General features: G+C 34.8%; 58 protein-coding genes, 1 tRNA gene and 1 pseudogene (1 of these 60 running past the window's edge). 12 read left to right on the forward strand and 48 right to left on the reverse strand.

Annotation, left to right across the window (positions count from 1 at the left end):
• Positions 1-154: 154 nt before the first annotated feature.
• The 3 genes from parC to E3U55_RS04570 all read right to left on the reverse strand — a co-directional run bounded on the left by parC (position 155) and on the right by E3U55_RS04570 (position 5,087).
• Complete coding sequence (gene parC, locus E3U55_RS04560; RefSeq protein ID WP_134339166.1) at positions 155-2,605, reverse strand: DNA topoisomerase IV subunit A; 2,451 nt, start codon at positions 2,603-2,605, stop codon at positions 155-157.
• Between the two features lie 11 nt (positions 2,606-2,616).
• A complete protein-coding gene (parE, locus tag E3U55_RS04565) occupies positions 2,617-4,569 on the reverse strand; it encodes a DNA topoisomerase IV subunit B (protein ID WP_134339167.1) in 1,953 nt (650 codons plus the stop codon).
• Positions 4,570-4,661: 92 nt separating this feature from the next.
• Positions 4,662-5,087 carry a CoA-binding protein gene (locus E3U55_RS04570; protein WP_134339433.1) on the reverse strand — a complete coding sequence of 142 codons (426 nt, stop codon included), beginning with the start codon at positions 5,085-5,087 and terminating at the stop codon, positions 4,662-4,664.
• A 159-nt stretch (positions 5,088-5,246) separates the two neighbouring features.
• On the opposite strand from E3U55_RS04570, the gene plsY reads away from it, so the two are divergent.
• The 4 genes from plsY to yidD all read left to right on the forward strand — a co-directional run bounded on the left by plsY (position 5,247) and on the right by yidD (position 8,340).
• Positions 5,247-5,828 (forward strand): glycerol-3-phosphate 1-O-acyltransferase PlsY, encoded by a 582-nt coding sequence (gene plsY / locus E3U55_RS04575; protein WP_134339168.1) that lies wholly within the window; start codon positions 5,247-5,249, stop codon positions 5,826-5,828.
• Between the two features lie 98 nt (positions 5,829-5,926).
• Entirely contained in the window at positions 5,927-7,099 is a 1,173-nt protein-coding gene (locus E3U55_RS04580) for a CapA family protein (protein ID WP_134339169.1), read from the forward strand.
• An 87-nt stretch (positions 7,100-7,186) separates the two neighbouring features.
• Complete coding sequence (gene folE2, locus E3U55_RS04585; RefSeq protein ID WP_134339170.1) at positions 7,187-8,107, forward strand: GTP cyclohydrolase FolE2; 921 nt, start codon at positions 7,187-7,189, stop codon at positions 8,105-8,107.
• An 8-nt stretch (positions 8,108-8,115) separates the two neighbouring features.
• Positions 8,116-8,340, forward strand: a complete 225-nt coding sequence (gene yidD, locus E3U55_RS04590) for a membrane protein insertion efficiency factor YidD (RefSeq protein WP_134339171.1) — start codon at positions 8,116-8,118, stop codon at positions 8,338-8,340.
• Positions 8,341-8,367: 27 nt separating this feature from the next.
• Here yidD and E3U55_RS04595 read toward each other — a convergent pair whose 3' ends face one another.
• From E3U55_RS04595 to E3U55_RS04620, 6 genes are all read right to left on the reverse strand, one after another.
• Positions 8,368-8,664: a hypothetical protein gene (locus E3U55_RS04595; RefSeq protein WP_134339172.1), complete on the reverse strand. Its 297-nt coding sequence runs from the start codon at positions 8,662-8,664 to the stop codon at positions 8,368-8,370.
• A gap of 2 nt (positions 8,665-8,666) precedes the next feature.
• A complete protein-coding gene (locus E3U55_RS04600; RefSeq protein WP_134339173.1) occupies positions 8,667-9,086 on the reverse strand; it encodes an acyl-CoA thioesterase in 420 nt (139 codons plus the stop codon).
• Between the two features lie 121 nt (positions 9,087-9,207).
• Entirely contained in the window at positions 9,208-9,432 is a 225-nt protein-coding gene (tlp, locus tag E3U55_RS04605) for a small acid-soluble spore protein Tlp (protein WP_134339174.1), read from the reverse strand.
• 52 nt (positions 9,433-9,484) lie between these two features.
• Positions 9,485-9,631 carry an FbpB family small basic protein gene (locus E3U55_RS04610; RefSeq protein WP_134339175.1) on the reverse strand — a complete coding sequence of 49 codons (147 nt, stop codon included), beginning with the start codon at positions 9,629-9,631 and terminating at the stop codon, positions 9,485-9,487.
• Between the two features lie 72 nt (positions 9,632-9,703).
• Entirely contained in the window at positions 9,704-10,279 is a 576-nt protein-coding gene (locus E3U55_RS04615; RefSeq protein WP_134339176.1) for a redoxin domain-containing protein, read from the reverse strand.
• Entirely contained in the window at positions 10,276-10,947 is a 672-nt protein-coding gene (locus tag E3U55_RS04620) for a hypothetical protein (protein ID WP_134339177.1), read from the reverse strand. Before E3U55_RS04620 ends, E3U55_RS04615 begins: the two co-directional genes overlap by 4 nt.
• Before the next feature lie 150 nt (positions 10,948-11,097).
• Between E3U55_RS04620 and E3U55_RS04625 the strand changes: the two genes are divergently transcribed.
• On the forward strand, positions 11,098-13,215 hold the full coding sequence (locus E3U55_RS04625; RefSeq protein WP_134339178.1) for a catalase: 2,118 nt from the start codon (positions 11,098-11,100) through the stop codon (positions 13,213-13,215).
• Between the two features lie 45 nt (positions 13,216-13,260).
• Here the strand turns inward: E3U55_RS04625 and acnA are convergent, their stop codons facing one another.
• From acnA to E3U55_RS04640, 3 genes and pseudogenes are all read right to left on the reverse strand, one after another.
• Positions 13,261-15,969: an aconitate hydratase AcnA gene (gene acnA, locus E3U55_RS04630; protein WP_134339179.1), complete on the reverse strand. Its 2,709-nt coding sequence runs from the start codon at positions 15,967-15,969 to the stop codon at positions 13,261-13,263.
• Positions 15,970-16,131: 162 nt separating this feature from the next.
• Complete coding sequence (selA, locus tag E3U55_RS04635) at positions 16,132-17,538, reverse strand: L-seryl-tRNA(Sec) selenium transferase (protein WP_134339180.1); 1,407 nt, start codon at positions 17,536-17,538, stop codon at positions 16,132-16,134.
• Between the two features lie 78 nt (positions 17,539-17,616).
• Positions 17,617-17,814: pseudogene (locus tag E3U55_RS04640) on the reverse strand (Rdx family protein); the annotation flags it as partial.
• Between the two features lie 131 nt (positions 17,815-17,945).
• On the opposite strand from E3U55_RS04640, the gene selD reads away from it, so the two are divergent.
• Entirely contained in the window at positions 17,946-19,028 is a 1,083-nt protein-coding gene (selD, locus tag E3U55_RS04645) for a selenide, water dikinase SelD (protein WP_134339182.1), read from the forward strand.
• Positions 19,029-19,075: 47 nt separating this feature from the next.
• On the opposite strand, the gene selB is transcribed toward selD, so the two are convergent.
• On the reverse strand, positions 19,076-20,944 hold the full coding sequence (selB, locus tag E3U55_RS04650; RefSeq protein ID WP_134339183.1) for a selenocysteine-specific translation elongation factor: 1,869 nt from the start codon (positions 20,942-20,944) through the stop codon (positions 19,076-19,078).
• A gap of 40 nt (positions 20,945-20,984) precedes the next feature.
• Complete coding sequence (locus tag E3U55_RS04655) at positions 20,985-22,055, reverse strand: ATP-binding protein (RefSeq protein ID WP_134339184.1); 1,071 nt, start codon at positions 22,053-22,055, stop codon at positions 20,985-20,987.
• A 219-nt stretch (positions 22,056-22,274) separates the two neighbouring features.
• Between E3U55_RS04655 and E3U55_RS17255 the strand changes: the two genes are divergently transcribed.
• A tRNA-Sec gene (locus E3U55_RS17255) sits at positions 22,275-22,371 on the forward strand.
• 25 nt (positions 22,372-22,396) lie between these two features.
• Positions 22,397-22,828, forward strand: a complete 432-nt coding sequence (locus E3U55_RS04660; protein ID WP_134339185.1) for a DUF2621 family protein — start codon at positions 22,397-22,399, stop codon at positions 22,826-22,828.
• A gap of 22 nt (positions 22,829-22,850) precedes the next feature.
• Here the strand turns inward: E3U55_RS04660 and E3U55_RS04665 are convergent, their stop codons facing one another.
• The 12 genes from E3U55_RS04665 to E3U55_RS04720 all read right to left on the reverse strand — a co-directional run bounded on the left by E3U55_RS04665 (position 22,851) and on the right by E3U55_RS04720 (position 32,267).
• Positions 22,851-23,930 carry a sensor histidine kinase gene (locus E3U55_RS04665; protein ID WP_228547472.1) on the reverse strand — a complete coding sequence of 360 codons (1,080 nt, stop codon included), beginning with the start codon at positions 23,928-23,930 and terminating at the stop codon, positions 22,851-22,853.
• On the reverse strand, positions 23,920-24,597 hold the full coding sequence (locus E3U55_RS04670; protein WP_134339187.1) for a response regulator transcription factor: 678 nt from the start codon (positions 24,595-24,597) through the stop codon (positions 23,920-23,922). Before E3U55_RS04670 ends, E3U55_RS04665 begins: the two co-directional genes overlap by 11 nt.
• 46 nt (positions 24,598-24,643) lie before the next feature.
• The gene (locus E3U55_RS04675) at positions 24,644-25,234 is read right to left on the reverse strand and encodes a redoxin domain-containing protein (protein ID WP_134339188.1); all 591 of its coding nucleotides are present in this window, start codon (positions 25,232-25,234) and stop codon (positions 24,644-24,646) included.
• 13 nt (positions 25,235-25,247) lie between these two features.
• Positions 25,248-25,991 carry a cytochrome c biogenesis CcdA family protein gene (locus E3U55_RS04680; protein ID WP_134339189.1) on the reverse strand — a complete coding sequence of 248 codons (744 nt, stop codon included), beginning with the start codon at positions 25,989-25,991 and terminating at the stop codon, positions 25,248-25,250.
• A gap of 14 nt (positions 25,992-26,005) precedes the next feature.
• The gene (locus E3U55_RS04685) at positions 26,006-26,638 is read right to left on the reverse strand and encodes a hypothetical protein (RefSeq protein ID WP_134339190.1); all 633 of its coding nucleotides are present in this window, start codon (positions 26,636-26,638) and stop codon (positions 26,006-26,008) included.
• Positions 26,639-26,718: 80 nt separating this feature from the next.
• On the reverse strand, positions 26,719-27,189 hold the full coding sequence (locus E3U55_RS04690) for a CcdC family protein (RefSeq protein WP_228547482.1): 471 nt from the start codon (positions 27,187-27,189) through the stop codon (positions 26,719-26,721).
• 44 nt (positions 27,190-27,233) lie between these two features.
• On the reverse strand, positions 27,234-27,689 hold the full coding sequence (locus E3U55_RS04695) for a Na(+)/H(+) antiporter subunit B (RefSeq protein ID WP_134339192.1): 456 nt from the start codon (positions 27,687-27,689) through the stop codon (positions 27,234-27,236).
• Positions 27,690-27,759: 70 nt separating this feature from the next.
• The gene (locus E3U55_RS04700; protein WP_134339193.1) at positions 27,760-28,464 is read right to left on the reverse strand and encodes a cytochrome c biogenesis CcdA family protein; all 705 of its coding nucleotides are present in this window, start codon (positions 28,462-28,464) and stop codon (positions 27,760-27,762) included.
• Positions 28,465-28,957: 493 nt separating this feature from the next.
• The gene (locus tag E3U55_RS04705; protein ID WP_134339194.1) at positions 28,958-29,188 is read right to left on the reverse strand and encodes a YneF family protein; all 231 of its coding nucleotides are present in this window, start codon (positions 29,186-29,188) and stop codon (positions 28,958-28,960) included.
• A gap of 79 nt (positions 29,189-29,267) precedes the next feature.
• Complete coding sequence (gene sirA / locus E3U55_RS04710) at positions 29,268-29,699, reverse strand: sporulation inhibitor of replication protein SirA (protein WP_134339195.1); 432 nt, start codon at positions 29,697-29,699, stop codon at positions 29,268-29,270.
• 110 nt (positions 29,700-29,809) lie between these two features.
• A complete protein-coding gene (gene tkt, locus E3U55_RS04715; RefSeq protein ID WP_134339196.1) occupies positions 29,810-31,813 on the reverse strand; it encodes a transketolase in 2,004 nt (667 codons plus the stop codon).
• Positions 31,814-32,033: 220 nt separating this feature from the next.
• Entirely contained in the window at positions 32,034-32,267 is a 234-nt protein-coding gene (locus tag E3U55_RS04720) for a DUF896 domain-containing protein (protein WP_134339197.1), read from the reverse strand.
• A gap of 146 nt (positions 32,268-32,413) precedes the next feature.
• Between E3U55_RS04720 and lexA the strand changes: the two genes are divergently transcribed.
• On the forward strand, positions 32,414-33,034 hold the full coding sequence (gene lexA, locus E3U55_RS04725; RefSeq protein WP_134339198.1) for a transcriptional repressor LexA: 621 nt from the start codon (positions 32,414-32,416) through the stop codon (positions 33,032-33,034).
• A 103-nt stretch (positions 33,035-33,137) separates the two neighbouring features.
• Here the strand turns inward: lexA and glnA are convergent, their stop codons facing one another.
• The 14 genes from glnA to rny all read right to left on the reverse strand — a co-directional run bounded on the left by glnA (position 33,138) and on the right by rny (position 49,439).
• Positions 33,138-34,472: a type I glutamate--ammonia ligase gene (gene glnA / locus E3U55_RS04730; protein ID WP_134339199.1), complete on the reverse strand. Its 1,335-nt coding sequence runs from the start codon at positions 34,470-34,472 to the stop codon at positions 33,138-33,140.
• A 34-nt stretch (positions 34,473-34,506) separates the two neighbouring features.
• A complete protein-coding gene (locus E3U55_RS04735) occupies positions 34,507-34,920 on the reverse strand; it encodes a MerR family transcriptional regulator (RefSeq protein ID WP_134339200.1) in 414 nt (137 codons plus the stop codon).
• A gap of 138 nt (positions 34,921-35,058) precedes the next feature.
• Complete coding sequence (locus E3U55_RS04740) at positions 35,059-36,285, reverse strand: methionine gamma-lyase family protein (protein ID WP_134339201.1); 1,227 nt, start codon at positions 36,283-36,285, stop codon at positions 35,059-35,061.
• A 9-nt stretch (positions 36,286-36,294) separates the two neighbouring features.
• Entirely contained in the window at positions 36,295-37,527 is a 1,233-nt protein-coding gene (hflX, locus tag E3U55_RS04745; RefSeq protein ID WP_134339202.1) for a GTPase HflX, read from the reverse strand.
• Positions 37,528-37,661: 134 nt separating this feature from the next.
• A complete protein-coding gene (hfq, locus tag E3U55_RS04750; protein WP_134339203.1) occupies positions 37,662-37,883 on the reverse strand; it encodes an RNA chaperone Hfq in 222 nt (73 codons plus the stop codon).
• Positions 37,884-37,900: 17 nt separating this feature from the next.
• On the reverse strand, positions 37,901-38,863 hold the full coding sequence (miaA, locus tag E3U55_RS04755) for a tRNA (adenosine(37)-N6)-dimethylallyltransferase MiaA (RefSeq protein ID WP_134339204.1): 963 nt from the start codon (positions 38,861-38,863) through the stop codon (positions 37,901-37,903).
• A 12-nt stretch (positions 38,864-38,875) separates the two neighbouring features.
• Positions 38,876-40,699: a DNA mismatch repair endonuclease MutL gene (gene mutL / locus E3U55_RS04760; RefSeq protein WP_134339205.1), complete on the reverse strand. Its 1,824-nt coding sequence runs from the start codon at positions 40,697-40,699 to the stop codon at positions 38,876-38,878.
• A gap of 15 nt (positions 40,700-40,714) precedes the next feature.
• The gene (gene mutS, locus E3U55_RS04765; protein ID WP_134339206.1) at positions 40,715-43,261 is read right to left on the reverse strand and encodes a DNA mismatch repair protein MutS; all 2,547 of its coding nucleotides are present in this window, start codon (positions 43,259-43,261) and stop codon (positions 40,715-40,717) included.
• A 200-nt stretch (positions 43,262-43,461) separates the two neighbouring features.
• The gene (gene cotE / locus E3U55_RS04770; protein WP_134339207.1) at positions 43,462-43,989 is read right to left on the reverse strand and encodes an outer spore coat protein CotE; all 528 of its coding nucleotides are present in this window, start codon (positions 43,987-43,989) and stop codon (positions 43,462-43,464) included.
• Between the two features lie 433 nt (positions 43,990-44,422).
• Positions 44,423-44,836, reverse strand: coding sequence for a RicAFT regulatory complex protein RicA family protein (locus E3U55_RS04775; protein ID WP_134339208.1), 414 nt, complete (start codon positions 44,834-44,836; stop codon positions 44,423-44,425).
• A complete protein-coding gene (gene miaB, locus E3U55_RS04780; RefSeq protein WP_134339209.1) occupies positions 44,837-46,420 on the reverse strand; it encodes a tRNA (N6-isopentenyl adenosine(37)-C2)-methylthiotransferase MiaB in 1,584 nt (527 codons plus the stop codon).
• Positions 46,421-46,615: 195 nt separating this feature from the next.
• Positions 46,616-46,876: a stage V sporulation protein SpoVS gene (gene spoVS / locus E3U55_RS04785; RefSeq protein ID WP_093855602.1), complete on the reverse strand. Its 261-nt coding sequence runs from the start codon at positions 46,874-46,876 to the stop codon at positions 46,616-46,618.
• Positions 46,877-46,992: 116 nt separating this feature from the next.
• Positions 46,993-47,790 (reverse strand): TIGR00282 family metallophosphoesterase, encoded by a 798-nt coding sequence (locus E3U55_RS04790; protein ID WP_134339210.1) that lies wholly within the window; start codon positions 47,788-47,790, stop codon positions 46,993-46,995.
• Positions 47,791-47,879: 89 nt separating this feature from the next.
• Positions 47,880-49,439 (reverse strand): ribonuclease Y, encoded by a 1,560-nt coding sequence (gene rny, locus E3U55_RS04795; protein WP_134339211.1) that lies wholly within the window; start codon positions 49,437-49,439, stop codon positions 47,880-47,882.
• A gap of 320 nt (positions 49,440-49,759) precedes the next feature.
• On the opposite strand from rny, the gene E3U55_RS04800 reads away from it, so the two are divergent.
• The 3 genes from E3U55_RS04800 to cotJC are packed head-to-tail and all read left to right on the forward strand — an operon-like array spanning position 49,760 to position 50,854.
• A complete protein-coding gene (locus tag E3U55_RS04800) occupies positions 49,760-49,996 on the forward strand; it encodes a spore coat associated protein CotJA (protein WP_134339212.1) in 237 nt (78 codons plus the stop codon).
• A 5-nt stretch (positions 49,997-50,001) separates the two neighbouring features.
• Positions 50,002-50,262, forward strand: coding sequence for a spore coat protein CotJB (locus E3U55_RS04805; RefSeq protein ID WP_134339213.1), 261 nt, complete (start codon positions 50,002-50,004; stop codon positions 50,260-50,262).
• Positions 50,263-50,284: 22 nt separating this feature from the next.
• Positions 50,285-50,854 (forward strand): spore coat protein CotJC, encoded by a 570-nt coding sequence (cotJC, locus tag E3U55_RS04810; RefSeq protein ID WP_134339214.1) that lies wholly within the window; start codon positions 50,285-50,287, stop codon positions 50,852-50,854.
• Between the two features lie 417 nt (positions 50,855-51,271).
• Here cotJC and recA read toward each other — a convergent pair whose 3' ends face one another.
• From recA to yfmH, 8 genes are all read right to left on the reverse strand, one after another.
• A complete protein-coding gene (gene recA / locus E3U55_RS04815) occupies positions 51,272-52,306 on the reverse strand; it encodes a recombinase RecA (protein ID WP_134339215.1) in 1,035 nt (344 codons plus the stop codon).
• 163 nt (positions 52,307-52,469) lie between these two features.
• Positions 52,470-53,726: a competence/damage-inducible protein A gene (locus E3U55_RS04820; protein WP_134339216.1), complete on the reverse strand. Its 1,257-nt coding sequence runs from the start codon at positions 53,724-53,726 to the stop codon at positions 52,470-52,472.
• Positions 53,723-54,301 carry a CDP-diacylglycerol--glycerol-3-phosphate 3-phosphatidyltransferase gene (pgsA, locus tag E3U55_RS04825; protein WP_134339217.1) on the reverse strand — a complete coding sequence of 193 codons (579 nt, stop codon included), beginning with the start codon at positions 54,299-54,301 and terminating at the stop codon, positions 53,723-53,725. The genes E3U55_RS04820 and pgsA overlap by 4 nt, the downstream gene beginning before the upstream one ends.
• Positions 54,302-54,361: 60 nt before the next feature.
• Entirely contained in the window at positions 54,362-55,261 is a 900-nt protein-coding gene (locus E3U55_RS04830) for a helix-turn-helix domain-containing protein (protein WP_134339218.1), read from the reverse strand.
• 18 nt (positions 55,262-55,279) lie between these two features.
• On the reverse strand, positions 55,280-56,077 hold the full coding sequence (locus tag E3U55_RS04835; protein ID WP_134339219.1) for a DUF3388 domain-containing protein: 798 nt from the start codon (positions 56,075-56,077) through the stop codon (positions 55,280-55,282).
• A gap of 323 nt (positions 56,078-56,400) precedes the next feature.
• Positions 56,401-56,661, reverse strand: a complete 261-nt coding sequence (locus tag E3U55_RS04840; protein ID WP_134339220.1) for a DUF3243 domain-containing protein — start codon at positions 56,659-56,661, stop codon at positions 56,401-56,403.
• Between the two features lie 66 nt (positions 56,662-56,727).
• Positions 56,728-57,444: an elongation factor P 5-aminopentanone reductase gene (gene ymfI, locus E3U55_RS04845; RefSeq protein ID WP_134339221.1), complete on the reverse strand. Its 717-nt coding sequence runs from the start codon at positions 57,442-57,444 to the stop codon at positions 56,728-56,730.
• 3 nt (positions 57,445-57,447) lie between these two features.
• Positions 57,448-57,671, reverse strand: the 3' portion of a protein-coding gene (gene yfmH, locus E3U55_RS04850; protein WP_134339222.1) for an EF-P 5-aminopentanol modification-associated protein YfmH. Its footprint extends 1,069 nt past the window's final position; 224 of the gene's 1,293 nt are visible here — the last part of the coding sequence; its start codon lies beyond the right edge, outside the window; its stop codon occupies positions 57,448-57,450.

The following is a 57,671-nucleotide window of genomic DNA, read 5'->3' on the forward strand; positions in this document are numbered from 1 at the left end:
GCGGTGAATTTAAGAAAATACACCGCCATGAACACCCAAAGAAGTCTCAATCATCATATCGATTCATCAAAAAATGGCATCCATCATTTAATTTTTATGATGGATGCCATTTTTAAGTTATATTTGACTAGTTATGTCCCAGCCTCTTTTTAAACTATTCTTCTTCATCAGAAAAATGTTTATGGTATACAGATTCAATTTGTGTATTAATGACTTCGCCTTCTTGGTCCGTATCAATCACGAATGAGCCATTACTATATCGGTCACTTTCCCTAAATTCCAATGGTAGCAATTGTTTTAAATTACCTTTTTCGGTTTCTATTAAAATTGTGGCATCATCATTTACTAAATGGAAACCAACAATACGATGAGGGTTACGTTTTAATTCTCGTAACATGATTAAACCTCTTTTAGCTCTTGAACTTTGTTGGAATTCAGAAATGTTCATTCGCTTACAGGCACCCCGTTGTGTAATTACAAATAATGATGGGGATTGTAAGTCATCGAAGACTTCACCATTAACAATGTGTTCACCTTCTTTTAAGGTCATTGATTTAACACCAGCGGTTTTCACTCCAACAGTTTTTAATTCATCTTCATGAAACCATAATCCATATCCAGTATTCGAAGCTAAGAAAATATCCTTATATCCGTTGGTTAAATGGACGTTAACAACCTGATCATCACCCTTAAGCTTGATTGCTGTTATAGGTTTAGAGTAGCGTTGTACTTTGTGAGCTTTCAATTCTGATTTTTTAATCATGCCATTTTTAGTCATAGCAAGTATATATTGATCTTCATTGAACTCACGTATTGGCATCGCTTTTATAATTGATTCCTCTCGGTCTATAGGAATAATATTTGCGATGTGCTGCCCCATATCTTTCCACTTAATATCTGGAAGTTCATGAACAGGTATATATAAATAATTACCTTTATTTGTAAATAATAATAATGTATCTGTGGTGTTAATTTCCATTATATGAAGCAAACGGTCATTGTCTTTCATCTGTAAATCTTCAATATTAGAAGCTCCATAAGATCTTATACTTGTTCGTTTTACATAACCTTCTCTGGTAACAGAAACAACAACATCTTCTGAAGGTACCATTACTTCTAGGTTAATCTTTATATCTTCGATTTCTGATTCAATTTGAGTTCTGCGATCTGTTTTATAATTCTTCTTAACTGTTTTTAAGTCCTTTTTTATAACGTTCAACAATTTATTCTCATCTTCTAAAATAGCAGTTAATTCGGCAATTCTTTTTTGTAGTTCTTCAGCTTCTTCTTGTAATTCTGTTATATCCGTATTTGTCAGACGATATAACTGCAACATCACAATTGCTTCAGCTTGTTTTTCACTAAAGTTATACTTCTTCATTAACTTATCTTTTGCGTCTTTTTTATCATTTGCAGAACGAATTGTTGCTATGACATCATCTAAAATTGAAATCGCATATATAAGGCCTTCAACAATGTGAGCTCGTGCCTTAGCTTTTCTTAAGTCAAATTGGGTTTGACGCTCCACGACTTCTCGTTGGTGCGATATATATGAATCTAACAGCTGCGGCAAGTTCATTATTTTAGGTGTTTTATTTGCAATCGCAACCATATTAAAGTTAAACGAAATTTGTAAGTCCGTATTTTTGTATAAATAATTTAAAACACCCGTACTGTCTGCATCCTTCTTTAATTCAATGACAATACGTAACCCTGTACGATCCGTTTCATCGCGAACTTCTGATATACCTTCGACTTTTCGTTCAATTCGAAGCTCATCCATTTTTTTTACCAGATTCGCTTTGTTCACTTCAAATGGTAATTCAGTAATTACAATTTGTTCTTTACCACCACGAACAGGTTCAATCTCTGCCAGGCCACGAACCACAATTTTACCCTTACCTGTTTCGTATGCTTTTTTAATACCATCTTTACCTTGAATGATTCCACCTGTAGGAAAGTCAGGTCCTGGTAAGGTCTTCATTAAATCTTCGACTGTTGTGTCTGGTTTCTCAATTCTCTTGATCACCGTGTCTATAACTTCTGATAAGTTATGAGGTGGAATCTCAGTTGCGTAACCAGAGGAGATCCCTGTAGAACCGTTTACTAATAAGTTAGGGAACTTTGCTGGTAACACAACCGGTTCATAATCTGTATCATCGAAATTCGGTATAAAGTCTACCGTTTCTTTCTCAATATCCCTCAAAAGCTCAGACGCAATCCCAGATAAGCGAGCCTCTGTGTAACGCATAGCTGCAGGTGGGTCACCGTCTATACTCCCGTTATTTCCATGCATCTCTACTAACTCTTGACGTACTTTCCATGTTTGACTCATACGAACTAATGCTTCATAAACTGATGAATCCCCGTGTGGATGGTAATTACCAATCACAGTACCAACAGTCTTCGCAGATTTACGGAAAGGTTTGTCATGTGTGTTTCGCTCTTGGTGCATGGCATATAAAATACGGCGTTGTACCGGTTTCATTCCGTCACGAGCATCTGGCAGTGCACGATCTTGAATAATATATTTACTGTAACGACCAAAACGATCGCCTATAACTTCTTCTAATGGTAAATCTAAATATTTCGCTTGTTCTGCCAACGTCTTTCCCCCTAGCTATGCAATCTTTCATTATCTAATATTGTATCTTCATCTTCCATACCGAAAGCAACATTTGTCTCAATCCACTTACGTCTAGGTTCAACTTTATCACCCATTAAAGTCGTAACACGGCGTTCAGCTCGAGCCACATCTTCAATCGTAACTCGAATGAGTGTGCGTGTTTCTGGATCCATGGTAGTCTCCCATAGCTGATCAGCATTCATTTCACCAAGGCCCTTATAACGTTGAATGGTGTACCCATTTTTATACTCTTTTAATAGTTTTTGCATTTCGCCTTCATCCCAAGCATAGTCTTCTTTTGCTTTCTTCCCTTTTCCTTTGGAAATTTTAAATAATGGCGGCAATGCAATGTATATTTTTCCTTGTTCGATTAATGGACGCATGTATCGATAAAAGAATGTAAGTAAAAGCACTTGTATGTGTGCACCATCCGTATCGGCATCCGTCATAATAATGACTTTATCGTATTGAGCATCATCAATATTAAAATCGGCACCTACACCTGCATTAATGGTATGAACAATTGTAGCAATTTCTTCATTTTTGAATATATCGTCAATTTTAGCTTTTTCTGTATTTATAACTTTACCTCTTAAAGGTAAAATAGCCTGAAAGCGTCTGTCACGCCCTTGCTTTGCGGAACCACCAGCTGAATCACCCTCAACCAGGAATAATTCATTTTTGTTGGGGTTCTTCGATTGAGCAGGTGTTAATTTACCACTTAGCAAAGAGTCTTTTCGCTTTCTTTTCTTTCCATTTCTAGCATCTTCTCTAGCTTTACGTGCTGCTTCCCTTGCATCCCTTGCTTTAACAGCCTTTTTGATCAGCATTTTGGATACTTCAGGGTTTTCCTCTAGAAAGTAAGCTAACTGTTCAGAAACAATACTCTCTACTGCACTTCTGGCTTCTGGAGTACCTAATTTACTCTTTGTTTGTCCTTCAAATTGCAGTAATTGTTCAGGAATTCGTGTTGATATAATGGCAGTAAAACCTTCACGAATATCGTTACCATCAAGGTTTTTCTCCTTTTCCTTTAATAATTGCATTTTTCGAGCGTAATCATTGAATGCTCTTGTAATGGCAGTCTTGGCACCAGATTCGTGTGTACCTCCATCTTTTGTACGAACATTATTTACAAAAGAAAGGATATTCTCTGAATAGCCATCGTTATATTGAAAAGCAAAATCCATTTCAATACCTTTTTGTTCGCCTTCAAATGATACCACAGGGTGTAATCCGTCTTTTTCTTCATTCAAATAAGCAACAAAAGATTCTAACCCATCAGGGTATTTATAAGCTTCTTCTTCATCATTTCTTTCGTCTTTTAAAATGATCTCTATACCCTTTAGTAAGAATGCTGCTTCTCTTAAGCGTTCAGATAATATTTCAAACTGATAATGTATAGTTGAAAAAATTGCAGGGTCTGGTTTAAAACGTATAGTAGTTCCAGATTTATTGGTATTCCCTTTATTCTCAAGGCCTGTAACGGGTTTTCCACCATTTTCAAATCGAATATAGTGTTTAGTACCATCACGACAGATTGTAACTTCTAACCACTCAGATAAAGCATTTACTACAGATGCACCTACACCATGCAAACCTCCACTCGTTTTATATCCACCTTGTCCAAATTTCCCTCCGGCATGGAGCACTGTAAATATAACTTCAGGTGTTGGTTTTCCTGTTTTATGTAATCCGGTAGGCATTCCACGCCCTTCATCTTTTACGGTAATGGATTCGTCTTTGTGAATCGTTACACGAATTTTTTCACCAAAACCTGCTAACGCTTCATCAACTGCGTTATCAACAATCTCATAAACTAAATGATGCAAACCACGATGGTCTGTGCTACCTATATACATCCCAGGTCGCTTTCTTACAGCATCTAATCCTTCAAGTACTTGAATTGAATCATCATTATAAGCTTCATTGAACTGTGGCACTCGTACGACCCCTTCCTAATCGTTTTGTCTTTTATATCATTCGGTAAAAGTTAAGAAAATCCCTGTTTTTAAACAGAGATTTTCAAGGACTCCTAGTTTCGATTCCCTACTGTTACCGAATGCACGACCTTAATACATAAATCCATTATGACGATAAAATCATGTTCTTTCAATAGCTGATAAGCTTTTTCATCAGAAACACCCAATTGAGCCCAGAAAATTTTACAATCTGTTTTTAAGGCATCATGAGCCACATCCATCAAAAATTCCGATCTTCTAAATACATTTATAATGTCGATTGACTCTTCAATTTCTTCAAGCGTATTATAAGCTTTCTCCCCTAAAACTTCATCCACATTAGGGTTTACAGGTATAATTTTATACCCCTGTTGTTGCATCACTTTTGCGACTTGATAGCTTGTGCGGTCGGGCTTATCAGATAAACCAACTACTGCGATAGTTTTAGAGTTCACTAAAATTTCACTTAGTTGATCGTTGGATGGGTTCTTCATAAAAATTACTCCCTTCTCCACTATTCTTTTGTCAATAGCATAGCTTTTTTTATGTGATATCTCAAATCATAGCTATATCATTATGTTTAATTATAAAATTAGACTTCTTTCTTGTCCGAAGTTTTGATATTATATAATAAGCAAAACTTGGTGGAGGATACAATTATGGATTATATTTTATTTGCAATCATCGCTTATTTATTAGGTTCCATTCCATCAGCTTTAATTATTGGTAAATTATTTTATCAGATTGATATAAGAGAACACGGTAGTGGTAACTTAGGTGGAACTAATACATTTCGTGTATTAGGTATTAAAGCGGGATTAATCGTATCAATATTGGATATCTTAAAAGGAACCGCCGCAATAGTTGTAGTTTTACTATTAGCACCATCGTTAGAACCGCTGATTGTTGGGGCATTTGCGGTGTTAGGTCACACTTACCCTATTTTCGCAAAATTTAGAGGTGGTAAGGCGGTAGCGACCTCTGGTGGTGTGTTATTAGGGGTTAATCCATTACTATTTTTAGTATTGGTTTTATCTTTCTTCACGTTTTTAAAATTATTTAAATATGTATCTTTAGCTTCGATGATCGCAGGGATAGTAGCAGTTATTACATCTATAATTATGCAGGACATAGGTTTAATTATTGTTACTTTATTATTAGCGATATTTGTTATTTATAGACATCGAACAAATATTACACGAATTAAGAATAAAACCGAACCCAAAATAACATGGATGTAATTGAGAGTCCCCTATTTTTCGGACTCTCTTATTTTTTTATATTTAAATATCATACTACATAATAGGAGTTTATTTAAAAATGAGAAAGGTGTTATAAAATGAAAAAGATGATTATAGTTGCTTCAATAGTATTTTTGATAGCTTTGTCAATAGCATTTTACATTTTATCAGACGACCAAAGTGAAGCAGCTAGTGTTACTTTTACTCATCAGCCGACTATTTCAGAAAATCACTTATCTAATAAAAAATATTTTGAGTCGAGTATAAAATTAAATGCTATAGGTGATTTACTCATTCATAGTTCAGTATATAGAGATGCCAGAACTAGTGAGGGTTACGACTTTAATCCTATCTTTGAAGATATTAAATATTATCTTAAACACGCTGACATTACTTTTGCTAATCAAGAAACTATTCTAGGAGGAACTGAAATCGGACTCTCATCCTATCCTAGATTTAACACTCCACAAGAGTTGGGGGCAACACTTAGGGATTCCGGTGTGGACATTGTATCAATGGCCAATAACCATACTTTAGATCGCGGTGAACAAGCGATAATGAATGCTACTAATTATTTGAATAACCTAGGTATTAAATATGTCGGAGCATATCAAAATGAAGCAGATCGTAATAAAGCACGAATTATAGAAAAGAAAGGGATCGCAGTAGGATTCTTAGCATATACGTATGGAACGAATGGATTACCAGTCCCAACAGGCAAAGATTATCTAGTTAATTTAATCGATGAAAATAAAATACTAAATGATATTGAACAGCTTAAATCTAAAACTGATTTCATAGTAGTAAGTATGCATTTTGGGAATGAATATCAACCATTACCTAATGATGAACAAGTTGTACTTGCTGAACTATTAACAAATAATGGCGCAGATGTAATTATTGGCCATCACCCTCATGTTTTACAACCTGTTGATTGGATTGCTTCAGACGATGGACATAAAAAATTTGTAGCTTACTCACTAGGAAACTTTCTATCAGGTCAAATTGGTACTGAAAGGTTAATCGGGTCAATTATGCAGATTGAACTAACTAAATCAATTAGTCCAAACAATAAATTCAGCTACACTGTATCAAATGCTAAAATGATGCCAACTTATAATCACTATCAAAACTTTAGAAACTTCAAAATAGTACCGTTAGTTGAAGCAGAACAATATCGGTTATCAAATGCCGATCAATGGTTTCAAAAGACCAAAGAACTTATTCAAACCTATACAGATAATGTAGAGGTTGTCCCTTATTTAGAATAAGTTTAATCAATTGATATCGATAATTGAATTCATTATACTTGATTTGTATCGCTATGATACTTGCTCTATTTGAAAGGAGTCGTAGATATGGACAACATTCAGTCTAAGAAAAAATTGCCGAACAAAAAAGAACGTCATAGATTATTCGGTTCTGTAGATCCAGGACCTCGAACAAAACCTCATAAAAAAAGTGAAATGGCTGACTTACAAAATACAAAGAAAGACTTTTTGTTTGAATTAGATGCTGTTGGAATTTCAAATGTTAAACATCCAATTGTTGTTCCAAGTACACTAAAGCCTAAGGAACAAACTACAATTGGTAAATTCTATTTCGCATCCACCATCTCACAAGATTCAAAAGGCACTAATATGAGTCGTTTTACTGAACAACTTCAAACTTACTATGAAGATGGATTTAAAGTTAATATAGAAACAATGAAAGAATTTGCTAAAGAATTACAAGGAAGATTAAAACAAAAAGATGCAGATTTATCTGTTGAATTCCCTTGGTTTTTTGAGCGATTAGCTCCATATACTGATAAACCAGGAATGAATCACGCAGATGCTTGGATCAAAGTTAATTATCATTACGAAAATGGTTTTGATATCAAAGTCGGACTTACAGCAAAAATCACTACATTATGCCCTTGCTCGAAGGAAATTAGCGAGTATAGTGCACATAATCAAAGAGGTAATGTTACTATTGAAGTAACTTTAGATTCTATGTTTGATGATGAAACACATGATTGGAAAGAAATTTTGCTTGAAGCGGCTGAATCCAATGCAAGCGCTCGAATTCATCCAGTTTTAAAACGTCCAGACGAAAAAATGGTAACAGAACAAGCTTATGAGAATCCTCGCTTCGTTGAGGATATGGTCCGTTTAGTTTCAAGTGATTTATATGAAATGGATATGGTTAAACAGTTTCATGTTAAATGTGTTAATGAAGAATCGATACACCTTCACGATGCAATCGCTTCTATTACTTATGACAAGCGAAATGAGTAGTGATATGGATGAAATATATCTTCATTTATTTGATTAAATTTTATCGCAAATTTATATCGCCTTTAACAGGACCATCATGCCGATTTCATCCAACTTGTTCAGCTTATGGTCTCGAAGCCTTTCAGAGGTTTGGTTTTTTAAAAGGTTTGTATTTAACCATTAAAAGAATATTAAAGTGTCATCCTTTTCATTCTGGAGGCTTTGATCCTGTTCCTCCCAAAAAGGATAAATAGATTAAGGCAACCGTTACTGGTTGCCTTTTATTTAAACCTATTTAGTTGATCTAATTTACCTTCAGCTTTTAATATATCTCGTTGAAAAGACCCGATTAAATCGAAGTGAGGGTAATGTTCATCACGATGAATCCAGTTAGGCTTTAATCCATAACTTTTCCCCCACTTAATTAACTTTTCCATATTACTACAACCTACTTTGGTGACTGTCTTCATATCTGGAAAACGGTCATCTAACCAATAGTGCGTAATGAATGCTATTTCGCCTCTTCTTACTTTTTGTTTCCATGCAAGAAGTTCATCTTTTTTTAAACCAAATGCCATTCCTATTCCTCCACAGCTTTTAAATAGGCTTCATGCCATTCTGGAAAATGTTTTTTTATAGAAATTGGTCTGAAATTAGCCTTCTTTACACATACGTGAATTGATTCTCCAGTAACGGCAAGTGTTCCTTCTTGTGTATATACTTCATAACCATATGTAACTCGAAATCCATCATAATGTTCAATCCAAGTCTTGATTTTTGCGGTCTGGCCATACCTTACTGCTTGTTTATATTTTGCTTGAATATCCAATACAGGTGAGACGACTCCCTCATCTTCTATTGAGGCATAATTAAAACCTAATTGTTCAATTAATTGAGTTCGTCCTATTTCGAACCAAACTAAATAATTAGCATGGTAAACCACACCCATTTGATCTGTTTCTTGATATCTAACCTTAATATCTGCTTCATTAATAACCATGAACAATTTCTCCCCTTATTACTACTTTAACTATTGTTAGTTTAACATAATGACTTTAAAGATTTCCTCTTATGAAATTCTACATAAAAAAAGTTGGCAATTGCCAACTTTTTAATTGCTTCTATTGATCTCTTGCTTCATCGCTAGCTTCTTCACGCATACCTTGAATAGACTGTCTTCTTCTTTCGTTTTTAGCTTTAATTTCTTCTTGTTGTTGTGGACTGTCAGCATTCGCCATTGACTCTTCTGCTTCTTCCATATTTTTAATGGTGTTCTGAATAGTTGATTGTATCTTCTCGACGTTGTCAGAACGATCATCCGGCTTTGATTTATTATGGTTCGGCATATTATTCAACTCCTTCACAGTTTGCATTTATTTTGTGAAGAAAGTTATATCATTATGCATGCTTCTCATTATTTTTTATGACGCCTAAGCGTTCATCCAGTTTATCATAGATTTTTTCCATTTCATCTGGGTTTTTTAATATTTTTTCTTTTTCACTCTCAATTAGAGATTGAAATGTAACATAATCTTTTTTACGCAACACAATCGTCTCCTTTTTAACGAACCTTTATTTATTAAAAAGTCTGACCATTATGTTGGTAAAATATACATATTAATCTATCTGCTTCATGTAGCTTTCCATTTCTTCATATGACATCGGGCCTACCTTGCGTTGCAATTGTATAACCCCTTCAGTATTAATGAAATAAGTTGTAGGTAGAGATAATGCTTCAAAACGCATGTTTACTTCATTCGTTCGATCTAATAATATTGGAAAAGTTAATTCATAATCTTTAACAAACTTTTTCACTTTTTCAACATTAGTTTCTGTACCTGTTGCATTTACGGCTAATACGACCACATCATCACCATATTTATCATAAAAATCTTGCATATGAGGCATTTCAGCTCTACAAGGTGGACACCACGTTGCCCAAAAATTTATAAATACTTTTTTTCCTCTAAAATCGCTTAATTTTACTTGTTCACCCTCTAGAGTTTCTAACTGGAAATCCGGGGCAACGTCTCCGACACTTATTCCTCCCGACTCCACTTCCATCCCTTCTGGTGTAATAAAGATTGCGTCATCTGTTTCGTTTTCATCACTATTTTCAGCCAGTGTATTATAAACAATAATTGATATCAAAGTTAGTATTAAGCCCAGGGCAAGCAGCCTTTTAATTTTCATTCATTATTCTCCTTTCTATTGTAAAATGCTTCTATAAAAATTGTCGTTGTCGCCATAACTAATGCAGCCAGTAGCCATATTAAATATAATTGAATTTCATCTTTTATTACTGTAAATACTACCCATGCAATTAAAAACCATCGTAGTGTTCTGAACTGTGAATAAAAGTGATGATAACTTTTCTCCAAATATAGGACAACTACTATAGCAATATATGTCGCACCTTCTAAAATCATTAAGAGATCTTGTACATAGATAAATTTAAAAAATTGATTTATTCCCACATACAAAATGAATGCAGATAAAAATAGTAAAGTTTGGATTTTCCAATTAATAAAATGCTTTTTGTATTTCATAAAAATGAATCCAATTACTGTTATTAGTCCTAAAACAACCCCAATCATTCCTCCATTAAAATAGATCACTGATAAAGGAGAACTTATTAAATCTTGGGGGTGTAACAGGAAATAACTAAGCTTCCAAACTACTATAAACGTTAACCAATACTCTATAACTAGTTCAAATGCAGTATTACCTTTCAATAAACTTAACTTTTTAACAAGAACATAACCATTTAAAGAAGTAATTAAAATAGCTATTATACTTAAAAGATGTGGTATATACAAATTAAGTGGTCCAATTCTTATAACATCCAACAATTTAATCACCTAACTTCCTCTTCAATTATCTTATCAAATTATCATGCATTCACCTATTTGTAGATACTAAAAATTAGTGAAAACTTTGTTAACCTTTTGGAATAATCCTCCATATTACAGCCAAACTATGAATTAGAATTTTAATAGGAGGTAACAAATATGGAGAAAAAACCTCATGAAGAACCAACAAAGAAACAAAAACAACTTGATGACTTTAAAATTGATCATGATGGCAAAGATTTAACAACTGACCAAGGTACTAAAGTATCTAACACCTCTGAATCCTTAAAAGCTGGTGAACGTGGTCCGACTATTATGGAAGACTTTCACTTCCGCGAAAAAATGACTCATTTTGACCATGAACGAATCCCTGAACGTGTCGTTCATGCTCGTGGGTTTGGAGCACATGGATACTTTCAAGTTTATGAACCTTTAACAGATTTAACTAAAGCAAAATTCTTACAGGATCCGAACATTAAAACACCTGTATTCGTGAGGTTCTCAACAGTTGTTGGTTCTCGTGGGTCAGCAGATACGGTGCGTGATGTACGAGGGTTTGCAACGAAATTCTATACAGAAGACGGTAACTTTGATTTAGTTGGCAACAATATGCCCATATTCTTTATGCAGGATGCTATCAAATTTCCTGATTTTGTCCACTCGATTAAACCAGAACCAAATAACGAAATACCTCAGGCTTCTGCAGCTCACGATACTTTATGGGATTGGGTTGTTAATAATCAAGAGTCAGCACATATGATGATGTGGCTTTTATCAGATCGAGGTATACCGAGAAGCTTTAGGATGATGGAAGGTTTTGGCGTTCATACCTTTAGGTTAGTCAATGCACAAGGTAAAGCGAGGTTTGTCAAATTCCATTGGAAACCAAAACTAGGCGTCCATTCTCTTACATGGGATGAAGCTCAAAAAATTGCAGGTAAAGATCCTGACTTTAATCGACGTGATTTATGGGATGCAATTAATAAAGGGGAATATCCAGAATTTGAATTAGGGTTACAAATTATAGAAGAAGAACAAGAGTTTGATTTTGACTTTGATATCTTGGATGCAACAAAGATTTGGCCTGAGGAACAAGTACCTGTAAAAATTGTAGGTAAGATGACACTGAATAAAAATCAAGATAATTTCTTTGCTGAAACTGAACAAGCAGCATTTCACTTAGGAAATGTTGTACCTGGAATTGACTTTACCAATGATCCATTACTTCAAGGACGCTTATTCTCTTACTTAGATACTCAATTATTGCGTCTTGGTGGTCCAAATTTTCACGAGATACCAATTAACCGACCAGTGGTTCAATACTATAATAATCAAAGAGATGGCTTTCATCGCATGACAATTGATAGAGGAAAAGTCGCATATTTTCCTAACTCCATACGGAACAATTACCCTATGCCAGTTCAAGGTAAAGACGGAGGATACGAGCATTACCAAGAGAAAGTTGAAGGCCGAAAAGTTCGGACTAGAAGTGAGAGCTTTAACGATCACTTCAGTCAAGCGACGTTATTTTGGAATAGTATGTCTCCTGCTGAGAAGAAACATATTATTAAAGCTTTTCACTTTGAGGTTGGAAGTGTAATGGACAAAAAGATTAGTCAGAAAGTTGTAGATATGTTCAGTCAGGTTGATACTAATTTAGCGAGAGAGATTGCTAAAGGTATAGGTGTTTCTGCACCAGCTACCAAAAATAAAACAAAAATAACTGATACATCCCCTGCACTCAGCCAAGAAAATACAGTTAAAACTGCTCGAACACGTAAGGTAGCGGTAATACTTGATGAAGGTTTTAATTATAATGAATTAAAACAAGTTAAGATCGCCTTCCAACAACAAGGTTTACATTGTGAAGTGATTAGTAAAACTCTTAGTCCTGTTAACAGTGCTGCAGGCGATCAAGTAGATCCAGATAAGAGTTTTGCTAACAGTCATTCTGTTATGTATGATGCACTGTACATTCCGGGTGGTCAGCATATACAGAATTTAACCTCATATAAAGAAACTAAAGACTTCGTTAATGATACTTATGCGCATGCTAAACCAATTGGAGCAACCAATGAAGCACTAGATTTACTTTCTAGTACTTTAGTAAACAATATTGCTTATACCAATGACCATCAAGGAGAAGTATATTCTAATCTTGGTGTCGTTACCATTAAAGATGCTACTGAATTAAAGGAGTTTAACCAAGCTTTTATAAATGCCATCTCCCAACATCGTCATTGGATGAGAGAAAATCATGATCGAAAACAAGCTTAATCTAAAAAAGCACATCGCAAAATTGCGATGTGCTTTTTTTATAAATTATGCATTTTGTAATTTGTTACGAAGTACCATTTGAAGGATACCACCGTGACGGTAGTAGTCTACTTCAACATCACTATCGAAACGAGCAATTACTTCAAATTCTTTTTGATTACCATCCTCATCAGTTGCAGTAACTTTAACTAAATCATGAGGTTTAACACTTTCTGTTACTTCAACATCGAATGTTTCTTTACCTGTTAAACCAAGTGATTCAATGCTGTCACCATCTTGGAACTGAAGTGGTAGTAAACCAATCATCACAAGGTTAGAACGGTGGATACGCTCAAAACTTTCAGCAATTACTGTCTTAATACCTAATAAGTCAGTACCTTTTGCTGCCCAGTCACGAGAGCTTCCCATACCGTAATCTTTACCAGCGATCACACATAAATCAGTATTTACTTCTTTATATTTCATCGCAGCATCGTAAATAGGCATTACATCACCAGTAGGCCAGTATGTTGTAAAGCCACCTTCTTTGCCTCCTGCGATTTCGTTACGGATACGAATGTTACCGAATGTACCACGCATCATCACTTCATGGTTACCACGACGAGAACCATAAGAGTTGAAATTACGAGGAGATACATCTTTATCCATTAGATATCTACCTGCTGGCATATCTTTTGGAATAGCACCCGCTGGTGAAATGTGGTCTGTTGTTACAGAGTCACCAAACTTACCAATGACACGCATGTTTTTAAGAGGTTCAACCTCTTTTGGATCTTTAGACATCTCCTCAAAGAATGGTGGATTTTGAATATAAGTTGAATCATCATTCCACTCATAAAGAGGTTCGTCAGTTGTTTGGATTTCATTCCATTTTTCGTTCGAGTTGAATACTTCTTCATACTCTTTACGGAAGATTTCAGGTGTTACGACCTTTTTGATTTCCGCTTTAATTTCATCAGATGATGGCCAGATATCTTTAAAGAATACATCGTTACCATCTTTATCTTGACCTAACGGTTCGTTTAATATATCAACATCAACTGTTCCAGCAAGTGCATAAGCTACTACTAATGGTGGTGAAGCTAAGTAGTTTGCACGCACTAATGGATGAATACGACCTTCGAAGTTACGGTTACCAGAAAGTACTGAAGAAACAGTTAAGTCTGACTCTGCAATAGCTTCTTCAATCTCTGGAAGTAACGGTCCTGAGTTACCGATACAAGTTGTACAACCATAACCTACAAGGTTAAACCCTAACTGGTTAAGGTATTCCATTAAACCTGAGTTTTCTAGGTAGTTTGTAACTACTTTCGAACCAGGAGCTAATGAAGTTTTCACATATGGAGGTACATTTAGACCTTTTTCTACTGCGTTTTTAGCTAGTAGACCTGCACCTAACATAACGTGTGGGTTTGATGTATTCGTACAAGATGTGATTGCAGCAATTGCAACCGCACCTGTCTTCATTGTTGTTTCAGTACCGTCATTAAACTTAACAACAGTTTCTTTATCTTTTTCTTGATCAGTTAAACCGAAACCTTGGTTACCTGCAGGCGCAGTTAAAGCTTCGTTAAATGACTTTTTCATTTCTGATAATGGAATTAAATCTTGTGGACGCTTAGGACCAGAAAGGTTTGGTTCCAATTCAGAAAGGTCAATAACAACAAGATCCGTAAAATCAGGATCTTCTTGATCAGGTGTATAGAATAAGTCGTTCTTTTGAAGGTATTCTTTAACTAATTGAATTTGCTCATCAGAACGTCCTGTTAAACGCATATAGTTAAGTGATTCTTCATCAACTGGGAAGAAACCACAAGTGGCACCATATTCAGGAGCCATGTTTGAGATTGTTGCACGGTCAGCAAGTGGCATTTCAGTTAAACCAGGACCGAAGAATTCAACAAACTTACCAACAACTTTCTTCTCACGTAGCTTTTGAGTAACTTTTAAAGCTAAGTCAGTTGCTGTTGTTCCCTCAGGGAAGCTTCCAACTAATTTAACACCAATTACTTCCGGTGCAGGGAAATAAGATGGTTGACCGAGCATACCTGCTTCAGCTTCAATACCACCAACACCCCAACCTAATACACCAAGACCGTTGATCATTGTTGTGTGTGAGTCTGTACCCACTAGAGTATCAGGAAACGCGTCATAAGTTCCGTCTTCTTGCTCTAACTCGTGTACTACATTAGCAATGTACTCTAAGTTTACCTGGTGAACGATACCTGTTGCAGGTGGTACTGCACGATAATTATCAAACGCTTTTTGAGCCCAATGTAAGAACTCATAACGTTCCATGTTACGTTCAAATTCAATTTCCATATTTGCTTTTAGAGCATTGGGAGTACCATATTGATCAACTTGGACAGAGTGGTCAATTACAAGATCAACTGGTACTTCAGGATTGATTTGGTCAGGACTTCCACCCATATCAACCATTGCTTTACGTAAAGATGCTAAGTCAACAACTGCAGGCACACCCGTAAAGTCTTGTAAGATTACACGTGAAGGTTTAAAAGGTACATCTACTGAGTCACCTTTACCCCATTTTGCTAGTTTTTCAATGTGTTCGTCTTTAATAACATGACCATCATGCTGTCTTAAGACAGATTCTAATAAAACACGAATAGAAAAAGGTAGACGTGAAACATTTCCTAACCCTTGTTCTTCTAGTGCTTTAAGATGGTAGTAATTATACGTTTTGCCATTCAATTCAAATTGCTTTTTCGCATTAAAGGCACTATTTGTTGTCATGTTTATTACCCCCTTAATGAAGATATGTAGTTTAATAGATGATTTCGATACTGGATAAGAAATCACTCTTTTACGCACTTCTACATTTTATATGAAAATTTTCAAGAAGTAAAATGTTTAAATTAATTTTTTTGCTGCAAAAACTTATGAAAACGCTATCTTTTATAAAGAGTCATCTAATACCACCAATTGTTTAATTAATATATCTTCCTCTTCATGACTGATCGTCCTAAAATCAAAGATTATTTGATTGTTTTCCACCCTGGCAATAACAGGCATTTCCATACCCCTAAGCTTATACATTAAATGGTTTATTGTAACCTTCTCCACTTTCAATACTAGTCCATAAGAAGGTAATACAACCTCAGGCAAGGTTCCCCCACCTACTTTTGATTCTAAGTCGACACCAGCAAATTTAACATTATTAAAAATTTCATTTGTACGTTTAAGGAAATTTAATACCCGATCCTTTAATTCTTCTTTACTAATAGTAACATCACGAACAGTCGGAATTTCTAAAGATTTGTATTCTGCCCTTAGTAGTAATCTTAACGTTTCCTCCAACGCTGCGTAAGATAATTTATCTACCCTTAATACGCGTGCTAACTGATGCTTTTTTAATTGATTAATATATTGTTTTTTACCTGCAATTACACCAACTTGAGGGCCACCTAATAATTTATCACCGCTAAATGACACCAAATCAACACCAGATTCTATCACTTGTTTAACTAAAGGCTCTTGACCAATTCCATGTTGAGTCAAATCATATACCATACCACTACCTAAATCCTCATAACAAATTAGGTTGTGTTGTTTAGCTAAATGAGATAGTTCTTCACGCTCTACGCTTTCGGTAAAGCCTATCATATGAAAATTACTTGTGTGTACTTTCATAATCATATTTGTATTGTCATTTATTACTTGTTTATAATCGTTTAAATGCGTTTTATTAGTTGTTCCTACTTCTTTTAGTATTGTTCCACTCTCTTCCATAATAGAAGAAACCCTGAAACTTCCTCCTATCTCAACTAACTCTCCCCTTGAAACGATGGCTTCTTTTCCTTTGGCAAATGCAGATAAAATCATATATACACTAGCTGCATTGTTATTTACAACCATAGCTGCTTCTGCACCTGTAAGTTCTTTTAAGTATTCTTCGACAATTGAATGCCTTGAACCACGCTCACCTTTTGTTTCATCAAATTCTAAAGTAGAATAATGTCTACCCACTTCGACCATATGCATTAATGCAGACTCTGCAATCCGAGCCCGTCCTAAGTTCGTATGTAACACAGTTCCTGTCGCATTAATAACCGGTTTTAGTTTGAAAGAGTAATATTCGTGAATCCACACTATAGTTTGTTCAATAATGTGCTGAATTGCCTCTTCCCTAGAATTTAATTGAATTTCTTCTTTTAAAATTAAAGTACGTAAAGACTCAGTTACCTTTTGTACGCCTCTCTTTAAAGAAGCATCAGAAAGATGATAGTCATCTTTAATTTCTAATAATTTGTCTTGTTGTAAAAGTTCATGAATTGGAGGTATTACACGCAAAGAATGTGTCATAATTTACAGTCCTCTTTTACTTAATATTTAAAATTTCAGCCTCAGTGAAATGGCTTTTTAAAGCAAAGAGCACGCGAATTAACGCATGCTCTGACTTGAATTGATCTGCTTAATAATTTCATCAATTTCTGGGAATACACCTGTATCTAACTTAGAATAGATTTTTTCACCATTTACTATTACTTCAAATGCACCACCTGATGATGGTGTTAGTTCCATGTTAGTAATTTGATGACGATATTCAGTAAATAACTCTTCTGCGAGACTCGCAGCTTTTGGTGCATAGTTTCACATCATGCAAAATTCGATCGAAACTTTATAACTCATAGTAAACCTCCTATTTTTCTCTCTACAACTAGATTATAAAAAAGATTGATTTTTTTCAACTTTTAAAGATTTTTAGTATAATGTCATCATTGGAGGTGAGAACCTTGAATCGTAATAAAGATGAAATTATAAAATTAACATCTTTATCTTCAAAAGCTGGATGAGGATGTAAACTCGCCCCGAGCGAGCTGACTCAAGTGTTGAGTCAAATTAATACTAAAAGTAATGATGAGAATATCTTATTTAGTCAAAATAGCGCTGATGATGCTGGCGTTTATAAGCTTACAGATGAAATCGCTCTCGTCCAAACTTTAGACTACTTTACACCTATCGTTGATGATCCATACCTTTTCGGTCAAATCGCAGCGGCAAATGCTCTAAGTGACGTTTATGCAATGGGAGCTGAAGTGAAAACCGCATTAAATATCGTGGGTTTCTCTGTAAACGAATATGGTGCTGATCTGTTAGCCCAAATTCTACAAGGAGCTGAAGATAAAGTTTCTGAAGCTGGGGGATCAATCATTGGCGGTCATTCAATCGATGATAAGGAACCTAAATTCGGTTTATCTGTAACTGGAATTGCTCACCCTGAGCACATTCTTACTAATTCCAATGCCCAAATTGATGATGTATTAGTGTTAACTAAGCCAATAGGAATTGGAATCATTACTACTGCAATTAAAAAGGGGTTAGCTAGCTCAGATATTACTGATGAAGCCATCAAGTGGATGGTCAAACTGAATCGAGATGCAGCAGACCTTTTCAAGCAATTTCATGTAAATTCAGTTACTGATGTAACTGGTTTTGGCTTATTAGGACATGCCCTGGAAATGGCTAATGCAAGTCAGGTTTCTATGGAATTCTACTATAATCAAGTTCCAATAGTAGATGGAACGATTGAATTAGCTAAGCAGGGTGCAATTCCTGGTGGTACAAAATCAAATTTATCATGGTTAAAGCAAGATGTTGAATTTGATTCAAACTTGAAAGAGCTGGACCAGTATGTATTATCAGATGCCATTACTTCAGGCGGTTTATTAATCTCGATGCCCGAAAATGAAGCACAATCTTATATCAATTCGTTAAACAATTCATCCGACCACGATGCTAAAATAATTGGAAGAATTACTGCTAAACAACCTAAAGCGATATCTGTAAAGTAAAAAGAGGCTTCTCCCAACGTCATATAAATGACGAAGGGAGAGCCTCTTTATTTATTAACCCAATATCTCTGGTTCTCAACTCTTTTAGTAATATTTAATTTATCCAGCTTCTCTAAGAAAGGGATTAAATATTTTCGTGAAACGTCAAGAATGTCTTTAGCTTCTTTTAATGAAAAAGATGCACCTGTTTTTTTATATAGTTGTTCAATTAAGTGTTTAAAAGCATTAGTTTCAATATATAGTTCACCTTGTAAATGATGGATATATTCATGCTGTAATAAATATATTAAGAAATCTTCTTTGTTGTTCAGTGAATGGTGTTTTAAATAAGAGCTTATTTCTTTTACTTTCAACCCATCACTTTTTAAATCACTTAATAATAAACTTAAAGTTTGTTCCTCACCATTTGAAAGTTCAACTTTAAAATCAGGTAGAGCCAGGAAGTTTTGAGTTTGAATAATTTCTTTTCCAGATATAAGATCCTCTACTATAATCCAATTACTTTCATTGGATAAAGGTAACTTTGAGGTAAGCTCTGACTTATTCATCCCTAGTAACAAAGGATGTTTAAGATGAAACTCAGAAAGATATTGATTAATCGTCGTCTTGATTTGGTTTATTAAGGATACTGAAAACAATCTTTGATCAATAATCACTAAATAATGTTCTTTTATTAACTTCTCTAATTCAGGTGTGTAATTTAATAACCTAATGAGTTCATCTAGTTTGATTCCAGGTTGGTTATTAATAATACTTAAAATATAGTCCTTTTCATCAAAAGCTGCTTTTTGCTTTAAGTTAACAACAGTTTCTTCTCCATGCTTGTGTTTCTCCGCATAAGGATCAATAATTCTCCCTCCGCCTATTGTTTCAATAGGGGTAGCTCTTCTTAAAATAAAACGTTGGTCTTTTATCACGAATATAGTCTGATCCAAAACTAATTGAGCGTAAATAATATCTTCATTATTCTCTAATTTGTTTCGATCATAAAAAATAATTTTCCCATAAACTTCATTGGTTCCAGTATGTAACTTAATAGGAGTACGTTGTTTGACTACGGTAGTTAAATGAGGACTTATATTTAATTCAATATCAACTCGATTAGTAATTTCAGCATGATGATTATTAGTAACAACAGAACCTCTGTTAATTTCATTAGCATCTATACCTTTTAATGCTATAGCGGCACGTTGTCCTGCATATGCAGCTTGAACAGGTTCGTTGAATTGTTGAATGCTTTTAACTTGTACTTTTTTCTGCGAGGGTAAAATGATTAACTCTTCTTGAGCCTTAACCATTCCCTCAACAATTGTTCCTCTAACAACAGTACCTATACCATGAATATGAAAACTTTGATCAATAGGGAAAAATAATGCACCATTAGAAGGTTTGGGTGTAATGTTTTTTAATAAATCTTGAATGGTTGTCTTCAGTTGTTCTATACCTTCTCCGTTTATGGAATCAACCTCAAATATTGATTTACCTTCAAATACGGTTCCTTTTACTAAGTCCCCAATTTCTTCTCTAACGACAGCCAATAAATCAGGATCTGCTAGCCTTATTTTTGTAATTACAATTAATCCATTTTGAATATCTAAATGATTAAGAATTTCTAAATGTTCAATAGTCTGTGGCATAACCCCTTCATCCGCAGCTATAACTAATAGTGTTAAATCTATTGAACTGACCCCAGCAATCATTTGACGTATAAATCTTTCATGACCAGGTACATCAATAATAGAAACACTCATATCGTCATTTTGAAATAAAGGTGCATAACCTAGTTCAATAGAAATTTTCCTCTCTTTCTCTTCTTTTAACCGATCTGTTTCAACGCCAGTTAAGGCTTTCACTAATTCAGTTTTACCATGGTCAATGTGGCCTGCCATGCCAATTGTGAAATTATGTTTATTCATGCCGTATACACCAACTATTTAATTTAGTAATTTTTTCAATTTAATAGAATCGAACTCTAAAAATACTACCTTTTTCTTTATTATCTAATACATTAAGTGAAGCGTGGTGATTGTTTAAAATTTGTTTAGTCACCATTAATCCTAACCCGGTACCCTTCTCTTTGGTTGATAAGAATGGTTCACCTAAACGTAATTTCAAATCATCAGGAACCCCCACTCCTTCGTCAATCACATCAATTGTTAATGAATCATCCTTATAAACGTGAACACGTATGGTACCTTCAGATTCCATTGCCTCAACTGCATTTTTAATCAAGTTAATAAAAACTTGCTTAATTTGTGAACGATCACAATTAATATAATGGTCTTTATCAGACTTAAAATCAATTTGTATATCATATAATCGTGCTTGAGACTTCATTAAAAGACATACTTCACTAATTGTATTTGTAATATTTTCATTTTTAAATTGGTTCGGTGATGGTTTTGCAATATATAATAATTCTGTTGTAATAGATTCAATCTTCTCGATTTCTTCAGTCATAATATTAAAATATTCTGGTTTATCTTTAACATCGTTTTCCAGAAGTTGGAGAAAGCCCTTTATTGAAGTTAAAGGGTTACGAATTTCATGCACAACACTCGCAGCTAGTTGTCCTACAGAAGATAGCTTCTCGGAATTCATTAACATTTTTCTAGCGGTTTTCAGCTCTGAAATGTCATTAATAACAGCTATATAGTAGGTTTTTCCTTTGTGATCGTCATTGATTTTCCCTAAGTGAGTTGCGGTATAAATGGTATGATCATCATTATTTTTGAATGCTAACTCAACATTAATTCGATCAAAACCAAGGGAATTAATATATTTCTTAGCATTTTCAACATCTGACTCATCAATGAAATTTAATAAATCTTTACCTAAAAAACATTCCTTTTTGTAACCAAGGATTTTTTCAGCAGAATAAGAAATATAAACAATTTTGTAATTTTCATCGAATATTAATTTAATATTTGTTGAATTATTATCAAACCATTGAAATGCAGAACTCAATAATCCCTGTTCTAAATCTAATTGGTTATCCCCACTCATAACTAACGAATGTTTCTTCATTCGATTAATCCCCCCAAAAAACGACCCTATATATACAAAATACTATGATATGACATTAAAAATTATAACAACTTCTATTTTAACCAAAAATTGTCGTAATAGCAAAAACGATTTGTAATTATTGAAATTTTTAGAATTATTACAATTACTTTACGGGCTAATACCATGAATTTTTTACTTGTATTCTACTATTCAACAAACTATAATGATGAAAGAAATGGGGCTGGTTACAACGCTGGTGCTTGTCACGGTCTTCAAAACCGCCTGGGAGGCGCGTGTCGTCTCCGGTGGGTTCGATTCCCACACAGTCCCGCCAATATCAATTAAAGAGAGTGAAATCCATGTCAGAAATAACTGGATATCTTATTATATTTTGGGGTCTGATCATGATTGGTTTACTAGGAATTGGCGGTTTTTTTATGTTTCGTAAATTTCTAAAAAAACTCCCTAAAGAAGATGGTAAATCCATTATTGATTGGGAAGAATACTATGTCGATCAAACGATCCATATGTGGGGTAAAGAAGAAAAAAAGTTACTTAATGATTTAGTAGAGCCTGTCCCTCAACTATTTAGAGATGTTGCTAAACAAAAAATTGCTGCAAAAATTGGTGAAGTTGCATTGCAACGCAGACGCAAAAAAATAACACTAGATGTTATTGTTGAAGGGTATATTCTGGCCACGCCTAAAAGAGATCACAAGTTCTTAGTCAAAAGATTGAATGAGAAACAAATAGATTTCTCACCATACGAACATTTATTAGAAAAACAATGAGCTGCACATTGCAAACGTGCCCTCATTGTTTTTTTATAGGTAACTCAAACCAAAATTGATTGGTTTGATCAGTTGTCTTTACTCCTATCGTTCCGTGATGTTGATTAACAATTTCTTTAACTATGGCTAATCCTAGGCCACTTCCTCTATTATTCATTGATTTATTCTGGTCTAAACGGTAGAATCGATCAAAAATTTTGGAATGTTCTTCATGTGGTATTGGATTTCCTTCACTAGTAATTGATACCTCGTAACATTTGTCGTTCTTAATACCACTTATAGTAACTGGTGAATCTCCTGCATGATAATGAAGGGCATTTTCTAACAAATTAAATATAACTTGTTGGATGCCCTCTTTTTGCACATTGATCTTAACTTGCTGAACATTAATATTGAGAGAAATTCCACGCTGATCAAACTTCCACATAAATAAAGACACGCACTGATTAATCAGCTCTTGTATGTTCACTGGATTTTTAATAGTGACCTTTTGTGTCTTTAAATAATCCCATTCCTTTAATTGATCTAAATTTTCAATAAGAAGTTTTAACCGTTGCGATTCTTCATATAAAGAATTAAACACTTCATACTCTTGTTTGATATCTCCATTTTTCAGTGCATATAAATAGCCATTCAGATTAGAAATTGGCGTGCGAATTTCATGTGATAAATCTGATACCATCTTTCGCCTTATATGATTGCTTGATTTTAACTGTTCAACTAACTCATTGTAATGGTGTACTAACTCACCAATCTCATTACTTGAAGTATAGTTTACAGGGTTAGGGTATTCACCTGTTTTTAAGCTTTTAGTAGATTGTATAACCTCTCTGATTGGATGAATGATGTTCCTGGTCAAATAAAAATGAAGTACGCTTCCAATAATTATTGTTAACAAACTAAACATGATTAAATACTGAAACAACAACGATTCAAAACGTTGTTGTGATTCATCGTTTAAATTACCCAAAGAATCAACTAACAAACAAGCAGTTTGATAAATTGCAAAGCTACTTAAAACAATAGCCAAAGTAATAATTACGACATTAAGCAAGGTTAAATTAAACAGTAATCCTTTAATAAATGGTATTTTAGGGCGCAAATTTATACCCCATTCCTCTTACCGTTTGTATTCTTTTTGGCTTCTGTTGATCTTTAATTTTTTCACGGAGTTTCTTAATGTGGGCATCAATTGTTCGATCCAACACTTCATGTTCTTTATTTGGATAAATTTGTTCGACTAATTGGTCGCGAGTAAAAACTTGATTTGGATGAGACATGAAGTGGTATAACAAATTAAATTCATGCTTTGTCAGATTCACCTGTTTACCATATAAAAGAACCTCACCTTTTCTCACTTTGATACTTAGACCATTATAAGTGATTTTTTTACAATACTGACCCGTACGTCTTAAAACTGCTTCAACATGAGCTAATAATTCTTCAGGCTCAAATGGTTTAGTGAGATAATCATCTGCACCGAGTCGCAATCCATTAACCTTATCTTCAACTTGTACTTTGGCCGATAACATAATAATAGACACATCATGCTGTTCTCGCTGTCTTACCCACACACAAAATTCTTCACCGGTTATTTTAGGCAACATTAAATCAAGAATGATAAGGCAGGGTTGATGTTTCAAAAAAGCTTCTTTTGCTTCCTCTCCATCAACAGCTTCTACTACCTCATAATTAGTCTTTTCCAAATATATTTTTATTAAGTTTCTAATCATCTGATCGTCTTCAACGACTAGTATGGTTTGATCCACTTATAAACACCTCTTCTACCTCATCATTATAATAGATGGATCACGTCTATTCCATTTTCTCAAATTCCTTTACCATCATTTCATAATTCATGGCTCCCATGGACTTATGCTGAATGATGCCATTTGAGTCTACAAAATATGATGTTGGAATAGGTAAAATTTGATATTCAGTTGATACATCACCTTTTTTATCAATAGGTATTTGAAATGACAACTCGAAATCTTCTTTAAAATCATGAACGTCTTGAATAGATGATTCTGTTTCAAATAAATTAACTGCAAGAATTACGACGTCTTTTTCTTCATAAAACTTTTGCATGTCAGGCATTTCAGCACGGCAAGGCGGGCACCATGTCGCCCAGAAATTAATCATTACCCTTTTCCCTCGGTAATCTGATAGTTTTACTGTTTCGCCATCTAATGTTTCTAATTCAAAGTCTGGAGCTTCACTTCCAATTTCCAGACCAACATCACTATTAGATTGAACCTCTTCATCATTAGGCTCACTACTAATCATAAAGCCATCCTCTTGATCTTGCTTAGTCTCTTCGTTTTTCTCTTCACCCGGTTGAATCAAATCATAAATAGCCCAACCAAACATTGCGACAATGACCACTAATAATATTATTTTTTTCATAATAAACCTCCTGTTAACCTAGGTTTGCAAACCAAGTATCTTGAACTAACCTTAATAAAAAGCTTGAAATTCGAGACATTTGTCCAGTGAATAACAGTACCCCCATGAAAATCATGACAGTTCCACCAATCTTCATGATGATACCACTGTAACGTACGATCCACCTTGTTTTACCAATAAAGAACGTTAATATTAAGAATGGTAATGCAAACCCAATGACATAGAAAATAGTATATAATGCGCCTTGGGTAGGATTACTTGCTGCTACAACTAAGATTGATGCGAAAATTGGACCTATGCACGGGGTCCAACCTGCTGCAAATCCCATTCCAACAAAAATTGTTCCTAAATAACCTGCAGGCCTTTTTGTGAATTGAAAACGCTTCTCTTTCATAAAAGTTGTTATATTTAGCCATCCTGCTACGAACAGTCCCATAACAATAATGAATATTCCAGCGATTCTTTGTATGAATTCACCAGAATCACCTAGAAGTAGCCCTTGAATCCACTGCCCCAGGAAAGAGACACCTACACCTAAACCGATAAATACTAAAGATACTCCAAATAAAAATAAAACTGCTTGTATCAATAATTTTGACTTAATCTTAGCATCTTTGTTCAGTTCTAGATCCTTCACGCTAACCCCAGTAATATAAGATAAATATGCCGGGAATAACGGTAAAGTACACGGGGATAAAAAGGATAGCATACCAGCACCTAGGGCCAACCAGATCGTTAAATCAGCTGTTTCTACCATAAATACACCACTTTCTATTCCTTATTTAGTAGTAAAAATATTCCTATTAAAATAATTAAACAAATAAACCATACTGAAATTAAGTAACCAAAAACAGTTGTGAAAGGTTGGGTTAATGATAAAACTATCTGCCCACTTCCCCACAACATAATAATCACAGAACTAATTAATCGATAACTCCATTGATTGGACATCAATGAATAAATAACTAATAAGAAAAATAATAAACTTAAATATCTCCAAGTGTAAGTATTTTCCTGCCAGACCAGATCAATAAATTCATAGATGAATGAAGAAAATATAAAGATGCTTACTATTACATAAACAAACCTACGAACAACTAATTCATTTTTATAAAATTTATATCCGTATAAGAAAATTGAAGCAAAAAAGGCAAAATAAAACGCATCTGATTGACTTGGATAAGCCAATATCGCAATAGGGTCTTCAATAAATAAAGATAAGTTCAATGTTATCTTCCCGACCCAAATCAAAATAATAAAATTAATAAAGAAAGAACTTACAGTTTCCAAGTCTTCTTTTTTCTCTTTTGTAGTTTGAACGCTTATTACATAATAAAAAAACGCTCCAGTTACTAAACTTATAACTAACATGGATAAAGAAATAATTGTGGATGTTGCTACCATATTCTCACCTGCCATTCTGTAGTTTTAGAATACTGAACAATTATGAAAGTTTGATGAAAGAAACAAAAAAAAGTTCACGATCATTGTGATCGTGAACCAAATACAGCGTGATTAATAGTTACATGTTGTTTCAGCTTAATAAATTTAATTAACATAGCAATTCGCCAAGTAAATAACATGCCAAATGCTAACAAATAGAACATGCCACTAGTTTCCCCTACTGACACGCCTTGTCCAAGATAAAGCTTTAGACAGATTCTTAGAACCAATAAAAATATTAAGATGAATATAAATGCTTTAGATGGTTTAAGATATATGTCTTTCCCTTTAATTTCGAAATTAGAAGTTATAATAAGTAGCACGGAAAACACCATACCAACAGAAATGGCTTCTAAAACTTGCCACCATGTTACTTGGAAGTAAGGGAAAATAAACATAAGTGCCCCTGTACTCATAAAGAATGGTGGTAATATTATTTTTTTAACTGACGCTGGCTTTTTAGACGCCCGTGAACGTACAACAATCATAACTGTTGCCATAACCACGAACATAACCGATGTAAGCACAGCAAACCATGTACTCTCAAAAAACACCATTATACACCTGCATCTTCATAAGGATCTTCATGCGAATCTGTTGCAATAGATAAAATGATCGTTAATGTTATACCTACCACAACTAAATACACACCTAAATCAAAAATCATAGCTGTAGCTAATTCTGTTTTACCTAAAATCGGAAGGTGAAAATATCCAAATGAGTGAGATAAAAATTCTTCTCCAAAAACAAAAGAACCCACTCCGGATAAAACAGCAATCAGCAAACCAGTAACCGCTAAAATCCTAAAGTTTAACGGTAAAATCTTTTCAATCTTTTCAAACCCATAAGTCATATACATTAAAATAAAAGCAGCTGCTGTCATTAATCCACCAATAAATCCTCCACCTGGCGCATTATGTCCTGCAAAGAATAAGTATACAGAAAACCCTAATAAAATAAAGGCAATGAGTTGTGTAGTTGTACGTAATATTAGATCGTTTGGTCGATTCATGTTTTAACTCCTTCACGATTCGATGATTACTTATATTCTAATACAATTAATATATGAAAGACAAACAATATTAAAAACCTGTAAATCCAAACAAGTTCGCTAAATATGATGTTAATATTTTTAACCAATCAAAAAATAAAGCTATTCCTAAAAATATTAATATATAACCGCCAACAAGTGTAATTCGTTGCGACTGACGCTTAAGCCATCCCAATTTGCCTATAAAGAAAGCAAGCACGAAAAACGGAATTGAAAATCCTAGTGAATAAGCTGCCATTAAAACAACGGCTGACTGAGGAGCAGTAGCAGCTAATGAAAATACAGCACCTAAAATTGGCCCAGTACAAGGAGTCCAGCTCATGGAAAATGCCATTCCTATTAATAAAGTACCAATATAACCAGCAGGTCGGTTTTTTAATGTAACTTTGCGTTCTTTTAATAAAAACTCAAAGTTAAAGACACCGATCATAACAAATCCAAAGAATATAATTAATATTGCTCCTAATTGTCTAATTAGGTCTTGGTATCTAATAAAAAACTCACCGATAAAGTAAGCCGAAAATCCAATCATTATAAATATCGAAGAAAATCCGATTAAGAAAAATAGTGTATGTAGCATGCTTCGTTTTCTTAACATAGCATTTTCATTTTTTAATTCTTCTACACTCATCCCAGTTACATATGACAAAAACACTGGATAAAGTGGTAGCACACATGGTGAAATAAAAGACAAAAAGCCAGCACCAAATGCTAAAAATATATTGACATCTGCCACGAAAATCTTCCTTTCTCCCTACAATCTATAGCTATCGTAACAAAAATAAGAGTAATGATAATATATAATGCTTGAAGATTTAGTGAAAATTAACATTGAATTATGTTTCCAATCTTCAACTTATGTAATAGTATCTAATAATTGTAGCTTAATGAATTAAAGAAAATAATTAATTCTACGATAAGCTAAAGGCGGCGACTCCTGGTCGACTAGAATCGGCCACGTCCTGTGGCCAACGTCGACACTTGACCATCCAGGTCTTCGCGGGTACAGCACGAGTCGAAAATCACGAAAAACGAACAGCAGTGAGTTTTGGAAAGTTGAGACCGTGCCCGCGGTCGGCTAACGTCGGCCACGTCCTGTGACCAACGCCGACACTTGACCGTCCAGGTCTTCGGAAAGCGTCCGCCTGTAGCGATTCGTAGAATCAACAACAAACTTTAACAGAGCTAACTAAAAAGAGATAGACTAATTTAGCCTATCCCCTGTCAAATTACTTTTTATTTGAATCCATTTGTTGATTCATTGCACGCATCATTTGATTAATTTTCTTCTGTGATGGCTTTTGACCCATCTGCATCATCATTGTGCGTAACATTTGCTCATTAATTGGTGGGTTCTTCTTCAAATAATTCATCATTGTCTTACGTGCAATGAAGAAACCAATAACTACACCTACAATTAATGCAGCTAAAGCAATCAATACAACCCAAATTGTAGCCATTATTAAATTTTCCTCCTTCTGGTTGTCTTCCACTAAGTATTAAGTATATTAAATCTACCGTTCTATGACAATAGAGTTTTTATAGAGAATAAATTTCTTTCCCGACAAACGGTGTGATCCATCCACATTCCAATGTTTCATAATTCACTGCAAAAATGTGTGGATGAAATGTTTTTAAGTATTGGAAAAGTAATCGATCTAAATCAACTATCGATTGTGTATGAATATTAATAACATAATCTTCAACTTTAATAAACATTTGCTGACCATTTGAAGTGACGGTTAGATGATTTCTTTTCATTTCTACATCTATAGATTCATCTTTCCAATAATTCATGTGTAAAAACAAATCTTTTGAATTCAGCTTGTCCAACACTAATTTGTATTGTTCTTTTGAATCTTGCGGACACTCAATCATTTGTTCGTATAAAAAACGATAAACGGTATCAATTTTATAATAAAAATGCTTCGCATAATCTGACTTCAATAAGTATAAAGAATATTGATACATGATATGTCCCCCTTTTAGGACATATCATATCAATATTCAAAGGCGAAATTTGTCAGAAATTAATACGTCAATGCTTCTTATTTTGTCAATAATGAATGAAGTTTGAAATGTTATTTAGAAAGTAATGCTTTGGCACGTGCTACAACATTTTCTACTGTGAATCCATACTCTTCCATTACTTTATTACCTGGCGCAGAAGCCCCAAATGTAGGAATGCCAAGAACATCTCCATTAATACCTGTATAACGTTCCCAACCAAATGGAGAAGCCATTTCAACAGCTAATCGTTTAGTCACGTTAGAAGGTAATACCGATTCCTTGTAAGCTTCATCTTGTTGATCAAACAAATGCCAAGAAGGCATGCTGACAACTGTAGCGTTAATGCCTTCTTCTTTTAACTGTTCACTTGCTTTGTGAACTAATTGAACTTCTGAACCAGAAGCTAATAATAATATATCTGCTTTACCTTCAGCTTCCTTAACTACATAAGCACCTTTGCGTACTCCTTCACTCGCCTTAGCCTGAGTCTCAGGAAGTACAGGTAGTCCTTGTCTAGTTAATACAAGAGCAGTTGGTTGATCTGTAGATTGTAAAGAAATCTCCCAGGCAGCTTTCGTTTCATTAGCATCCGCCGGGCGAATTAAATTCAGATTAGGCATTGCTCTAAGGGATGGTAATTGTTCGATTGGTTCGTGAGTTGGTCCATCTTCACCTACAGCAATTGAATCATGTGTGAATACATACGTAACAGGTGTACCCATTAACGCAGATAAACGTAATGCAGGACGTAAATAATCACTAAATACGAAGAATGTACCACCATAGACTTTAACGCCTCCATGAAGTGCGATCCCGTTTAAGGCACACGCCATAGCAAATTCTCTTACACCAAACCAGACATTACGTCCAGAGTAATCTGGATATTTAAAGTCCTCTTCTTCTTTTAATGAAGTTTTGTTAGAACCAGCTAAGTCTGCACTGCCACCAAAGAAATTAGGAATATTCTTAGCTAATGCATTAAGAACTTCACCTGAAGCAGCTCTTGTCGCTAGTGCTTTTGAATTTTCATCATAAGTTGGTAAATCTGCATTCCAGCCAACTGGCAGTTCACCACTCATAGCTAATTCAAATTCGTTTGCTAATTCAGGATGCGCTTCTTTATATTGGTCAAGTAATTGACTCCAGTTTTGTTCTGCTTCTTTGCCACGATTTTGTACTTTCTCTTCAAAATCAGCTTTAACTTCATCAGGTACATGAAAATCATCATGTTCCCAACCATAATGCTCTCTTACTAGGTCACGCTCTTCACTGCCTAAAGGTGCTCCGTGAGCATCAGATTTACCACCTTTATTAGGTGAACCATAACCAATAACTGTTTTTACTTCAATTAGAGTTGGTTGATCTTCTGTTGCTTTTGCATCTAATAATGCTTTCTCGATTGCTTCAGTATCATTACCATCTTCAACGCGAATGACTTGCCAGCCATAAGCTTTATAACGGTCTTCTACACTTTCAGAAAATGCACGATCTAAATCACCATCTAATGAAATATCATTAGAATCGTACATTACGATTAATTTACCTAATTTTAAGTGAGCAGCTAAAGAAGCGGCTTCCTGAGAAACACCTTCCATTAAGTCACCGTCACCACAAATACAATAAGTATAATGATCAACAACATTATAATTGTCTTTGTTATATTTTGATGCCATGAATCGTTCTGCCATCGCCATACCAACTGACATTGCAATACCTTGACCTAGAGGACCTGTTGTTGCTTCGACACCATCAGTATGCCCAAATTCTGGGTGCCCAGGTGTATTAGATCCCCACTGGCGGAAGTTTTTAATATCATCCATAGATACTTTGTATCCAGATAGATGTAGTAAAGCGTAAAGTAACATAGAACCATGTCCTGCTGATAATACAAAGCGATCGCGGTCAAACCAAGATGAGTTCTTAGGGTTATGATTCATAACCTTTGTCCACAAAGTATACGCCATAGGCGCTGCACCCATAGGCATTCCAGGGTGTCCAGAATTTGCTTTCTCTACCGCATCTATTGCAAGAGTACGGATTGTGTTAATTGACATTTGTTCAACATTATTACTCATTCAGAATCTCCTTCCTTTTCCGTTCAAACTATTTACCATCATTAATCCTAAACGCTTGAGTGTCAAAAAACAAGATATTTCAACATAAATTTACCAAATATCTATAGTATACACATACCCTTTTAGATTATAAATTTCGACACTTTTATTATTATATCAAAAATCCTTGTTTACTTTTCAACTAAAAACAAAAAGAACTCCCAAAATGGAGTTCTTCAAATTAATGCTTTTTATCATTTTCTTGTTCATTTTTTAATTTTTCTGGTGTAACGTCTGTGCCCTCTTCATCTACCACTTTTACTGATTTTAACTGATTCTTAAAGGACTTACGAAATGCTTGTAAATACTCTTCTCTAAGTTTCTTTTGTTCCTTCTTTTCCTCATCAGTTAATCCTTCATTTTTTGATTTATTGGCTAATTCATTTATACGTTTAATTCTTTCATCTGAAATCATTATAAAAACTCCTTTATATAAGTTCAATTGTTATTTTAACTTGTGCTAGTTTATTAGACAAGTTATTCGAATATTACGAACGAATGTTTGCTTTTAATGGTTAATATTGCTATAATATCTTTAGGATAAAACGTTGAGGTGAAAATATGAAGAAACTATCAAAAAGACAAAAAGAGATTTTTGATTTCATAGTTGAAAATGTTAATTTAAAAGGCTATCCACCTTCTGTTAGGGAGATTGCTGAAGCTGTTGGACTAGCTTCCAGTTCAACTGTACACGGTCACTTATCAAGATTAGAGGAAAAAGGATTCATTCGTCGTGACCCTACGAAACCTCGCGCTATTGAAATCGTGTATGATGATGGCAGCCAGGTTCAGGAAAGACAAGCAATGTATGCGCCACTTATCGGTAAAGTTACTGCTGGTGAACCCATTACAGCAGTTGAAAATGTTGAAGAATATATTCCGGTTCCATCAACCATATCTGCAACGGAAGATGATATTTTTGTACTTTCTATTCAAGGTGAAAGTATGATTGAAGCTGGTATATTTGATAAAGATTTAGTTATCGTTAGAAAGCAAGCAACAGCTAATAACGGTGATATTGTCGTAGCAATGACTGAGGACGATGAAGCTACAGTTAAACGCTTCTTTAAAGACCAAAACAAATATAGATTAGAACCTGAAAACCCTACGATGGAACCAATCATTCTTAATCAAGTAACAGTCTTAGGAAAAGTAATTGGTCTCTACCGCGAAATTCATTAAGAACTTAAATATTCAATATAATAAATGATCACGAAGGAGGTATCCTGCGTGATTATTGTACAAAAAAAAGCGAATTCACTAAAGAATTCGCTTTTTTTATTGATTAATATGAACTTAAATACTGTTCGCGTTCCCAAGGGTGTACTTGTGTACGGAACATATCCCATTCAATTTCTTTCGATTCAATGAAGTGTTCTAGTAAGTGTTCACCTAGTGCGCCTTTAATTACATCGTCCTTCTTCAACTCTTGAAGGGCATCATATAAAGTTGCAGGTAAATCTTGAACACCGTTAGCAACACGCTCCTCTTTATCCATCACATAAATGTTACGGTCGACTGGTTCGGGAGCTTTCATCTTATTTTCAACTCCATCTAAACCAGCAGCTAACATAACAGACATTGCCATGTAAGGGTTTGCTGCTGGATCTACACTACGTACTTCAATACGAGTGCTTAATCCACGAGAAGTTGGGATGCGAATTAGTGGGCTACGGTTTTGACCAGACCATGCTACATAACACGGAGCTTCGTAACCAGGTACTAAACGTTTATAAGAGTTAACTGTCGGGTTAGTAACAGCTGTAAAATTGACAGCGTGTTTAACAATTCCTGCTGTGAACTGGTACGCTGTTTCACTTAATTGCTCTTTACCATTCGGGTCAAAGAAAGCATTCTCTTTACCTTTAAACAGTGACATATTCGCGTGCATACCTGAACCATTTACACCGAATAATGGTTTAGGCATAAACGTTGCATGCAAACCATGCTTACGAGCAATCGTTTTAACCACTAATTTGAACGTTTGAATATCATCACAGTGTTTAACTGCATCTGAATATTTAAAGTCAATTTCGTGCTGGCCAGGTGCTACTTCGTGGTGAGATGCCTCAATTTCAAAGCCCATCTCTTCTAATTCTAATACGATGTCACGGCGGCAGTTTTCACCTAAATCAGTTGGTGCAAGGTCGAAATAACCACCTTTATCGTTTAATTCCATTGTCGGTTCACCAGCTTCATCTAACTTGAATAAGAAGAATTCTGGCTCTGTTCCAATGTTAAACGCAGAGAAACCAAGCTCTTCCATTCTTTGCAGATTACGCTTCAAATTATATCTAGGGCAACCTTCAAATGGTGTACCATCTGGATTATAAATATCACAAATAAAACGAGCGACTTTACCCTTTTCAGAAGTCCAAGGGAATACAACAAACGTATCTAAGTCTGGATGTAATTGCATATCTGATTCCTCAATACGAACGAAACCTTCGATCGATGAACCATCAAACATCATTTCGTTATCTAGAGCCTTATCTAATTGACTGTACGGAATTTCAACGTTTTTAATTGTTCCTAACAAGTCTGTAAATTGTAGTCGAATGAATTTTACGTTCTCTTCTTCAATAATTTTGTAAATCTCTTCTTTTGTAAATTTACTCATTTAATTTCTTCCTCCTGTTAATTGTTCCATCAGCTTAATGGTAGAACCTTGATAGGTCTCCTTGATTGATGGATGGTTTATTTAAATAACCAGATTCAAGAAGTTCACGGCGAAGTAACTGATGTAGTTCTTTATCAGACATATCTTTCTTATACACTTTATTATGATCTTTATTCGCCTTAGCTTCACTTTCTTGAACTTGGTTTTCCTTAAGTTTTAATACTTGCTTAATTCCTGCTAAATTTACACCTTCGTCAATCAACCTTTTTATTTCAATTAATCGATCGACGTCATAAAAACTAAATAATCTCCTGTTTCCTTCAGATCTTAATGGTGCCACTAAATTCTTTTCTTCATAATAGCGAATTTGCCTTGCACTTAACTCTGTTAGCTCTGAAACAATACTAATTGGGAATAATGGCATCGCTTTTCGGTCTTTATAATTCATGTTGACACCTCCAATTCTTAATAATATTATATGCTACGGAATTAAAGTTGTCAACAGATGTAAGGAAAGTTAACATGATAAGTTATAAAAAGAACATAGCTAACCATATGCTATGTTCTTTACCCTAAAATTATTGTTTTATAACGCTAAAAGCCCTTGGCTAATAGCTATTTTTACATGTTCATAGGTTAAACCGCCTTGAACGTAAAGCGTATAAGGTTCTCTTATTGGTCCATCAGCTGTTAATTCAAGACTGGCACCTTGGATGAAAGTACCCGCTGCCATAATTACATCATGTTCATAACCAGGCATATAGCTCGGATAAGGTGTGACATGTGAATTAATTGGAGATTGTTGTTGTACGACTTGAGCGAATTTGATCATCTCTTCTTTTGAGTTAAAGGTAATAGACTGAATTAAATCCGTGCGGTAATCATTTGGTCCTGGCGTGGTTTGATATCCAAAATTTTTAAGCAATGCTGAGGTAAAAATAGCACCTTTTAAAGCTTCCCCTACAACATGTGGTGCAAGAAATAACCCTTGGAACATTTCTTGCAAACTATATAAACTTGGGCCTGTTTCTTTTCCTAAACCAGGCGCAACCAAATAATTAGCACTTCTTTCAATCAATTCTTTTTTACCAACTATGTAGCCACCAGTTTTGACAATCCCAGCTCCCGGATTTTTAATAAGGGAACCAGCAATTATATCTGCTCCGACTTCTAATGGCTCTTTGTTTTCAACAAACTCTCCATAACAGTTATCAACAAAGACAATAATATCCTCATTAATTTCTTTTACAAATCGAATCATTTCTTGAATGTCATCAATAGTAAATGATGGACGATCTGCATAACCTTTCGACCTTTGAATGGCTATCATTTTGGTGTTTGGGTTAATCACCTTTTTAACCTGCTCATAATTCACTTGTCCAACTTCATTTAAATCTATTTCATTATAGACAATCCCGAAGTCTGTTAATGAGCCATCCACAGGTTGATCAATACCAATTACATTTTCTAAGGTATCATAGGGTCTTCCAGTGATTGAAACTAATTCATCGCCCGGTCTTAAGTTACCAAATAAAGCAGTAGTAATGGCATGGGTGCCTGAAATTAATTGAGGTCTAACCAATGCATCTTCCCCACCAAATACATTGGCATAAACCTCTTCAATTTTCTCTCTTCCAGCATCATCGTAACCATACCCAGTAGTCGGGTTAAAATGATAATCGCTTACTTGTAGCGAACGAAAGTTTTCTAATACTTTATGTTGATTGAAAGTTACAACTTTGGATACTTCATTAAAGACTTCTTGTAATTGCTTTTCTGTTTCTTCTATTACATGATAATTTTCTAAAAACACTTCTTTCACTCACTTTGTCAATTGATTGTATAATGGCATCTCTGATTCAACATACCCAGAAACATGATATGCTTCGTGTTCTTCTGTAAACTCTTCTAATTCTACAATCGTTTCGTGTTTTAAACGGTTCAGTAATTTTCCTTCATCAGATGGAATAAATACATTATATTGCTCCCATTCCATCTTTAGGACTTCTTCTATCTTCAAAACCAGACGACTAAGATCAGCGTTATTTAAAGCGCTCATTTGTATACTAGGTTTTGAATAAGAAAAGAACTCCCCATCCAATAGGTCGGCTTTATTATAAACTGTCAACATCGGTATGTGGTCAGCGTTAAGGCCTTTTAATATTCCATTGACCGTTTTTTCATGATCTATTGCGTTCTCATCTGAGCTATCAACTACATGCAATATGAAATCCGCTTCAGTTACTTCTTCTAATGTCGAACGAAAAGCTGCAATTAATGTAGTTGGTAACTTCTGAATAAATCCTACTGTGTCTGATAATAAAGCTTTAAATCCGCTAGGCAAACTAATCTTACGTGTTAAAGGATCTAAAGTAGCAAACAGCTTATCCTCTTCTAAGGAGGCTTCCTTAGTTAAACGATTAAACAAGGTTGATTTCCCTGCATTCGTATAACCAACTATCGCTATTTGAAAAGCAGAACGACGCTTACGGTTCTCCCTATATTGTTCACGATGTTTCGCAACTTGTTTTAATTGCTGTTTAATATCGGTGATTCGGTTACGAATATGACGTCGGTCTGTTTCTAACTTGGTTTCACCAGGACCTCTTGTACCAATTCCACCACCCAGACGGGACAATTCAATTCCCTGACCTTGAAGTCTTGGTAACATGTATTCAAGCTGAGCAAGTTCTACCTGAAGCTTACCCTCTTTCGTTCGAGCTCGCATAGCAAAAATATCTAATATAAGCTGTGTGCGATCTATAATTTTTAATTCCCATGTATTAGATAAGTTTCTCGATTGAGAAGGTGTGAGCTCGCTATTAATTATTGCTACCTCAACATCATGTTCTTCAATATAATGCTTGATGTCTTCTGTTTTGCCCGTTCCAATATAATAGGCAGTATGAACCTTTTCCCGCTTCTGCACAAAAGTTTCTAATACTTCTGCATCAACTGTCTTTGCTAATGCAAGTAACTCTTCCATTGAAGACTGAAAGGAACGATCGTCTTCAGTCTGAATTTGACACCCTACTAGAATTGCTTTTTCGTTCATGTATTTACTCCTTTATGATCTGGTCTTTAATAAAATGATCTTTTCCTAAAATAACATCTGTTCTTATGTATTATACACAAAATAAAATAAGCCTAACACCAGTAAGGGTTAGACTTATCATTCATAACAAGTATTTATGATTCCAAATCAATGTTTTTAGAAGGAGCAAATGTTGAAATAGCATGCTTGAAAATTAATTGTTGTTTTCCTTCTGTTTCGATTAATATTGTAAAATTATCGAACGATTTTACAACTCCACGCAATTGAAACCCATTAGTTAGAAATACCGTTAATGGAACCTTCTCCTTGCGTAATTTGTTTAAATAAGTATCTTGTACGTTTGTAGAATTTGCCATACAAACTCCTCCTCTATCTATCTGTTATTATTTGTATTCGATAAAGAATCAATTCTTCCTTCTATTTTTTCAAAAATATTTTCAAAAGTCGACCAATAATTGTTAGGGTCGATCATATACCAGTTAACTTCTGGTATTTTATTACGATAATAGGTTAATTGCCTTTTAGCAAAACGTCTAGTGTTACGTTTGATTAATTCAATTGCTCTTTCTTTTGGATACTCTCCTTCAAAATACGGCACCCATTCTTTATAGCCAATACCTTGCATAGGTTGAATGTCACTTCCAAATCGTTCATAGATTTCTTCAACCTCTTGAAGTAATCCATTCTCGATCATCTGGTCCACCCTTATGTTTATACGGTCATAAAGCACTTCTCGTTCCATATTTAATCCAATAATCATGGGTTGATATGGAGACGTTTCTTCTTGTTCACGTTCAATTTCTGACATTCTCTTGCCTGTCATGTCGTAAACTTCAAGAGCTCTTACAACTCTTCTAATATTATGAGGGTGAATCTTATCAGCTTGTACAGGATCAACTGTTTTTAACTTTTGATAATAAGGTTCAACACCATTTTCCTTTATATCATCTAATGATTCTTTTACATATTCTGAATCTCGTTTAGCATCAGAAAATTGAAAATCATACAAGGCTGAATGGACATAAAAACCGGTACCACCTACAACAACAGGAATTTTATTTCTTTCTGATAAATCATCTACAAGTTTTTTTAGGTCTTTTTTAAAATTTGCTGCTGAATAATCGTCTGTTGGTTCTAAATGGTTTATTAAATGATGTGGAATACCTTCAGTCTCTTCGTCTGTAACTTTTGCTGAACCTATATCAAAGTATTTATAAAATTGCATGGAATCAGCATTAATTACTTCACCGTTTATTCTTTTACTCAATTCTATTCCTAATTTAGTTTTTCCTACAGCAGTGGGGCCAATAATACTTACGACAATAGGACGATTCATCATTTCACACCCTTACATGATTCTCTTAAACATTCGTTGCAACTCATACTCACTAAAATGAATAACAATCGGTCGACCATGAGGGCAAGTAAAAGGATCCTTACATGTTCGTAACTGATTAAGAAGATACTCCATCTCTTGATGATTTAAATAGTGATTAGCTTTTATGGAACGTTTGCACGACATAAGAATAGCCGCTTCTTCTCTAATCTTCTCTATATCAATATTACGACCATCTATTAATTCATCCACCATATCACGAATAATTTGCTCTTCTTCTCCGTTAGGAAACCAACTAGGGTAAGAACGCACGATATAACTATAATCGCCAAACTGCTCTAAAAATAAACCTACTCGTTCTAATGAGCTTTTGTTTTCTTCTATGGCTATAGCTTCTTGATTCGTGAAATCAAATGTTAAAGGCACAGACAATTCTTGTACCTCATTAGGGGGATCGCCCAACTTTTTCTTAAAATACTCATACTTTATACGTTCTTGAGCGGCATGTTGATCAATCATATATAGCCCTTTTTCATTTTGTGCTAATATATAAGTCCCATGCAGCTGACCGATTGGGTACATTACGGGCATTCGTTCTGATTCTTCTGCTACATCCTCTGACTCATGCGATTGATTATAATGTCCTAAATCATCATCTTTCTTATCTGCCATCGATTGCTCATTGATTGAAGAATCAATAGGTTCTTGAACTTTGAATCCGTGTGACCAATCTTCTAACTCTTCCTTTTCAGTTACATCAGAAGGAGGCAAGGTCGGTTTAGTTGAACTAAATGATAATTCAGTTTGTGTTGATTTCTGTTTTTCTTTTTTCACTCCTTGTGGGATTAAGCGTTGCTGATGCAAGACTTCATAAATCGCTTGCTTAACAATATCAAACAACTCTTTTTCCTTACTGAAACGAACTTCTGTTTTAGCTGGATGAACATTAACGTCTACTAAATATGGGTCCATTTCTATCTGTAAGACAACAACTGGATATCTACCAATAGGCAAGAAGGTATGATATCCATCAAATATAGCCTTATTAATCACCGGGTTTTTAATGAAACGACCATTGACGATAAGCGAAATAAAATTTCTGTTTGATCGGGTAATTTCTGGTTTAGCTATATAACCTGATATCTTATAATCTAATGAATACTCATTGATTTTCAGCATGTTTTGAGCAATATTTTTTCCGTAAATTTGTTGAACAACTTGAAGTAAGTTTCCCGTTCCAGGACTAAAGAAAATTCTTTTACCATTGTGATAACATTCAAATCGAATATTGGGGTGTGACAATGCCATTTTATTAATGGTATCTGTAATATGACCTAACTCAGTATGAATTGTTTTTAAGTACTTAAGTCTGGCAGGAGTATTATAAAACAGGTTTTCTACGATGATTTCAGTTCCTTTTCTTTTGGTGTGCTTCTGCTTTTCTTTTATTTCTCCGCCATGAACAATTAGCTCCGTGCCAGATTGATCTCCAGTAGAAGTTCTTAAGGTTAATTGACTAACAGAAGAAATACTAGCTAATGCCTCTCCTCTAAATCCTAGTGTTTTTACTCTAAATAAATCAAATTCATCTACTATTTTACTGGTAGCATGGCGAAAGAATGCTTTTTGACAGTCCTCTGGTTCAATACCATCACCATCATCAATAACTTTAATTGTTCTTAGACCCGCTTCTTCTAAATCAACCTTAATCCATTTGCTATTAGCATCCACACTATTTTCCAGTAACTCTTTTATAACAGAAGCTGGACGTTCAACAACTTCACCGGCAGCAATTTTATTGGAAAGTTCATCAGGTAACTGTACAATTTTTCCCATTGTGATTAGCCTCCTCTAGTCCAGCTTTTTCTTCATTTCATACAATAAATTCATCGCATCCATTGGTGTCATGTTTAATAAATTCGATTCTTTTAATTGATTAATAACTTCGACATCCTTTGTGAATTTCACTTCACGTTGCTCTTCAAATAGAGTAAGTTGTTCTTCAGAAGATTCTTGTTCTCTGATTGAACTTGTTGCTTCATAGGTCTCAAGTAAGTAGTTCGCACGGTCAATGATATCATGAGGAAGATTAGCTAGTTTTGCGACGTGTACCCCGTAACTCTTGTCAGCTTTTCCTTCTTTAATATGGTGTAAGAAAACGACTTCTCCTTCATGTTCATCTACTTCTACGTGAACATTTTTAAGGTGATCTAATGAATCTTCTAAAGCCGTCAGTTCATGGTAATGTGTTGAGAATAATGTCTTCGCACCTATATGGTGGTGAATATACTCCACAATCGATTGAGCTAGCGCCATACCGTCATAAGTACTCGTTCCTCGACCTATTTCATCAAACAATATTAAACTGTCTTTTGATGCATTTCTTACAGCGTGCTCAGCTTCTAACATTTCTACCATAAATGTACTCTGACCAGACACTAAATCATCCGCTGCACCAATTCGAGTAAATATTTGATCAAATACTGGCAGATTGGCCGAATGAGCAGGTACAAAACAACCAATTTGAGCCATGATCACAATTAAACCGAGTTGACGCATATACGTACTTTTACCAGCCATATTCGGACCGGTAATTAATAAAATATTAGTGTTTTGGTCTAATTGAAAACTATTAGGCACAAATTCATCTTTCATGACTTGCTCCACAACTGGGTGGCGAGCATTCTCTACATTTACAGAATGATTTTGTACAATATTAGGTTGAACATAATTATTTTCTTCACTTACAATAGCAAAGCTTAATAATACATCAATTTGACTAATTTTATCAGCTAATAGTTGTAATGAAGGAATGTATTCTTTCATTTGTTCTCTAATTTCTATAAATAAATCATATTCTAAAGCTACACTCTTATCATTTGCTTCAAGAATTAGGCGTTCTTTCTCTTTCAACTCTGGAGTAATATACCGTTCTGCATTAGTTAATGTTTGCTTACGCTCATAGCGAGATAAATCAACATTAGCTATATTGGCCTTGGTAACCTCAATATAATACCCGAACACTTTGTTATAGCCTACTTTAAGAGATTTAATTCCTGTATGTTCACGTTCTTGAGCTTCCAGATTTGCTACCCATGTTTTACCGTTGCGAGAAGCTTCTCTATATTCATCTAATTGCTGATGATAGCCATCTTTAATAATGCCACCTTCCGTAATTGAAATCGGCGGTTCTTCAGCAATCCCTTTATCTAATAATTTGAATATCGCTTCATAAGGTTTGAGGTCAGGTAATAATGATTGAATTGTAGATTCTTCAATCTGATCAATCGTTTGTTTGATTCTTGGAAGTGTACTGAGTGAACGTTTTAATTGAAGTAAATCTCTGGCATTAACATTTCCATATGACACACGACCTGCTAATCGTTCAATATCATAAATATCTTTTAAAGCTTCTTTCAATTCCTCACGTTCAAAAAAGTGGTCGATGAAAGCCTGAACCTGCTTATGTCGATTTTCAATAATCGATTTTGATAATAGTGGTCGGTCGATCCACTTTTTAAGTCGTCTGGCACCCATTGCAGTTGATGTACGATCTAGAACAGATAACAAAGTTCCCTTTTTACTTTTATCACGGATAGATTCCATAAGCTCTAAATTACGTTTAGAGTATAAATCCAGCTTCATGTATTGAGCCAATTCAACATACTCTACTTGCTGTAAATGTAATAGAAATCTTTTTTGAGAATGATATATATATTGAAATACTCGACCAAAACCACGAATCAGTCGTTGGTCAGATAAATTATCTACTAAGTATTGATAATCGTCTGGAATTTGTTCTCGGTCCTCAAAAGATATGGTCACATTTAGATAGTGATATAATTCTTCTCTCATCTCATCATTAAAATCACCAGGCAGTACAATTTCTCGTACTGGGCGATTATATAATTCACTTAATACATCTTTAAAATTATTTTCAATTATACTAACGAAACTTTCACCAGTTGATAGATCTACATACGTTAAAATGTAATCCTGTTGGTCAGGCGTAATTGATACGATGAAATTATTTTCGTCTTCTGATAGCATACTATCTTCCATTATAGTCCCAGGTGTTATGACTTGTACGACCTCACGCTTAACTACACCTTTAGCAACTTTTGGATCTTCAACTTGTTCACAAATGGCTACTTTATACCCTTTTTCAATGAGTGCTTTTATATATCGCTCTGCTGAATGATATGGCACACCACACATAGGTATTTTCTCTTCCCCACCATCTCGTTGAGTCAGCGTGATCTCTAATTCTTTCGAAGCTTTAAGCGCATCATCAAAGAACATTTCATAGAAATCACCTAATCGGAAGAATAAAAACGAATCTTTATTAGCTTGTTTAATATTTATATATTGTTCCATCATTGGCGTGTACTTTGCCATTTATGTAGTCCCCCATTTAAACTATATCTAATCGTCATTATAGCATAGGTGTTCTGTAAAATTCATTGGTATGTACAATATGGAAAAATAAAAAAGGCTGATAAAAACCAGCCTTTTAAACATGAGTCATTTTGAGTAAAGAATAAAGTAAGTGAAGAACTCTGACTTTTGCTAATAAGCGTATATTCTAAATTCTTCTCTTAGTCTTTGTCGACATCAATTTCTGATAATTCAGCTTCTAACTCATCAAAATCGAAGTCATCTTCATCAAAACCATTCGGCTCAACTTTTGCCCAAACCTTTGTTTCTCCAATGATATCAACGACGAATTCACGTTCGAGTTCAACTTTAATTTTACCACTATCATCAATCGTACACTCTAACGTATTAGGTTGTTGTGTAGCACGAGCAACGACATCAAAGTTGTTTGAGATACATTTTTTATCCTTCATTACAATTGGTACTTTATCCACGTATTGTTTTCTTTCAGTAACAACCTCTGTCTTGGTATTGTCACTATATGAATACCAAACGTTAATATCATAAGCACCTGTGACCTCAACTGTATTTCCTTTTTTCTTTGCTTCATACTGATGATTGATGACCCAACACCCAAGAATACTTGTTGGTCTATGGTTTGGAGTAACCATATGAAGTGTTTCTGTGAACTTCTTCCCTTTACCACAAACTGCTTTAGTTATAATTTCGCGATAATCGCGGTCGAACATGCCTGATCCTCCTCCTTTATTAGCCAATTTATTTTATGCAAATTAGGTATTTGTTGTGATTGTTGGCTTAATTGTTTTATGTTTCATATTCATTCATATGTAAATGCCCATTAAAATGTTAATAAGAAAGGAGAAAGAAAAAATAAAGATCTATGGAATTAACCATAGACCTTTTAAATATGAACTGTGTTAAAATTCAATACTTATGAAAATGAAGAGCGAAAGGCGGCGACTCCTGGTCGACTAACTACGGCCACGTCCTGCGCCTGCGGTTACTCGGCGCAAAATAACGCAAAGAAGTAAAACAAAGTAGCTTTTGTGGCCGACGTCGACACTTGAGCGTCCAGGTCTTCGGAAAGCGTCCGCCTGCAGTGACTCGTAAAATTAACTTTAATCTTTTACGAAACGTAATTAAAGGTGCAACTTTTAGTTACTAAACACGATTAATTTTTGAACCTGTTTCGCCTTTTAGAACATCTCCGCCTGTTGAACGAATGATTTCATCTGTTACTTCATTAGCAATTGTATTTGTAATACGTTGTAACAGATCATTAACCACAACCTGGGAGTCTTTAAATTCCTGAACAATTGGTATTTCATCAAGTTCTTTTTGTAGACGATCTAATTCTTCCTCAACGCGTTTTAATGCTTCACCTTTGCCATAATGCTGTAAGTTAACAGCCTGCTTTTGAAGAGCTTTAATTTTTTTAATATAGCTCTGTACTTTATTACTGTCGTTTATCTTTTCTTCAAGCTGTTTAAAACGTTCAATCTCTTCAATATTAGCAAGTTTTTTAGCTAAATCTTTAGCTTCTGCAACTACTTGTTCACGTGTATATTCTGCCATTTAAATCACCTCTGCTGGTTCTGCGACATCTTCTTCTATTAATTCGCCGCCTAATGACCAAGTTTTAGTTTCATTGATTTTTACATTTACGATTTGACCAATAGCGGATTTAGGTCCATCGAAGTTAACTAATTTACCTCGTTCAGTATATCCAGCTAATTTCTCATCGTTATTTTTACTAGTTCCTTCTACTAGTACTTTTACAACTTTACCTTCGTATTTCTCCATTGCATCTTTCGAGTATTGGTTAACAACTTCATTCAAGCGATGCAGGCGTTTTTTCTTAACCTCATCAGATACGTTGTCTTCAATACGCGCTGCAGGAGTACCATCTCGTGGAGAGAAGATAAAGGTAAAGGCACCCTCAAATCCGACTTCATGATATAAAGAAATAGTTTCTTCAAACTGTTCTTCTGTCTCATTTGGGAAACCAACTATAATATCTGTTGTTAATGCTGCGTTTGGAATTTGTTCTTTAATCTTACGAACTAATTCTAAATAACTTTCACGTGTATAACGACGTGCCATCACACGTAATACCTCTGAACTACCTGACTGAACAGGTAAGTGAATATACGGCATTAAGTTACCACCTTTAGCTAACACTTCAACTAAACGATCATCGAAGTCACGTGGGTGTGATGTCGTAAACTTAATACGCGGAATATCAATCTTACGTAATTCATCCATTAAATCGCCTAAGCCATATTCTATATCGAGGTCTTTACCGTAAGCATTAACGTTTTGACCTAATAAAGTTACTTCTTTATATCCTTGCGCGGCTAGGTGACGAATCTCTTGGATGATATCCTCAGGTCGACGGCTACGTTCTTTACCACGCGTATAAGGAACAATGCAGTAAGTACAAAACTTGTCACAACCGTACATAATGTTAACCCATGCTTTAATACGACCTTGACGGCGTTTTGGAAGATTCTCAATAATGTCGCCTTCTTTAGACCAAACTTCAACAACCATCTCTTTACTCATTAATGCATTATATACAAGCTGAGGCAGACGGTGGATGTTATGAGTACCAAAAATCAAATCTACATACTGGTGTTTTTTCAAGATTCTATTTACTACCGATTCTTCTTGTGACATACAGCCACAAACACCGATAATTAAATCAGGGTTCTCACGCTTTAGTGCCTTCAAGTGACCTATCTCACCAAACACTTTATTTTCAGCATTTTCACGAATCGCACAAGTATTTAGTAGAATAATATCGGCTTCGTTTTGATCTGTTGTAGATTCATAACCCATTTCAGATAAAATCCCAGACATAACCTCAGTATCATGTTCGTTCATTTGACAGCCATAAGTACGAATTAAGAATTTCTTCCCTTTACCTAACCCTTGAAATTGTTCTTCAATTTCAAAGTCATCATGGTATTCTACTTCTTTTCTAAGTCGTTTCTTTGCTTTTTTCATATTTGGTGGTTCATAGGTTGCTTCAAAATATTTTAAAAAGTCATCAGAAGTCTTTTCTTTTAAACGTTTTAAGTTACCCTCATCGGATTTTACGTCCGCAGGATCAACTTGTTTAATTTGACTCTGTTGCTTCCTTTGTTCTTCGTTCATATATTTAAACTCCTTTCATTAAAAAAATAGCCACTTTCACATCTGTTACATTATTAAAGTATAAATCCTAACCTTGATTTTAACAATACAACACTCCCTAATACAAAGAAAAACATGAAAAATGTCAAATATCATACACAAATTAAGCATACAAAAAACGCCCAGAAAGAATTCTGAGCGTTAGCATTCTAGAAATTATCTAGGCTCTACAATTAATTTGATTGCTGTTCTTTCTTCTTGATCAATCATGATATCTGTAAATGCTGGAATACAAATTAAGTCAACACCACTAGGAGCAACAAATCCTCTTGCAATCGCTACCGCTTTAACTGCCTGGTTAAGAGCACCCGCACCAATTGCTTGAATTTCTGCTGATCCGCGTTCGCGAAGTACATTAGCCAACGCTCCGGCTACAGAGTTTGGATTTGACTTTGCTGATACTTTTAATATTTCCATTACTAGTTCCTCCTTAATTGACTATTGGATATTCATAACTAATTTATTCAGCATTCTTTTGTTCTATTCCTTTAATTATGAACTAGTTTTCCGAAAAATTCAAATATTCAATTACATTAGTCGAAATTAAAATGGTCAGGATTGATAAGAATTCGCTTTATAGTATTAGTTTTACCCGTTTTATCATCAATTGAAACAAATATACCACTTAAAACTGTTCGTTCTGTTTCAGGAACCTCGAATTTACTTGGTAAGCCTGTTTTAAATTTACGGATAATAGCTTCTTTTTCCATTCCTAAGATACTATCATAAGCACCTGTCATCCCAACATCAGTAATGTATCCAGTTCCGTTTGTTAAAACTCTTTCATCTGAAGTTTGAATATGAGTATGTGTGCCCACAACAGCCGATACTTTACCATCCAAGTACCACCCCATTGCTTGTTTTTCACTAGTAGCTTCACCATGGAAATCTACAAATATAATATCAGTTTTCGATTTTGCCTCTTTTATTAAATCATCTATTACCTGAAAAGGATCATCTAACGGATTCATAAATGTACGACCCATAAGGTTTATAACTGCCACTGTCTTTTGTTTAGTTTTAATAAACTGAAGACCTTTACCTGGTGTACCTTCTGGGTAATTTGCTGGACGAACTAATTGATCAGCACCATCAATAAAATCAAATATTTCCTTCTTATCCCAAGCATGGTTCCCTAGAGTAATGACGTCCGCTCCCCATTCAAGAAATTGGTGATAAAGCTTTTTGGTTAAACCTTTCCCATGAGCTGCGTTTTCTCCATTAACAATAGTTAGGTCAGCTCGGTATTTTTGTTTTAATGTATTAAGATTATTTTGTAATGCCAATCGACCTGGCTTACCTACAATATCTCCTATAAATAAGATGTTCATACTTGATTCCTTTCTATTTCTAAATATACGTAAATAGTTACATAATCTTATATTAAAGTCAAAAATAAAAACGGCTATATAAGCCGTTTTTATTTCGCATATTCAACTACTCTTGTCTCTCTGATTACTGTAACTTTAATATGCCCTGGATAATCCAGTCCATCTTCAATCTTCTTACGAATGTCTCTTGCTAATTGAGTTGCTTTAGCATCATCAATATCATCTGGTCTAACCATAATTCTTACTTCACGACCAGCCTGAATAGCAAATGACTTTTCAACACCTTCGTAAGTATCAGCAATTTCTTCAAGTTTTTCTAAACGTTTAATGTAATTTTCTAACGATTCACTTCTTGCACCTGGTCGAGCGGCAGATAATGCATCAGCCGCTGCAACTAATACAGATATAACACTAGTCGCTTCTTCGTCTCCATGGTGAGAAGCAATGGCGTTAATAACTACCTCATGCTCTTTATATTTTTGAGCCAGTTCTTTACCAATTTCGACGTGGCTACCCTCAACCTCATGGTCAACAGCTTTACCAATGTCATGTAATAAACCTGCACGTCTTGCTAAGTTCTCATCTTCACCCAATTCCGCCGCAAGTAATCCTGATAGATACGCAACTTCTAATGAGTGTTTTAGAACATTTTGTCCGTAACTAGTACGATATTTCAAACGACCGATAATCTTAATAAGGTCTGGATGGATACCATGTGATCCAATATCAAATGTTGCTTGTTCACCAACTTCACGGATATATTCATCTACTTCTCTACGAGATTTTTCTACCATCTCTTCAATTCTTGCAGGGTGAATACGTCCATCTTGAACCAGGTTTTCAAGAGCAATTCTCGCAATTTCTCTTCTAACTGGATCGAATCCTGATAAAATAACAGCCTCTGGCGTATCATCTATGATGAGATCAATACCAGTTAATGTCTCTAACGTACGGATATTACGACCTTCTCTACCGATAATACGACCTTTCATTTCATCGTTCGGTAAGTTAACAACTGATACGGTGGTTTCTGACACGTGTTCAGCAGCACAACGCTGTATTGCTAGTGATAGAACTTTTTTCGCTTTCTTGTCAGCCTCTTCTTTTGCTCTATTTTCAGCTTCCTTAATCATCAATGCCGTTTCATGTTCCATCTCTTTTTCAACACGGTCAATAATGACTTGTTTAGCTTGATCCTGAGTTAGGCCAGAAATACGTTCAAGTTCTGTTTGCTGTGTCTTTAATAACTCATCCACTTTGCTTTCGGCTTCATTTAGTTGTTGTTGTTTTTCATTCAGCGATTCCTCTTTCTTCTCTAACATTAGCTCACGTTTATCTAATGTTTCACTTTTTCGATCAAGCGTTTCCTCTTTTTGCAAGAGTCGATTTTCTTGTTTTTGAACTTCAGTACGTCTTTCTCTTAATTCGTTCTCTTGTTCTTGACGTAAACGGTGATTTTCATCCTTTGCTTCCAAAAGAGCCTCACGCTTTGCAGATTCCGCGTTTCTTTTACCCTCTTCGACAATCTGTTTCGCGAGTTCCTCTGCGCTAGAAATCTTCGCTTCAGCAATCGATTTACGAATCATATAACCAACAACAATACCGACAACTGCAAGCAAAATGGAGATGAGTATTGCCATACTATCCATACTTTCACCTCCTCTTGCTATTCAAATTTTTCTTTTTCTTTCATACATTTCAGTCGGTAATGTACAATCATTCATTTCATCATTTTTATCAGTAAAAATGAAAATTATACAATTTAATTTTAAGCTTGTCTAGTCTTCATGTCAAGGAATTGTCAAACTATTTCAGAGTTTACAAGAATCATTTTTACCTATTGAGAACAATTACAAGCCTATTAATAATATCATTATATAACATTTTGAAAATAGTATTAGAATAATTTCATCTTTAGTAAATATAATTCTAGGAGAATATTATTTAAAGTGAGGTGTATGAACAGCTTATGGAAAATTCACCAAATACCTACACTTGGATGAAAACTTATCAAACCTATCATAGTGTATATGATCCTTGCCCACCACTTGGTACAAGATATTATAGTACCCCGCCTAATTTATATCTTGGTTTCCAACCTCCAAATCTCGAACAATTTCAACCGAATAAAGCTTTAAAAAAGGGAACATTATGGCCAATTTTGTACGATTATTATGAAAATCCCTATGAAAAGAAAAGGAGGTAAAAAGTATGGAACAATTACCTCAAGAATATTATCAATTACTCGAGGAAATACAATCTGTAGATTTCGTAATAGTAGAACTAACTTTATATTTAGACACTCACCCTGATGACTATAATGCTTTGCAACAATATAACCAGTTTGCAGCGTACAGTAAAAAATTAAAAGATAACTTTGAATCTCTATTTGGACCACTTGAACAAGGAAGCCTTATCAAAAATACAGATTATTGGAGTTGGAGCAGTAGTCCTTGGCCTTGGCAAGTATAACATAAAGAAGGAGGACATAAGTGTGTGGAAATATGAGAAAAAATTACAGTACCCTGTAAAAGTAAGTACATGTAATCCAACTCTAGCAAAATATTTAATTGAACAATATGGTGGTGCTGATGGTGAATTAGCAGCCGCACTTAGATACTTAAATCAACGATATACCATCCCTGATAAGGTAGTCGGTCTTTTAACAGATATTGGCACTGAAGAATTCGCTCATTTAGAAATGATCGCTACCATGATTTATAAACTTACAAAAGATGCCACACCTGAACAGCTTAAAGAAGCTGGAATAGATGCACATTATGTGAACCATGATAAAGCGTTATTTTATCACAATGCAGCAGGTGCACCATTTACTGCAACATATATTCAAGCTAAAGGTGATCCTATTGCAGATTTATATGAAGATATTGCTGCAGAAGAAAAAGCTAGAGCTACCTACCAATGGATTATTGATTTGTCTGATGATCCCGATTTAAATGATTCTTTACGCTTCTTAAGAGAAAGAGAAGTCGTTCACTCTCAGCGGTTTAGAGAAGCAGTAGAAATATTAAAAGAAGAACGTGATCGTAAAAAAATATTCTAAAAGTTTATAACTGTACTCATTGAAACTACAGGCGAACCGCTTTCCGCGGGCACGGCCTCAACGAAGGAACATCAATGAATAATCTCCATTGCACCTTTGCACCGAGGAAGCTTACTTCGAAGCATTCCTAGAAGACGCAGGTGCATCCCGCGTGATTTTCGGCTCGTGCTTTTCCCGCGAAGACCTGGACGGTCAAGTGTCGACGTTGGCCACAAAAGCTACTTGCTTTACTTCTTTGCGTTATTTTGCGCCGAGTAACCGCAGGCGCAGGACGTGGCCGTAGTTAGTCGACCAGGAGTCGCCGCCTTTCGTACCAACTTTGTTCTATTTATATTTCTATTCATCAACAATGACTTCTAATTGAATTCAAAAAAAGCAGATCTTCTTAGTAAGATCTGCTTTTTATGTGTTAGTATATTAATCTAATTGTAATTCGTCTTGACCTTCAGAAGACTCTTCTGGTTCTTGATCAATATTATAATGCGCTCGAATTTCTTTATAAACTTGTTCATATACATCAAGGTTATCTTTTAAGAACTGTTTAGCATTTTCTCTTCCTTGACCAAGTTTTTCACCATTATAAGAGAACCATGCCCCACTCTTTTGTACAACATCTAGGTTTGAGCCAATATCAAGGATTTCACCTTCTCTGGAAATTCCTTCACCGTACATAATATCAACTTCTGCTTGTTTAAATGGAGGTGCAACTTTGTTTTTAACTACTTTTATTCTAGTTTTATTACCAACCATGTCATTACCTTGTTTTAAAGTTTCTGCACGACGAACTTCTAAACGAACAGATGAGTAGAACTTAAGCGCTCGTCCACCTGGGGTAGTTTCAGGGTTACCAAACATAACCCCAACTTTTTCACGTATTTGGTTGATGAAAATAGCTGTCGTTTTAGATTTATTGATAGCACCTGATAACTTACGTAAAGCTTGAGACATTAGTCGTGCTTGTAAACCAACGTGTGCGTCTCCCATTTCACCTTCTATTTCAGCTTTAGGAACTAAGGCAGCAACTGAGTCAACGACAATAATATCTACTGCTCCACTACGTACAAGGGCCTCTGCAATTTCTAAAGCTTGCTCTCCGGTATCAGGTTGAGATAATAGTAATTCATCTATGTTAACACCAAGTGCTTTAGCATAAACGGGATCTAACGCGTGTTCGGCATCGATAAATGCAGCCTGTCCACCTTGCTTTTGCGCTTCCGCTATCGCATGCAAAGCCACAGTTGTTTTACCAGAAGATTCAGGTCCGTAAATTTCTACTACACGACCTCTCGGATATCCTCCTACTCCTAGCGCAACATCTAATGATAAGGAACCACTCGATACAGTGGAAACTGTTTGTCCTTCTTGTTCTCCTAATTTCATAATTGACCCTTTACCAAATTGCTTTTCTATTTGTTTCAAGGCCATATCTAAAGCTTGTTTACGATCACTCATTGTAAATAATCCCCCTTCGATTAACTAACTCTATCATACTACTTTTTTATTCATTTGCCAACAAAAAAGCGAATATTTGTTCTGCTTTTTGATACAAGAAAATTTGGTTTTCTTATATATTATGTTAATAAAGTACATACTTTTAATTGAATAACATGATTATCTATTCACCAAATTTTTTTAGTAAACTATATAATAGCTTTAATCCCTCAGTTACTGCACCTTCTCGTATTGCATTTCGATCACCTTTTAACTCAACTTTTTTACAAATTGTTTCATTATTTATTGTTACACCTATAAATACTGTACCAGGTGCAAAGCCTTGAACAGGATCTGTTCCAGCAATTCCTGTAAAACTAATCGCTAAGTCAGTTTTGAATTTGTTTCTGCAATTCTCAGCCATCGCTTTTGCACAAGGTTCACTGATTGCCCCATGGGTTTCTAAAATATCTTCTGATACCCCTACTATCTCTTTCTTAACTTCATCAGTATAAGAAACAATCGACCCATTAAAAACATTAGATGCGCCAGAGTGTTGGATGATAGTTGAAGCGAAAAGTCCTCCAGTGATGCTTTCACATGAACTAAGATTAAGGTGTTTATTTTTTAATTGTTCAAGTACTTGTATTTCTAAAGGTAAGTCTCCATACCCTACAAAGTATTGCTTGACTCGATTCAGTATTTTCTTTTCTAATGGATTTAGCAAATCATCGGCTTCTTCTTTTGATTGCGCTAAAGAAGTTAAGCGTAATCTTACATAACCATTACCTGCTAATGGTGCAATCGTTGGGTTTGTTTGCTCCCTTATTAGATCTTGTAATTCTGTCTCCAAAGTAGATTCACCAATATTATTAAAGGTTAAAATTCTGCTATATAATTGATGTGTGATTAATCCAGACTCATTTAAATATGGAAGAACCTTTTGCTCGACTAACCATTTCATCTCTCTTGGAACTCCAGGTAAAAAAAACCACCATACACCTTTATGGATGTAGTGTAAACAAGGCGCAAGACCAACTTCATTATTAAAAACTATACTATTAGTAAACTTTAAAGCTTGTTTATGATTATTATCCGTCATATGTTTATTATTCTTTTTGAAGATTGATTTTATTGTATCAAAGGTGTCCTCATCGATTTCAAGGTTTGTGTTGAATAAACTCGCAGCTACATCTCTTGTTAAATCATCGTCAGTTGGACCTAATCCCCCGGTTACAAACACTATATTTGAACGTGACTGTGCTTTCTCAAAAACAGAAAAAAGGCGATTATAATTATCGCCTACAGTCTGTTTGAAAAATACGTTAATTCCAGCATCAGCTAACTTTTCAGATAGCCATGCAGAATTCGTATCAGTAATTTGTCCAAGTAATAATTCAGTCCCTACTGATATTATTTCACACCTGGTTTCTTTAATCATTTAGAATCCCTCATGACATGCCAGTTCTTTTTGAAATAATCAACACCGGAAATAACTGTAACAATGGCTGCTGCATAAAGAAAAATTGTTCCAAGTGGAATGTTAAAATAAGATAAAGGAAAATGGTGAAGCAATAGAAATCCTGCTGCACCTATTTGTAACGTTGTTTTTAATTTACCCATTTGACTTGCAGCTAAGACAATTCCTTCACCTGCAGCAACTAAGCGCAAGCCTGTAACCGCAAATTCACGACTTATAATAATAATTACCAGCCAAGCTGATGCAAGACCTAAATCGACTAAACAAATCAATGCCGCCGAAACTAAAAGTTTGTCTGCCAAAGGATCTAAAAACTTACCTAAATTCGTTACTAAATTATATTTTCTAGCATAATATCCATCAACCCAATCGGTAAATGAGGCAATAAAGAATAAAATTGCGGCTATTAAATGAGAAACAGGTAGGTCATACTCTCCCATTGAAAAGTTACCCCAATTAAACGGGACGACTAAAAGTATTATAAATACTGGAATTAAAAAGATACGCAAAATTGTGATTTTATTAGGTATATTCATTTGTAAACCTCCAAAATAACATGAAATAAATCCTTTGCGTTTAGCAAAGGATTCTTATATTTATTCACTAACTAAGTTTATTATAATTTCTTGTCTAACATACTGCCAAGAGTCAGTATTAGGCTCAAATTGATATTCTAACTCATTACCATTTACAGTAATAGAAACTTCATGAGATCGCCCTACAACTATTCTGACCTGATCTTCAGAAATTTCAGGTTCTATAGGAGAATTTTGAGTATTAATCATGTCATAGTAGTATCGGTTTTCTCCTGAATCACTAATACCATAGATTTCAAGCCAGCTTTCTCCAATTGATTCAAGGGACAGATCAAGTTGATCAGCATTTGTTAATTCATAAGTGGCACTAGCACTACTTTCATCAGTTTCAATAACAGTTAAAGTTGGTTCTGTCTCCTCTTCCTCTTCTTCATCTGGCTGAGAGGCAGTTTGTTCTGATTCTTCAGCATTCTCGTTGTCATTCTGAGTCTGATCCGAATTATCTTCTTCAGGAGGAGCAGCGACTACTTCATCTTCATTATTTGCATCCCCATCCTGAGAAGAGCCTGACTCAATAAAATTAATGACAGCATAATAAATAGCGAACGCAATCAACACAACCAAAATAATTACTAATATTTTAGGAAGAAATTTAAAAACTGGATTAGGACCACCTGAAGTGCGACTGGACCTAGATGGTGTGATAAAATCATATTGCTTATCTGAGCTTGAAGGTAATTCCTCAGCATGTTCCTCAAGTAATTCATCACCATTTAAACCAACTACTTCTGCATATTCACGTACAAATGCACGCACATAAAAATTGCCTGGCATAGCAGACCATTCATTTTTTTCCAAAGCTTCTAAATACCTTTTTTGAATTTTGGTTTCATTTTGAATATCATCAATCGCTAAGTCTTTTTCTAACCTTGCTTCCCTGAGCTTTTCACCTAATTGCATGCATTAACACCGTCCAATTTATTCAAAGTCAAACATAGAAAATCCATCTTGCTCATCAAATTCTGGTTTTTCCAGCTTTTCGTAAGTTATTTCTTCATTCATATTATTGCGTAATTCAATAATATAGTCAAAATCATCAAGTGTATACTCTGAATGTTGCACAAAAACATCAGGATGTTCAATTACCTTGACCGCTGGTAATTGCATAACTTCACGAATTACTTGCCAATGCTTCTCACTTGAGCGTTTAACGGATACAATACCATCTAATATATAAAGATAATCTTTGTGATATTCATGTTTGATTAGTTGACTGCGCACAGTCTGCTTTAACAACGTGCTGGATAAGAATAACCATTTTTTATTTGCACAAACACTAGCAGCTACAACTGATTCAGTTTTGCCTACACGAGGCATTCCTCTAATACCCACTAATACATGTCCATCTTTTTTGAATAGTTCAGCCATAAAATCAACAAGTATTCCAAGTTCATCACGCACAAAACGAAATGTCTTCTTATCATCTGAATCACTTTTTATGTATCTGCCATGCATCACGGCTAATTTGTCTCGTAACTTAGGTCGTCTAATTTTTTTAACTTGAATCGTTTGCATCGTATCAAGTATTGTAATTAAACGTTTCATTTGCTTATCTTCTTTACATAATAACAACATACCACGGTGAGCATCTTCTACACCATTGATCATAATGATATTTATCGATAACATTCCTAATAATGATGCGATATCACCTAATAAACCTGGTCGGTTATAAAGTATTTCATATTCTAGATACCAATCTTTTCGTTCGTCCATTAAGATAACCCTCCAACCAAGTCAAAAGTCAATTATGAAATAATTAACAATGTTATTACTATAATAAATTATTTTTACCCATAAGAAAAGGTTGTTTAACACATTTACAAAGGAAATTTGAATTTTCTGCACATATTTTATAAAATCCCTTCCATTTTTAGTAAATAAAGAAAGAAATGCCTCCCTTCTCCCAAACAATCTACGAGTTTAGGGTGGCCCCTTCAAAATCTCGTCATGACCGTTATAGTAGAAGTGTTAGGCATTTCTTTAGGTTTTACTAATATTTACGCTTCCAATTGACAAGGGACAGCCTCATGTTTTGGTTAACGGCCTGTTCCTTCGTTCTGCACCATCTTAACCATCATACTTGCTATCGCATGACGTTCTTCTTCAGAAGCAACATTCCATAAATCACGTAAAATCGCTTCTTCATCATTTTTTGCATCTACTTGACTCGCTAAATGTTCGCCAACTTCATAAGCTAACTCATTAATGGTATCTTGAGGTACACCATTTTGTTCAGCTTGATGTAAGCGATCACCTAAGAAATCTTTCCATTGTTCAAAATTATCTAATACGGACATGTTTCATCCTCCTTTACGTACTTTCAAGTTTTATTTTCTACGGAAGATGAAACATTATGCATATTTTTATAGCATACCTCCATTTATTTTTATAATTTGACCATGAATATAAGAAGAATCTTTTGAACACAGAAATTTTACTGTGTTAGCAACATCCTTAACCTTTCCTTTACGTTGTAATGGAATAGTCTTTTCGAATTTATCTAATTCAGAAGCCTCAATTTCAAGATTCATTTTTGTATTAATTAATCCCGGACTTACTGCATTAACTTTTATTCCTGAATTACCTACTTCTTTAGCGAGTGCTTTAACAAATGAGATCTGTGCACCTTTCATCGTGGAATAAGCTACTTCATAACTTGCTCCAACCTCACCCCAAATTGATGTAACTACAATAATATTTCCACTTTGTTTTCTAATCATCTGAGGCAAGAAGTGTTTGGTAATTAACATGGTTGATTTTACATGGGTTTGATATAAGTCATCTATTTGACTAGCGGTAGTCTCTTTAAACATGCCATAATGAGCTTGTCCTTGCGCAAAAATAATGATGTCAATCGAAAAAGGAATTGACATCATTAATGAATCAATATCTTTAGGCTCAGTTAGATCTGCACGAATCGTCATCAGCAATTGATCTTCATTTAAATCACTGGCTAGTTCATTGATAGCCTTGTTATTTTGATGATAATGCAAAATAAATTGATGAGAGAATTGGCTCAACTCCCTAACAATTGCTTGACCGATTTCTCCACTTGCACCTATAATCAATATTTGACTCATTGATTATTTTTCACCTTCAGGTAATACCATACATATAGATATACGTTCTTCAGATATCCATTCATTGATTATTTCATTAACATCATCAATAGTAACTTCCTCAAGGATTTTAAATACATTTCCGTAATCAATTCCTAAATGATGATAATGAATAATCGTATTAGCAGTACCTTCAAGCTCATTATATTCACGAATTAATTCTCCGTATTTTTTCTTTTTAGCACGTT

The sequence above is a fragment of the Filobacillus milosensis genome (assembly GCF_004402015.1).
Taxonomy (GTDB): domain Bacteria; phylum Bacillota; class Bacilli; order Bacillales; family Alkalibacillaceae; genus Filobacillus; species Filobacillus milosensis.

What these genes read in the sequence shown, in the direction of transcription:
- plsY (WP_134339168.1), top strand. Translation starts at nt 5,247, where the DNA reads ATGGATTATATTTTATTTGCAATCATCGCTTATTTATTAGGTTCCATT.
- E3U55_RS04580 (WP_134339169.1), top strand. Translation starts at nt 5,927, where the DNA reads ATGAAAAAGATGATTATAGTTGCTTCAATAGTATTTTTGATAGCTTTG.
- folE2 (WP_134339170.1), top strand. Translation starts at nt 7,187, where the DNA reads ATGGACAACATTCAGTCTAAGAAAAAATTGCCGAACAAAAAAGAACGT.
- yidD (WP_134339171.1), top strand. Translation starts at nt 8,116, where the DNA reads ATGAAATATATCTTCATTTATTTGATTAAATTTTATCGCAAATTTATA.
- E3U55_RS04595 (WP_134339172.1), bottom strand. Translation starts at nt 8,664, where the DNA reads ATGGCATTTGGTTTAAAAAAAGATGAACTTCTTGCATGGAAACAAAAA.
- E3U55_RS04600 (WP_134339173.1), bottom strand. Translation starts at nt 9,086, where the DNA reads ATGGTTATTAATGAAGCAGATATTAAGGTTAGATATCAAGAAACAGAT.
- tlp (WP_134339174.1), bottom strand. Translation starts at nt 9,432, where the DNA reads ATGCCGAACCATAATAAATCAAAGCCGGATGATCGTTCTGACAACGTC.
- E3U55_RS04615 (WP_134339176.1), bottom strand. Translation starts at nt 10,279, where the DNA reads ATGAAAATTAAAAGGCTGCTTGCCCTGGGCTTAATACTAACTTTGATA.
- E3U55_RS04625 (WP_134339178.1), top strand. Translation starts at nt 11,098, where the DNA reads ATGGAGAAAAAACCTCATGAAGAACCAACAAAGAAACAAAAACAACTT.
- acnA (WP_134339179.1), bottom strand. Translation starts at nt 15,969, where the DNA reads ATGACAACAAATAGTGCCTTTAATGCGAAAAAGCAATTTGAATTGAAT.
- selA (WP_134339180.1), bottom strand. Translation starts at nt 17,538, where the DNA reads ATGACACATTCTTTGCGTGTAATACCTCCAATTCATGAACTTTTACAA.
- selB (WP_134339183.1), bottom strand. Translation starts at nt 20,944, where the DNA reads ATGAATAAACATAATTTCACAATTGGCATGGCAGGCCACATTGACCAT.
- E3U55_RS04655 (WP_134339184.1), bottom strand. Translation starts at nt 22,055, where the DNA reads ATGAAGAAACATTCGTTAGTTATGAGTGGGGATAACCAATTAGATTTA.
- E3U55_RS04660 (WP_134339185.1), top strand. Translation starts at nt 22,397, where the DNA reads ATGTCAGAAATAACTGGATATCTTATTATATTTTGGGGTCTGATCATG.
- E3U55_RS04675 (WP_134339188.1), bottom strand. Translation starts at nt 25,234, where the DNA reads ATGAAAAAAATAATATTATTAGTGGTCATTGTCGCAATGTTTGGTTGG.
- E3U55_RS04680 (WP_134339189.1), bottom strand. Translation starts at nt 25,991, where the DNA reads ATGGTAGAAACAGCTGATTTAACGATCTGGTTGGCCCTAGGTGCTGGT.
- E3U55_RS04685 (WP_134339190.1), bottom strand. Translation starts at nt 26,638, where the DNA reads ATGGTAGCAACATCCACAATTATTTCTTTATCCATGTTAGTTATAAGT.
- E3U55_RS04690 (WP_228547482.1), bottom strand. Translation starts at nt 27,189, where the DNA reads ATGTTCGTGGTTATGGCAACAGTTATGATTGTTGTACGTTCACGGGCG.
- E3U55_RS04695 (WP_134339192.1), bottom strand. Translation starts at nt 27,689, where the DNA reads ATGAATCGACCAAACGATCTAATATTACGTACAACTACACAACTCATT.
- E3U55_RS04705 (WP_134339194.1), bottom strand. Translation starts at nt 29,188, where the DNA reads ATGGCTACAATTTGGGTTGTATTGATTGCTTTAGCTGCATTAATTGTA.
- sirA (WP_134339195.1), bottom strand. Translation starts at nt 29,699, where the DNA reads ATGTATCAATATTCTTTATACTTATTGAAGTCAGATTATGCGAAGCAT.
- tkt (WP_134339196.1), bottom strand. Translation starts at nt 31,813, where the DNA reads ATGAGTAATAATGTTGAACAAATGTCAATTAACACAATCCGTACTCTT.
- E3U55_RS04720 (WP_134339197.1), bottom strand. Translation starts at nt 32,267, where the DNA reads ATGATTTCAGATGAAAGAATTAAACGTATAAATGAATTAGCCAATAAA.
- lexA (WP_134339198.1), top strand. Translation starts at nt 32,414, where the DNA reads ATGAAGAAACTATCAAAAAGACAAAAAGAGATTTTTGATTTCATAGTT.
- glnA (WP_134339199.1), bottom strand. Translation starts at nt 34,472, where the DNA reads ATGAGTAAATTTACAAAAGAAGAGATTTACAAAATTATTGAAGAAGAG.
- E3U55_RS04735 (WP_134339200.1), bottom strand. Translation starts at nt 34,920, where the DNA reads ATGAATTATAAAGACCGAAAAGCGATGCCATTATTCCCAATTAGTATT.
- hflX (WP_134339202.1), bottom strand. Translation starts at nt 37,527, where the DNA reads ATGAACGAAAAAGCAATTCTAGTAGGGTGTCAAATTCAGACTGAAGAC.
- hfq (WP_134339203.1), bottom strand. Translation starts at nt 37,883, where the DNA reads ATGGCAAATTCTACAAACGTACAAGATACTTATTTAAACAAATTACGC.
- miaA (WP_134339204.1), bottom strand. Translation starts at nt 38,863, where the DNA reads ATGAATCGTCCTATTGTCGTAAGTATTATTGGCCCCACTGCTGTAGGA.
- mutL (WP_134339205.1), bottom strand. Translation starts at nt 40,699, where the DNA reads ATGGGAAAAATTGTACAGTTACCTGATGAACTTTCCAATAAAATTGCT.
- mutS (WP_134339206.1), bottom strand. Translation starts at nt 43,261, where the DNA reads ATGGCAAAGTACACGCCAATGATGGAACAATATATAAATATTAAACAA.
- cotE (WP_134339207.1), bottom strand. Translation starts at nt 43,989, where the DNA reads ATGTTCGACCGCGATTATCGCGAAATTATAACTAAAGCAGTTTGTGGT.
- E3U55_RS04775 (WP_134339208.1), bottom strand. Translation starts at nt 44,836, where the DNA reads ATGGCAGAATATACACGTGAACAAGTAGTTGCAGAAGCTAAAGATTTA.
- miaB (WP_134339209.1), bottom strand. Translation starts at nt 46,420, where the DNA reads ATGAACGAAGAACAAAGGAAGCAACAGAGTCAAATTAAACAAGTTGAT.
- spoVS (WP_093855602.1), bottom strand. Translation starts at nt 46,876, where the DNA reads ATGGAAATATTAAAAGTATCAGCAAAGTCAAATCCAAACTCTGTAGCC.
- E3U55_RS04790 (WP_134339210.1), bottom strand. Translation starts at nt 47,790, where the DNA reads ATGAACATCTTATTTATAGGAGATATTGTAGGTAAGCCAGGTCGATTG.
- rny (WP_134339211.1), bottom strand. Translation starts at nt 49,439, where the DNA reads ATGGATAGTATGGCAATACTCATCTCCATTTTGCTTGCAGTTGTCGGT.
- E3U55_RS04800 (WP_134339212.1), top strand. Translation starts at nt 49,760, where the DNA reads ATGGAAAATTCACCAAATACCTACACTTGGATGAAAACTTATCAAACC.
- E3U55_RS04805 (WP_134339213.1), top strand. Translation starts at nt 50,002, where the DNA reads ATGGAACAATTACCTCAAGAATATTATCAATTACTCGAGGAAATACAA.
- recA (WP_134339215.1), bottom strand. Translation starts at nt 52,306, where the DNA reads ATGAGTGATCGTAAACAAGCTTTAGATATGGCCTTGAAACAAATAGAA.
- E3U55_RS04820 (WP_134339216.1), bottom strand. Translation starts at nt 53,726, where the DNA reads ATGATTAAAGAAACCAGGTGTGAAATAATATCAGTAGGGACTGAATTA.
- pgsA (WP_134339217.1), bottom strand. Translation starts at nt 54,301, where the DNA reads ATGAATATACCTAATAAAATCACAATTTTGCGTATCTTTTTAATTCCA.
- E3U55_RS04830 (WP_134339218.1), bottom strand. Translation starts at nt 55,261, where the DNA reads ATGCAATTAGGTGAAAAGCTCAGGGAAGCAAGGTTAGAAAAAGACTTA.
- E3U55_RS04835 (WP_134339219.1), bottom strand. Translation starts at nt 56,077, where the DNA reads ATGGACGAACGAAAAGATTGGTATCTAGAATATGAAATACTTTATAAC.
- E3U55_RS04840 (WP_134339220.1), bottom strand. Translation starts at nt 56,661, where the DNA reads ATGTCCGTATTAGATAATTTTGAACAATGGAAAGATTTCTTAGGTGAT.
- ymfI (WP_134339221.1), bottom strand. Translation starts at nt 57,444, where the DNA reads ATGAGTCAAATATTGATTATAGGTGCAAGTGGAGAAATCGGTCAAGCA.